60 protein-coding genes, 1 pseudogene and 1 riboswitch (2 of these 62 only partly in view) are annotated in these 57,671 nt (G+C 42.8%); of the genes and pseudogenes, 59 read left to right on the top strand and 2 right to left on the bottom strand.

Annotated features, from left to right (window positions below; genetic code table 11):
* From carB to MHI11_RS11895, 14 genes and pseudogenes are all read left to right on the top strand, one after another.
* Positions 1–422, top strand: partial view of a carbamoyl-phosphate synthase (glutamine-hydrolyzing) large subunit gene (carB, locus tag MHI11_RS11955; protein WP_340961150.1) — the 3' end only. 2,794 nt of this gene lie to the left of the window's left edge; 422 of the gene's 3,216 nt are visible here — the last part of the coding sequence; its start codon lies off the left edge, out of view; the stop codon is at positions 420–422.
* Positions 419–1,195 (top strand): dihydroorotate dehydrogenase electron transfer subunit, encoded by a 777-nt coding sequence (locus MHI11_RS11950; RefSeq protein WP_044141971.1) that lies wholly within the window; start codon positions 419–421, stop codon positions 1,193–1,195. Before carB ends, MHI11_RS11950 begins: the two co-directional genes overlap by 4 nt.
* Positions 1,189–2,121 carry a dihydroorotate dehydrogenase gene (locus MHI11_RS11945; RefSeq protein ID WP_044141969.1) on the top strand — a complete coding sequence of 311 codons (933 nt, stop codon included), beginning with the start codon at positions 1,189–1,191 and terminating at the stop codon, positions 2,119–2,121. The genes MHI11_RS11950 and MHI11_RS11945 overlap by 7 nt, the downstream gene beginning before the upstream one ends.
* Positions 2,093–2,797, top strand: a complete 705-nt coding sequence (gene pyrF, locus MHI11_RS11940; protein WP_044141968.1) for an orotidine-5'-phosphate decarboxylase — start codon at positions 2,093–2,095, stop codon at positions 2,795–2,797. Before MHI11_RS11945 ends, pyrF begins: the two co-directional genes overlap by 29 nt.
* Before the next feature lie 7 nt (positions 2,798–2,804).
* On the top strand, positions 2,805–3,443 hold the full coding sequence (gene pyrE / locus MHI11_RS11935; protein ID WP_044141967.1) for an orotate phosphoribosyltransferase: 639 nt from the start codon (positions 2,805–2,807) through the stop codon (positions 3,441–3,443).
* 206 nt (positions 3,444–3,649) lie between these two features.
* Positions 3,650–4,800, top strand: a protein-coding gene (locus MHI11_RS11930) for an IS3 family transposase (protein WP_340960284.1) whose coding sequence is annotated in 2 segments (ribosomal slippage) — positions 3,650–3,923 and positions 3,923–4,800 — 1,152 coding nt in all. Because the reading frame shifts where the segments join, the coding sequence is not laid out codon by codon here.
* A gap of 168 nt (positions 4,801–4,968) precedes the next feature.
* Positions 4,969–5,071: riboswitch (SAM riboswitch) on the top strand.
* 140 nt (positions 5,072–5,211) lie between these two features.
* Positions 5,212–5,277 (top strand): annotated as a pseudogene (locus MHI11_RS20955) (DUF2292 domain-containing protein); the annotation flags it as partial.
* A 41-nt stretch (positions 5,278–5,318) separates the two neighbouring features.
* Positions 5,319–6,020, top strand: coding sequence for a phosphoadenylyl-sulfate reductase (locus tag MHI11_RS11925; RefSeq protein ID WP_340961148.1), 702 nt, complete (start codon positions 5,319–5,321; stop codon positions 6,018–6,020).
* Between the two features lie 13 nt (positions 6,021–6,033).
* Positions 6,034–7,098: an inorganic phosphate transporter gene (locus MHI11_RS11920; protein ID WP_044141966.1), complete on the top strand. Its 1,065-nt coding sequence runs from the start codon at positions 6,034–6,036 to the stop codon at positions 7,096–7,098.
* Between the two features lie 57 nt (positions 7,099–7,155).
* Positions 7,156–8,292, top strand: a complete 1,137-nt coding sequence (gene sat, locus MHI11_RS11915) for a sulfate adenylyltransferase (protein WP_319610515.1) — start codon at positions 7,156–7,158, stop codon at positions 8,290–8,292.
* A 14-nt stretch (positions 8,293–8,306) separates the two neighbouring features.
* Positions 8,307–8,900 (top strand): adenylyl-sulfate kinase, encoded by a 594-nt coding sequence (gene cysC / locus MHI11_RS11910; RefSeq protein ID WP_044141963.1) that lies wholly within the window; start codon positions 8,307–8,309, stop codon positions 8,898–8,900.
* A 29-nt stretch (positions 8,901–8,929) separates the two neighbouring features.
* Positions 8,930–9,685, top strand: a complete 756-nt coding sequence (cobA, locus tag MHI11_RS11905; protein WP_268485072.1) for a uroporphyrinogen-III C-methyltransferase — start codon at positions 8,930–8,932, stop codon at positions 9,683–9,685.
* A gap of 74 nt (positions 9,686–9,759) precedes the next feature.
* Positions 9,760–10,545, top strand: coding sequence for a sirohydrochlorin chelatase (locus MHI11_RS11900; protein WP_340961147.1), 786 nt, complete (start codon positions 9,760–9,762; stop codon positions 10,543–10,545).
* Positions 10,526–11,029 (top strand): precorrin-2 dehydrogenase/sirohydrochlorin ferrochelatase family protein, encoded by a 504-nt coding sequence (locus MHI11_RS11895; protein ID WP_106067390.1) that lies wholly within the window; start codon positions 10,526–10,528, stop codon positions 11,027–11,029. The genes MHI11_RS11900 and MHI11_RS11895 overlap by 20 nt, the downstream gene beginning before the upstream one ends.
* Before the next feature lie 30 nt (positions 11,030–11,059).
* On the opposite strand, the gene MHI11_RS11890 is transcribed toward MHI11_RS11895, so the two are convergent.
* Positions 11,060–12,769, bottom strand: a complete 1,710-nt coding sequence (locus tag MHI11_RS11890; protein ID WP_065097251.1) for an Rqc2 family fibronectin-binding protein — start codon at positions 12,767–12,769, stop codon at positions 11,060–11,062.
* A 164-nt stretch (positions 12,770–12,933) separates the two neighbouring features.
* On the opposite strand from MHI11_RS11890, the gene MHI11_RS11885 reads away from it, so the two are divergent.
* The 17 genes from MHI11_RS11885 (at position 12,934) to spoVM (ending at position 30,500) form a co-directional block, all read left to right on the top strand.
* The gene (locus MHI11_RS11885; protein WP_340961146.1) at positions 12,934–15,609 is read left to right on the top strand and encodes a calcium-translocating P-type ATPase, SERCA-type; all 2,676 of its coding nucleotides are present in this window, start codon (positions 12,934–12,936) and stop codon (positions 15,607–15,609) included.
* Positions 15,610–15,691: 82 nt separating this feature from the next.
* Entirely contained in the window at positions 15,692–16,567 is an 876-nt protein-coding gene (locus MHI11_RS11880; RefSeq protein WP_044141956.1) for a YicC/YloC family endoribonuclease, read from the top strand.
* A gap of 76 nt (positions 16,568–16,643) precedes the next feature.
* Positions 16,644–16,913: an extracellular matrix/biofilm regulator RemA gene (remA, locus tag MHI11_RS11875; protein ID WP_008344898.1), complete on the top strand. Its 270-nt coding sequence runs from the start codon at positions 16,644–16,646 to the stop codon at positions 16,911–16,913.
* A 9-nt stretch (positions 16,914–16,922) separates the two neighbouring features.
* A complete protein-coding gene (gene gmk, locus MHI11_RS11870) occupies positions 16,923–17,537 on the top strand; it encodes a guanylate kinase (RefSeq protein ID WP_044141952.1) in 615 nt (204 codons plus the stop codon).
* Between the two features lie 3 nt (positions 17,538–17,540).
* Positions 17,541–17,744 carry a DNA-directed RNA polymerase subunit omega gene (gene rpoZ, locus MHI11_RS11865; protein ID WP_003211647.1) on the top strand — a complete coding sequence of 68 codons (204 nt, stop codon included), beginning with the start codon at positions 17,541–17,543 and terminating at the stop codon, positions 17,742–17,744.
* 117 nt (positions 17,745–17,861) lie between these two features.
* Positions 17,862–19,079: a bifunctional phosphopantothenoylcysteine decarboxylase/phosphopantothenate--cysteine ligase CoaBC gene (gene coaBC, locus MHI11_RS11860; RefSeq protein ID WP_340961143.1), complete on the top strand. Its 1,218-nt coding sequence runs from the start codon at positions 17,862–17,864 to the stop codon at positions 19,077–19,079.
* A complete protein-coding gene (gene priA / locus MHI11_RS11855; RefSeq protein WP_340961142.1) occupies positions 19,076–21,484 on the top strand; it encodes a primosomal protein N' in 2,409 nt (802 codons plus the stop codon). The genes coaBC and priA overlap by 4 nt, the downstream gene beginning before the upstream one ends.
* A gap of 15 nt (positions 21,485–21,499) precedes the next feature.
* Positions 21,500–21,982 carry a peptide deformylase gene (gene def, locus MHI11_RS11850; protein WP_340961141.1) on the top strand — a complete coding sequence of 161 codons (483 nt, stop codon included), beginning with the start codon at positions 21,500–21,502 and terminating at the stop codon, positions 21,980–21,982.
* Positions 21,983–21,987: 5 nt separating this feature from the next.
* Complete coding sequence (fmt, locus tag MHI11_RS11845; RefSeq protein ID WP_340961139.1) at positions 21,988–22,941, top strand: methionyl-tRNA formyltransferase; 954 nt, start codon at positions 21,988–21,990, stop codon at positions 22,939–22,941.
* The gene (gene rsmB / locus MHI11_RS11840) at positions 22,928–24,271 is read left to right on the top strand and encodes a 16S rRNA (cytosine(967)-C(5))-methyltransferase RsmB (protein ID WP_340961138.1); all 1,344 of its coding nucleotides are present in this window, start codon (positions 22,928–22,930) and stop codon (positions 24,269–24,271) included. The genes fmt and rsmB overlap by 14 nt, the downstream gene beginning before the upstream one ends.
* A gap of 3 nt (positions 24,272–24,274) precedes the next feature.
* Positions 24,275–25,357 carry a 23S rRNA (adenine(2503)-C(2))-methyltransferase RlmN gene (gene rlmN, locus MHI11_RS11835; protein ID WP_340961137.1) on the top strand — a complete coding sequence of 361 codons (1,083 nt, stop codon included), beginning with the start codon at positions 24,275–24,277 and terminating at the stop codon, positions 25,355–25,357.
* Between the two features lie 3 nt (positions 25,358–25,360).
* Positions 25,361–26,131, top strand: coding sequence for a Stp1/IreP family PP2C-type Ser/Thr phosphatase (locus tag MHI11_RS11830; RefSeq protein WP_044141946.1), 771 nt, complete (start codon positions 25,361–25,363; stop codon positions 26,129–26,131).
* Positions 26,125–28,080 carry a Stk1 family PASTA domain-containing Ser/Thr kinase gene (pknB, locus tag MHI11_RS11825; RefSeq protein WP_340961136.1) on the top strand — a complete coding sequence of 652 codons (1,956 nt, stop codon included), beginning with the start codon at positions 26,125–26,127 and terminating at the stop codon, positions 28,078–28,080. The genes MHI11_RS11830 and pknB overlap by 7 nt, the downstream gene beginning before the upstream one ends.
* Before the next feature lie 12 nt (positions 28,081–28,092).
* Positions 28,093–28,989 (top strand): ribosome small subunit-dependent GTPase A, encoded by an 897-nt coding sequence (rsgA, locus tag MHI11_RS11820; RefSeq protein WP_340961135.1) that lies wholly within the window; start codon positions 28,093–28,095, stop codon positions 28,987–28,989.
* A 3-nt stretch (positions 28,990–28,992) separates the two neighbouring features.
* Entirely contained in the window at positions 28,993–29,643 is a 651-nt protein-coding gene (gene rpe / locus MHI11_RS11815) for a ribulose-phosphate 3-epimerase (RefSeq protein WP_050945061.1), read from the top strand.
* A 60-nt stretch (positions 29,644–29,703) separates the two neighbouring features.
* Positions 29,704–30,348, top strand: a complete 645-nt coding sequence (locus tag MHI11_RS11810) for a thiamine diphosphokinase (protein WP_044141942.1) — start codon at positions 29,704–29,706, stop codon at positions 30,346–30,348.
* A 71-nt stretch (positions 30,349–30,419) separates the two neighbouring features.
* Positions 30,420–30,500: a stage V sporulation protein SpoVM gene (spoVM, locus tag MHI11_RS11805; RefSeq protein WP_008354550.1), complete on the top strand. Its 81-nt coding sequence runs from the start codon at positions 30,420–30,422 to the stop codon at positions 30,498–30,500.
* Between the two features lie 69 nt (positions 30,501–30,569).
* On the opposite strand, the gene rpmB is transcribed toward spoVM, so the two are convergent.
* On the bottom strand, positions 30,570–30,758 hold the full coding sequence (gene rpmB / locus MHI11_RS11800) for a 50S ribosomal protein L28 (RefSeq protein WP_003212514.1): 189 nt from the start codon (positions 30,756–30,758) through the stop codon (positions 30,570–30,572).
* Between the two features lie 271 nt (positions 30,759–31,029).
* Between rpmB and MHI11_RS11795 the strand changes: the two genes are divergently transcribed.
* The 28 genes from MHI11_RS11795 to dprA form a co-directional block, all read left to right on the top strand.
* Positions 31,030–31,392: an Asp23/Gls24 family envelope stress response protein gene (locus tag MHI11_RS11795; protein WP_003211680.1), complete on the top strand. Its 363-nt coding sequence runs from the start codon at positions 31,030–31,032 to the stop codon at positions 31,390–31,392.
* 15 nt (positions 31,393–31,407) lie between these two features.
* On the top strand, positions 31,408–33,081 hold the full coding sequence (locus tag MHI11_RS11790) for a DAK2 domain-containing protein (RefSeq protein ID WP_111911499.1): 1,674 nt from the start codon (positions 31,408–31,410) through the stop codon (positions 33,079–33,081).
* Positions 33,082–33,230: 149 nt separating this feature from the next.
* Positions 33,231–33,893, top strand: coding sequence for an L-serine ammonia-lyase, iron-sulfur-dependent subunit beta (gene sdaAB, locus MHI11_RS11785; protein ID WP_003212160.1), 663 nt, complete (start codon positions 33,231–33,233; stop codon positions 33,891–33,893).
* Between the two features lie 20 nt (positions 33,894–33,913).
* Positions 33,914–34,816, top strand: coding sequence for an L-serine ammonia-lyase, iron-sulfur-dependent, subunit alpha (sdaAA, locus tag MHI11_RS11780; protein ID WP_012009925.1), 903 nt, complete (start codon positions 33,914–33,916; stop codon positions 34,814–34,816).
* Positions 34,794–36,842 carry an ATP-dependent DNA helicase RecG gene (gene recG, locus MHI11_RS11775; protein WP_340961133.1) on the top strand — a complete coding sequence of 683 codons (2,049 nt, stop codon included), beginning with the start codon at positions 34,794–34,796 and terminating at the stop codon, positions 36,840–36,842. Before sdaAA ends, recG begins: the two co-directional genes overlap by 23 nt.
* A 112-nt stretch (positions 36,843–36,954) precedes the next feature.
* Positions 36,955–37,521: a transcription factor FapR gene (fapR, locus tag MHI11_RS11770; protein ID WP_003210820.1), complete on the top strand. Its 567-nt coding sequence runs from the start codon at positions 36,955–36,957 to the stop codon at positions 37,519–37,521.
* 15 nt (positions 37,522–37,536) lie between these two features.
* Positions 37,537–38,535, top strand: a complete 999-nt coding sequence (gene plsX, locus MHI11_RS11765; RefSeq protein ID WP_034662420.1) for a phosphate acyltransferase PlsX — start codon at positions 37,537–37,539, stop codon at positions 38,533–38,535.
* A 15-nt stretch (positions 38,536–38,550) separates the two neighbouring features.
* Positions 38,551–39,495 (top strand): ACP S-malonyltransferase, encoded by a 945-nt coding sequence (gene fabD, locus MHI11_RS11760; protein WP_137054638.1) that lies wholly within the window; start codon positions 38,551–38,553, stop codon positions 39,493–39,495.
* On the top strand, positions 39,495–40,238 hold the full coding sequence (fabG, locus tag MHI11_RS11755) for a 3-oxoacyl-[acyl-carrier-protein] reductase (RefSeq protein ID WP_058014008.1): 744 nt from the start codon (positions 39,495–39,497) through the stop codon (positions 40,236–40,238). Before fabD ends, fabG begins: the two co-directional genes overlap by 1 nt.
* 81 nt (positions 40,239–40,319) lie before the next feature.
* Entirely contained in the window at positions 40,320–40,553 is a 234-nt protein-coding gene (gene acpP, locus MHI11_RS11750; protein WP_003212028.1) for an acyl carrier protein, read from the top strand.
* A 184-nt stretch (positions 40,554–40,737) separates the two neighbouring features.
* Entirely contained in the window at positions 40,738–41,481 is a 744-nt protein-coding gene (gene rnc, locus MHI11_RS11745; RefSeq protein ID WP_044141936.1) for a ribonuclease III, read from the top strand.
* Between the two features lie 105 nt (positions 41,482–41,586).
* Positions 41,587–45,147, top strand: a complete 3,561-nt coding sequence (smc, locus tag MHI11_RS11740; RefSeq protein WP_340961132.1) for a chromosome segregation protein SMC — start codon at positions 41,587–41,589, stop codon at positions 45,145–45,147.
* A 22-nt stretch (positions 45,148–45,169) separates the two neighbouring features.
* A complete protein-coding gene (ftsY, locus tag MHI11_RS11735; RefSeq protein ID WP_340961130.1) occupies positions 45,170–46,156 on the top strand; it encodes a signal recognition particle-docking protein FtsY in 987 nt (328 codons plus the stop codon).
* Positions 46,157–46,500: 344 nt separating this feature from the next.
* Entirely contained in the window at positions 46,501–46,833 is a 333-nt protein-coding gene (locus tag MHI11_RS11730) for a putative DNA-binding protein (RefSeq protein WP_044141934.1), read from the top strand.
* A gap of 13 nt (positions 46,834–46,846) precedes the next feature.
* Positions 46,847–48,187 (top strand): signal recognition particle protein, encoded by a 1,341-nt coding sequence (gene ffh / locus MHI11_RS11725; RefSeq protein WP_003211019.1) that lies wholly within the window; start codon positions 46,847–46,849, stop codon positions 48,185–48,187.
* Positions 48,188–48,292: 105 nt separating this feature from the next.
* Complete coding sequence (rpsP, locus tag MHI11_RS11720; protein WP_003212139.1) at positions 48,293–48,565, top strand: 30S ribosomal protein S16; 273 nt, start codon at positions 48,293–48,295, stop codon at positions 48,563–48,565.
* Positions 48,565–48,810 carry a KH domain-containing protein gene (locus MHI11_RS11715; protein WP_012009937.1) on the top strand — a complete coding sequence of 82 codons (246 nt, stop codon included), beginning with the start codon at positions 48,565–48,567 and terminating at the stop codon, positions 48,808–48,810. Before rpsP ends, MHI11_RS11715 begins: the two co-directional genes overlap by 1 nt.
* Positions 48,811–48,913: 103 nt before the next feature.
* Entirely contained in the window at positions 48,914–49,300 is a 387-nt protein-coding gene (locus MHI11_RS11710; RefSeq protein WP_003211186.1) for a YlqD family protein, read from the top strand.
* A gap of 8 nt (positions 49,301–49,308) precedes the next feature.
* Entirely contained in the window at positions 49,309–49,833 is a 525-nt protein-coding gene (gene rimM, locus MHI11_RS11705; RefSeq protein WP_340961129.1) for a ribosome maturation factor RimM, read from the top strand.
* Complete coding sequence (trmD, locus tag MHI11_RS11700; RefSeq protein WP_058014004.1) at positions 49,830–50,564, top strand: tRNA (guanosine(37)-N1)-methyltransferase TrmD; 735 nt, start codon at positions 49,830–49,832, stop codon at positions 50,562–50,564. Before rimM ends, trmD begins: the two co-directional genes overlap by 4 nt.
* 137 nt (positions 50,565–50,701) lie before the next feature.
* Positions 50,702–51,049, top strand: a complete 348-nt coding sequence (rplS, locus tag MHI11_RS11695; RefSeq protein WP_003212364.1) for a 50S ribosomal protein L19 — start codon at positions 50,702–50,704, stop codon at positions 51,047–51,049.
* A gap of 88 nt (positions 51,050–51,137) precedes the next feature.
* Entirely contained in the window at positions 51,138–51,986 is an 849-nt protein-coding gene (ylqF, locus tag MHI11_RS11690) for a ribosome biogenesis GTPase YlqF (protein ID WP_050945052.1), read from the top strand.
* Positions 51,987–52,062: 76 nt separating this feature from the next.
* Positions 52,063–52,827, top strand: a complete 765-nt coding sequence (locus MHI11_RS11685; protein ID WP_044141931.1) for a ribonuclease HII — start codon at positions 52,063–52,065, stop codon at positions 52,825–52,827.
* 27 nt (positions 52,828–52,854) lie between these two features.
* Positions 52,855–54,591 (top strand): glycosyltransferase, encoded by a 1,737-nt coding sequence (locus tag MHI11_RS11680; RefSeq protein WP_340961128.1) that lies wholly within the window; start codon positions 52,855–52,857, stop codon positions 54,589–54,591.
* On the top strand, positions 54,588–54,863 hold the full coding sequence (locus MHI11_RS11675; protein ID WP_003211418.1) for a FlhB-like flagellar biosynthesis protein: 276 nt from the start codon (positions 54,588–54,590) through the stop codon (positions 54,861–54,863). Before MHI11_RS11680 ends, MHI11_RS11675 begins: the two co-directional genes overlap by 4 nt.
* Before the next feature lie 176 nt (positions 54,864–55,039).
* Positions 55,040–56,200, top strand: a complete 1,161-nt coding sequence (sucC, locus tag MHI11_RS11670) for an ADP-forming succinate--CoA ligase subunit beta (RefSeq protein ID WP_012009945.1) — start codon at positions 55,040–55,042, stop codon at positions 56,198–56,200.
* Positions 56,201–56,222: 22 nt separating this feature from the next.
* Positions 56,223–57,125: a succinate--CoA ligase subunit alpha gene (sucD, locus tag MHI11_RS11665; RefSeq protein WP_003212080.1), complete on the top strand. Its 903-nt coding sequence runs from the start codon at positions 56,223–56,225 to the stop codon at positions 57,123–57,125.
* Positions 57,126–57,188: 63 nt separating this feature from the next.
* Positions 57,189–57,671, top strand: partial view of a DNA-processing protein DprA gene (gene dprA / locus MHI11_RS11660; protein ID WP_340961127.1) — the 5' portion only. The gene runs 420 nt beyond the window's last position; the window shows 483 of its 903 coding nt (coding positions 1–483); the start codon lies at positions 57,189–57,191; its stop codon lies beyond the right edge, outside the window.

Here is a 57,671-nt window from a genome sequence, read left to right as displayed (position 1 = left end):
TTCCTAAAGACGGGACAGTTCTTCTGACAGTTGCTGATAAGGATAAAGAAGAAGGACTTGAGATTGCGAGAAGATTCCATTCAATCGGCTACCATATTTTAGCGACAGAAGGAACGGCGAAGTACTTAAAACAAGCCTCCATCCCATCAAGTGTTGTTGGCAAAATAGGAGAAGAAGGCAAAAACCTTCTCGATGTCATTCGAAACGGGGAAGCCCAATTTGTCATCAACACTCTGACGAAAGGAAAACAGCCGGCAAGAGACGGCTTTAGAATCAGACGTGAAGCTGTTGAAAATGGCGTAGCTTGCTTAACGTCGCTAGATACAGCAGAAGCGATTTTAAGAGTACTAGAAAGCATGACATTTAGAGCGGACGAAATGCCAGAAGTGAAAACGAATGCTGAGGTGACAGTAACGATATGAAAAAAGCATACTTGACGGTCGTCTCAAATCGAGAGATCGCTGATCATATTTACGAAATGACATTAAAAGGTGACCTTGTGGACTCCTTTCAAACGGCTGGACAATTTCTTCATATCAAGGTCAGCGAGTCCATGACACCGCTGCTGAGAAGACCGATCAGTATTGCCAATATTCATGCCGAGAAACAAGAAGCAACCATCATCTACCGTGCAGAGGGAGAGGGCACAAAGCTCCTTTCCCAAAGGCGCGATGGGGAATCCATCGATGTATTAGGGCCGCTTGGCAACGGGTATGATCCATCAGTTGTTCAGCCAGGTCAGACAGCGTTACTAGTCGGTGGTGGAATTGGAGTACCGCCTTTATATGAGCTGTCCAAGCGTTTAACGAAAAAAGGCGTCATCGTCAAGCATGTCCTTGGCTTTCAATCGAAAAAGGATGTATTTTACGAGGAGAAATTCCAAGCACTCGGAGATACATTTATCGCGACAGTTGATGGAACATATGGCGCAAAGGGCTTCGTGACAGGTGTGATTGAAGAGAATGATTTGAGCTTTGATGTCATGCTTTCCTGCGGGCCGACCCCTATGTTAAAAGCACTAAAAGACTCTTACCCTGATAAGCCTGTCTACATTTCAATGGAAGAACGAATGGGCTGCGGAATTGGTGCTTGCTTTGCATGTGTCTGTCATACAGACCAGCACGAAAAAGCTTACGTCAAAGTCTGTTTGGATGGACCTGTATTTAAAGCAGAGGAGGTGGCGTTGTCATGCTAAACGTTGAGTTACCAGGCTTATCTTTAAAGAATCCGATTATCCCTGCATCAGGCTGCTTTGGATTCGGGAGAGAATTTGCTTCATTATACGACTTATCCGTGCTTGGCGGTATCATGATCAAAGCCACAACCTTAGAACCGAGATTTGGCAACCCGACACCAAGGGTAGCAGAGACAGGTGCCGGGATGCTCAATGCCATCGGTCTTCAAAATCCTGGCCTAAAAGGCGTGCTGGAAAATGAATTGCCTTGGCTTGAGCAGTTTGATACGCCTATTATTGCAAACGTCGCTGGCTCACAGGTCGATGATTATGTTGAAGTAGCGAAGCAGATCAGCCAAGCAAAAAATGTCCATGCCCTTGAACTGAATATCTCGTGTCCGAATGTCAAAACAGGCGGAATTGCTTTTGGTACAGATCCTCAAATGGCAGCAGCATTGACAAAAGCGGTGAAGGACGTGTCCTCCGTTCCTGTCTATGTCAAACTGTCTCCTAACGTAGCCAATATTGTGGAGATTGCTCAAGCGATTGAATCTGCTGGAGCGGATGGACTCACGATGATTAATACGTTAATCGGTATGCGTTTAGATTTAAAAACGGGGAAACCGATTCTTGCCAATAAAACAGGCGGATTATCAGGCCCTGCTGTCAAACCTGTCGCTGTGCGCATGGTACATGAGGTCAGTCAAGCGGTTTCTATCCCGATTATCGGAATGGGCGGAGTGCAAAATGCTGAAGATGTACTTGAATTTTTACTAGCAGGTGCGAGTGCAGTAGCTGTTGGCACAGCCAATTTTGTGAACCCATTTATTTGCCCAGAAATCATTGAAGAACTGCCAAATGTATTAGAAGCCTACGGGTATTCATCTGTAGAGGAATGTATCGGAAGGAGCTGGAAACATGAAGCACTCGCCCATCATCGCGCTTGATTTTCCATCAGGGCAGGAGGCGCTTGCCTTTTTAGAACCCTTTGAAGGGACACCATTATTTGTGAAGGTCGGCATGGAGCTGTTTTACCAAGAAGGACCTGCCATCCTTGACGCACTTAAAGAAAAAAACTGTCGCATTTTCCTCGACCTCAAATTACATGACATTCCAACAACGGTGAAAAAAGCAATGAACCGGCTTGCCGCACTTGGCGTTGATCTAGTCAATGTACATGCTGCTGGCGGGAAACAGATGATGCAAGCTGCGTTAGAAGGGCTTGAAAGCGGAACGCCTGCTGGACAAAAACGTCCGGGCATTATTGCAGTGACTCAGCTGACGAGTACATCTGAAGACATGATGAGAAGTGAATTACTCATAGACCGTCCGCTGCAAGAGACTGTTATCCGGTACGGTCAATTGGCATATGAAAGTGGACTAGACGGTGTTGTTTGCTCTGTTCATGAATCCAAAGCCCTTCATGAGCACATCTCACCTGACTTCCTTACTGTTACGCCAGGGATTCGTTTACTAAATGATCAAACCGATGATCAAAAGCGTGTGGCAACCCCTGCTTATGCAAAAGAGCAAGGTGTTTCACAAATTGTTGTCGGAAGGTCAATCACAAAAGCTGAAGAACCATTGGAAGCCTATCATCAAATTTTGAAAGAGTGGGAGTGACTGCCAGATGAAAACAAAAATCGCTAAACACCTATTACAAATCAAAGCGGTCTCATTGAAACCAGACGAACCGTTTACATGGGCAAGCGGTATCAAATCACCGATCTATTGTGACAACCGTCTCACCTTGTCCTATCCAGAAGTCAGACATGACATTGCTGAAGGTCTTAAAGAGCTGATTCTCACTCATTTTGAGGGAGCAGAGGTGATTGCTGGTACTGCAACAGCAGGCATCCCGCATGCGGCATTAGCGGCAGACCGTCTGAACGTCCCAATGTGTTATGTCAGAAGTAAGCCAAAAGCACATGGAAAAGGAAATCAAATTGAAGGCGCCGTATCTAAAGGCCAAAAGGTGGTCGTCGTAGAAGACCTGATTTCAACAGGAGGCAGTGTGCTTGAAGTGGTCGCTGCTCTTCAAGAAGCGGGCTGTGACGTACTAGGCGTTGCCGCGATCTTCACATACGGTCTGCCAAAAGCTGCGGCAGCATTCCAAGAGAAAAACATTCCATATGTCACCCTAACAGACTATGACACACTGACAGACGTGGCACTTGAGCTGAAAGCGATCGAGCCTTCTGCTATGAATAAATTGAAACGCTGGAGACAAGATCCTTCCTCTGAATCTTGGATGGAAGAAACCGTCTAAAAAGCTGTGCGTACCCGCACAGCTTTCAGCGCGCGGACAAACCCTCGCATTCTTTGTCAGGACTGCAAAGGTTTTCTATCACGCTGAATACAATCTGAAGCTGCGCCTCCCGGGACTGACCCCATAAGATGAGACAAATAAAAAACACCTTCAAGTTTGAAAATGGATCGTTGTGATCCGAAATAAAACATGGAGGTGTTTTTTCTATGGGGACAAGAGTGAGTTATCCGGTTGAAGTCAAACAGAAGGCTGTAGAAATGAGATTGGCAGGCGTACCTATGAAAGAGATCATGCAGAAATTGAATATCAAGAATAAGACGCAGGTTCAGACATGGGTGAGGTGGCATAAGGCTGGGGATACACACCGGTTCGAACAGCCTGTTGGAAAACAATATACCTATGGAAAGGGTCCCGAGTACTCTTCCGAATTAGAGAGACTGCAGGCAGAAAATCGCTATTTGAGTCAACAGAATGAAGTTTTAAAAAAGTACAACGAATTGGAAAGGAAGTTGATAAGGAAACGTCAATCAAACTGGTAGAAGAATTGTGCAAAACGATGACAGTACAGGACATCTGTGTCCATTTAGGCATCTTACGTACTTCGTATTATAGATGGAAAAAGGATTTGACTCAGAATCATTCTAAAAGACAAATAGAGAAACAGGTCGGCACGTTGTGCCGAAAGCACAAATATCGATATGGTTATCGAAAAATCACAGCCATACTAAAAAGAAGAATGCGTATTAACCATAAAACTGTTCAACGTATCATGCAGAAAAACCAGTGGCAATGCCGGGTTAAAATGAAAAAGCGTAAGAAGAATGGGCAGCCCTATGCCGTGGCCGGTAATATATTGGATCGGAACTTTCAGTCTGATCGCCCTCTTGAAAAACTAGTAACGGACATCACGTATTTGCCTTATGGACAGAAACAATTGTACCTTTCCAGTATCTTGGATTTATATAATGGAGAAGTGATTGCTTTTACGATTGGTGATAAGCAGGACACAGACTTTATCTTAAACACACTTAATCAGCTCCCAGCACTGCCTGAGAATTGCGTGTTACATAGCGATCAAGGTTCTGTGTATACATCTTACGAGTATCAGAAAGCTGTTCATATAAAAGGCATTACCATGAGCATGTCCCGTAAAGGGACGCCCGCTGATAATGCCTCCATCGAATCGTTTCATTCCTCACTAAAGTCTGAAACGTTCTATCTTAACAGGATTGACCGCACTACGACCAGCATCGTAGAACGCACTGTCAAAGAATACATTTATTATTATAACAACATTCGTATTCAAACGAAACTAAACAACCAATCACCGATAAACTATCGGCAATTGGCTGTATAAAGGTGTTTTGATCCCTGTCTCAAAAACGGGGGTCAGTCCCTCCCCGCACAGCTTTTTTATTTGGCTAAAAATAGTAAAATAGACTCAAATTTAAATAAAAACTAATCCTATCAATAAAGTCGGGTTGACTTTTGTTTGAATTGTGTTAATATTTAAGACAAATTAAAACACTTATCCAGAGAGGTGGAGGGACTGGCCCGATGAAGCCCGGCAACCTGCGATTTGCAAGGTGCTACTTCCTACAAAATGATTCTATTTTGAAAGATAAGGAAATCGTGAGCTTCCTCATCTTTCTTTCGGACTGAAAGGAAGTTTTTTTATTTTAACGGTGAGGGGGAAGTGAAGCAAAAGCAGGATGAAGACTTGATTGAAGCCTATGCATAAACTGATTGGGGATATGAATTCAGTTTAGTTACACTGATTGTTCAGGACGGTCAAGTGATTCAAGTGGCAGAAGACAGAAAAAAATTCAGTTGACGTAGTGCGGAGAGTAGTGATACTCCGGAAGGGGAGAAACAATGTTAACTTATGAAAATTGGCAAGAGCCGTCCTTTACATTTCAAGAAGATGATTTGTATAAAGGGGCCTTATCTGTGCTGAAATGGGCATATGGTCATTATGGTGATCAGCTCGTTTATGCATGCAGTTTTGGTATTGAAGGCATCGTCCTCATTGATCTGATTGCGAAAGTAAAAAAGGATGCAAGAATTGTCTTTTTAGATACAGGTCTGCATTTTAAGGAAACGTACGACACAATTGATGCGGTAAAGGAAAGATACCCGGGTTTAGATATTGTGCTGAAAACCCCTGAGCTGACGGTTGAGGAGCAAAACGAGCAGCATGGTGATCAGCTATGGAAAACAGATCCTCAAAGCTGCTGCCATATGCGTAAGGTCATTCCTTTGCAAGAAGCGCTATCTGGCTTTCCGGCATGGCTTTCTGGTTTAAGGAGAGAGCAGTCACCTAAGCGAGCAGGGACGAACTTTTTAAATAAGGATGAAAAATTCAAATCAGTGAAAGTATGTCCGCTTATCCACTGGACGTGGAAGGACATATGGAGATATGCATCTAGAGAGGAACTTACTTATAATCCGCTGCATGATCAGGGATATCCAAGTATCGGGTGTGCCCCGTGTACACAGCCAGCATTTACTGCCGAGGATCTGCGGTCTGGCAGATGGTCAGGCACAGCTAAGACTGAGTGCGGATTACATGAGTAAGGGAGCATAGTGTATGGAAATTGCCGCAATTTTATTTAGTTTATTTTTCGCTCTAAACATTGGCGCGAGTGGTGCAGCAGCTTCGATGGGAATCGCGTACGGATCAGGTGCGATTCGAAAGCCGATCTATGCACTCAGTGTATGCGCAGTTGGGATTTTAGCAGGTTCAGTTATTGGCGGTGGTGAGGTTGTCAAAACGATTAGCTCTGGGATTATGCCTGAATCCGTCATTACACTTGAAATTGTTTGTATTATTATTGGTTCTGCTGCATTATCACTCTTTATAGCGAATCTGATGGCCATTCCTTTGTCAACGAGTGAGGTGACAGTAGGAGCTGTAGTTGGTGTCGCGGTCGCATATAAAGTATTGTATGTGAAATCCATTTTAGTCATTGTGGCATTTTGGGTCATCATTCCGCTTGTCGCCTTTCTTTTTACCTTTGTTGTAGTCAAAATCATCAGAATGTTCCCTAAACGTAAGTTGTCTAAAAAAGGAACAATTATTTTATCCATTGTTTTAATCCTTAGTGGATTTTTAGAAGCATTTTCAGCAGGCATGAACAATGTGGCAAATGCAGTCGGTCCACTTGTTGCCGCGGGCGTTTTGTCAGTTGGGCAAGGAACGCTTTACGGCGGAATCTTTGTCGCCATTGGAGCCCTCTTGCTTGGTAGAAGAGTACTGGAAACAAACGGAAAGAAAATTACCCGCTATCAAACGGGCGAAGGGATATTGCTTTCCGGTACCGGTGCTGGACTTGTCATCGTCAGCTCTATTTTTGGGCTGCCAGTCCCACTTACCCAAATCACCTCCTCGTCTATCATTGGGCTTGGCATGGCAAAAGGCGGACCTAATATTTTTCATAAACATGTGGTGAAAAAAATGCTGAAAGTGTGGGTTGTATCACCCTTTTTATCACTCAGTCTATCGTATTTGCTGGTGAGTCTTTTCTTAAAAGGAGACTATTACTCTATCTTTATCATGATGAGTGTACTGCTTGCCTCACTTGGTGCGCTAAGTCTGATGAAGGCAGTCAAAAATGAAAGCAGCTCGATTCATGAACAGGGCGGCGGGATTTAACGACAAATCCGACTATTTACATCTAATAAATAAGAACATTGAGAGGAAGATGAACAAATGAGTTTAACACCACATGGTGGCGTATTAATTAATCGAGTAAATGAAGAGTATGACCTCAGCATGGCTGCGAAGGAAATTGAACTAGATGCTATCTCTTTTGCAGACCTTGAACTCATAGCAATTGGCGGGTATAGTCCAATTGAAGGGTTTTTAACAAAAGCTGATTATGAAGCGGTTGTGAGCAGTATGCGGCTAGCAAGTGGTGTCGTTTGGTCTCTTCCAATTACACTGCCAGTGACAAAGGAAAAGGCAGCGGAAATCCATCGAGGCGATATTGTGCGTCTATCGTATAACGGAACTGTATATGGCGTGATTGAAGTAGAGGATCAATACACACCAGATAAGGAAAAAGAAGCGGTGAATGTGTATAAAACGGATGACCGCAATCATCCAGGTGTGAAAAAATTATTTGAACGCGGTGACACGTACATTGGTGGTAAAATTACACTGATAAAACGCAGCGAAAAACCATTCCCTCAATTTACGTATGAGCCGGAAGAAACAAGACGTCATTTTAAAGAGAACGGCTGGAAAACGATTGTTGGTTTCCAAACGAGAAACCCTGTTCACCGTGCCCATGAATATATTCAAAAGACAGCACTTGAAACCGTCGATGGTTTATTTTTAAATCCACTTGTCGGTGAAACAAAATCAGACGATATTCCGGCAGACGTGAGAATGAAAAGCTATCAAGTGTTATTGAACGGTTATTACCCAAAGGATCGCGTCTTTTTAGGTGTTTTTCCTGCGGCAATGCGTTATGCTGGACCAAAGGAAGCAATCTTTCACGCGCTTGTTCGTAAAAATTACGGCTGTACTCACTTTATTGTGGGAAGAGATCATGCAGGTGTTGGTGATTATTACGGCACATACGAGGCGCAGGAGTTATTTGAACAATTTACAAGCGAAGAAATTGGCATTACCCCGTTAAAATTTGAACATAGCTTCTACTGTAATACATGTGAAGCAATGGCAACACCAAAAACATGTCCTCACGATAAAAGCGAGCATGTCATTCTTTCAGGTACAAAGGTTCGAACGATGCTGAGAAACGGAGAATTACCGCCAAGCACGTTCAGCCGAAAAGAAGTCATTGAAACATTAATCGAAGGGTTAAAAACGACGGTATCTTAATGGGAGGGTATGACATGAGCAACGAACATATCGTGTGGCATGATTCATCTATTACAAAAAAAGAATATCAACAAAAAAACAATCATAAAAGCGGCATTATTTGGCTCACAGGTCTAAGTGGATCAGGTAAATCAACAATCGCAAATGCAGCGGCTAGAGAGCTGTTTGAACAAGGTTATCAAGTCACTGTTCTTGATGGTGATAATGTGCGACATGGACTGAATAAAGATTTAGGGTTTTCAGATGATGACAGAAAAGAGAACATCCGACGTATCGGAGAAGTGGCGAAATTATTTGTTGAGCAAGGAACGATTGTCATCACGGCTTTTATTTCACCATTTCAAGAAGACCGCCGCATTGTCAGACAGTTAGTTGAAGCAGGAGAATTTCACGAAGTGTTTGTGAAATGTGATCTGAACGTATGCGAAGAGCGTGACCCAAAGGGTTTATATAAAAAAGCTAGAAATGGCGAAATTCCATTTTTCACCGGAATTGATTCACCATATGAAGAGCCAGCAGCACCTGAGCTCGTTCTAGATACAGGTGAATTATCGCGTGAAGAGTCCAAACAGCGTCTTGTTGATTATGTAAAGGGAAGAGCGAAATAATCGCCTGATGGCAGGGGGAGAAAAGCACGATGGGGAAAGTATACATTGTGGGGGCTGGACCTGGGGATCCAGACTTAATTACATTAAAAGCCCATAAGGCAATACAGCAGGCAGATGTCATTTTATATGATCGCCTTGTCAATCAAGAAATACTCGCCCACGCCAAACCCGAGGCGGAATTAATCTATTGCGGCAAGCTCCCGAATCATCATACGATGAGACAGGAAGTCATCAATGAAGCCCTTGTGACCTATGCAAAGGAAGGGAATGTTGTCGTCCGTCTGAAAGGCGGCGACCCCTTCGTATTTGGCCGCGGCGGTGAAGAAATCGAATGCTTAGCTGAGCACGGAATTCCATATGAAGTTGTCCCGGGGATTACCTCTGGTATTGCAGCAGCTGCTTATGCAGGCATTCCTGTGACGCACCGTGAATTCAGCTCGAATGTTGCGTTTGTCACGGGTCACTATCAAAAAGATGAGCATTTTGAAGAAAAGTGGGAGGCACTGGCTACGGGGATTGATACCCTTGTGATTTACATGGGCGTCAAAAACGTAGAAAGAGTGCAGCAGCTTCTTTTAAAAAATGGACGTGATCCTGAAACGCCAGCAGCGTTTATACACTGGGGAACCACGACGAGGCAAAAGACGACTTGCTGCACTGTGGCGACACTGTCAGAAACCGTTGAAAAAGAAGGCATCGAGCATCCAAGCTTAATAGTTGTTGGAGATGTCGTTCATTTTCACCAAAAGCTGAACTGGTTTGAACCTGCCCTTATTGAGAAATGAGATCGATAAAGACAAGACACGTACATTGATCGTGTCTTTTCGTCTGAACAAAACAAGTGAGAGGGAGGAGCCGCATGAAACAAGCTGTACTTTATGTTGGGCATGGAAGCAGGGTAAAAGAAGCACAAGATAAAGCCATTTCTTTTATGAAAAGCTGTATGCCGTTAGTAGAAGCCGAAATACAAGAAATTTGTTTTTTAGAACTGACAGCCCCTTCTATAGAGGAAGGTTTTGAAGCCTGTGTGAAAAAAGGAGCTACACACATTGCGATTGTCCCGCTCCTCCTTTTAACTGCTATGCATGCTAAATCGGATATTCCAGTTGAGATTGAGAAAGTTCAAAAACGATACCCGCAAGTGAAGGTCACATACGGGAAACCAATTGGGGTCAATCAGGAAGTGACAAAAGCAGTTGCTGCAAGAATTGAAGAAGCAGGATATCAAAGCGGGAAAGCACGGATTCTTTTAATTGGCCGCGGAAGCTCTGATCCAGATGTGAAGCGAGATGTGTTTGGCATTGCGGACGATGTCCGGCTGCTGCTGCCTCTTGCTGAGGTCTTGCCATGTTTTATTACAGCATGTGAGCCAAATTACCGAGATGTTCTTGCGCAATTAACAGCAGATGATGATACGCCTGTCTATCTCGTTCCTTACTTGTTGTTTACGGGTATTTTAATGAAAGAGATTGAAAGCGAAGCGGCTCAGGCGAGAGAGAGGCTAAAAGATGTCCGGGTATGCCGGTATATTGGCTTTCATCCGCATGTAAAAGCAGCTTATATTGAACGCGTGCAAGAAACCATTTTAAACAAAGACGATGCGTTTCATTTCCAAGGAGAAAGCCATGCTTCCAGTCCATCTTGATTTAACCAATCAACAAGTGCTCATCGCCGGCGGTGGAAAAATAGCCGCAAGAAGGGCAGAGGCGCTATGCATAGAGCCTTGCCACATCACCATCGTGAGTCCTGACATTTCTAAAGAGATGGCACGTCTCATTGATACATACAACCTGAATTGGAAAGAAAAGAAAGTTGAAGCTGAAGATGTAGAGGATGCTTTTTTCATTGTCGCTGCTACAAACGATCCGGCGGTAAATGAATGGATTGCACAAACAGCACGGCCTTACCAGCTTGTCAATTGTGTGAGCCAATCAGAGCTTGGCAATGTGATCGTACCAAAGGTGGTCAAAGCAGGGAAAGTGACGATTTCAGTCTCTACAAGCGGTGCAAGCCCAGCCCGGACAAAACAGCTGGCTGCGGAAATTGAGACATTGCTTGAACAAGAGGATGTAGATGCACTTGATGCTCTCTATATCGAAAGAAAAAAACAACAAAGAAAAAGCCGATAAAATCTCTTGAAAGGATTTTATCGGCTTTTATTATTTTCGCAGCTTTAGCACCACATCTTCGTCAGGTGTGACAAATAATGTTTGCTGTTGATCATACGTCACAAATCCGGGCTTGGCTCCCTTTGGTTTTTTCACATGCCGGATTTTCGTGTAATCGACAGGAACGGAGCTCGACTCTTTTGCCTTCGAGAAGTAGGCAGCGATTTGAGCCGCTTCAAGTAGCGTCTGTTCATCAGGCGTTTGATGCCGGATGACGACATGTGATCCAGGAATATCCTTCGTGTGTAGCCAAATGTCGTCACGGGCAGCCGCCTTTGTGGTTAAATACTCGTTTTGTTTGTTGTTTTTTCCGACTAATATCGGAATCCCTTGAGACGATTCATACGCTTCAAGCTGAATGGCCGCCGTTTTTTTCTTTTTGGCGTTGCGCTTTTGTTTGGCGCGTAAATATTTCCCTTCAACAAGCTCTTCTCTCATTTCCTCTAAATCCTTCGGTGAGGCAGAGGAGAGCTGCTGAATCAACTCATCAAAATAAGCAATCTCTTCATGCGTCCGCTCAATTTGCTCATTGACTGCTTCTACTGCATTTTTTGCCTTTTGATATTTTATGAAATATGCTTGCGCATTTTCAGAAGGGGTTTTGTTTGTTTTGAGCGGTATTGTGATCTCTCCGCCATCTTCATCGTAATAATTGATGACAGTCGCTTCTTTATCCCCTTTTTTGATGGCATATAAATTGGCTGTTAGCAATTCGCCATAGAGCTGGTATTTATGGGCATTTTGAGATTCTTCAAGGGTTCGGTTAAGTTTTTTGAGTTTGTTTTCATTTTTCTTTTTTTCATTTACGACAAACCGTTCAAGGTCAGACGCTTGTTGTTTCACTCTGTCTCTTTCAGCTTTGCCGAAATAAAAGCGGTCAAGCAGCTGGCTGAGAGAGTCGAATGTCTTTATTTCACCATCGACATGCTGCAGTTCTAATAAATAGAAATATTCTTTCCCGTCTTTTCTTGTGAGCTGCGGGGTAAAGGAATGCATGCGAATCAGCTGGAACATGTCGAGTAGCGTATTTGGAATAGTTTCCTTATTGGCAAGACCGGCCCTGTGTACAGCTTCCTTTGCAAACAGCGGAGAAACCCCAGAGAATGTTTCGACAATTTGCTTTGCGATCATTCCTTCTTGAAAGCGTAAATGCTTTAAAATATCGTCCTTCGTTACTGCAAACGGATTTAATTTTTGCTGCGCAGGCGGCAGAAGGTATTCGTGACCAGGAAGCACTGTTCGATAGCTGTTCACAGATGGAGAAAGATGCTTCAAGCCATCGATGATCTGCTGCGTGTCATCTTCGACAAGAATCAAATTACTATGCCTTCCCATGATTTCAATGTAGAGCTTTCGAGTCTGTTCGTCGCCAATTTCATTGCGACTTCGTACATGAAGTACGATCACACGGTCAAATCCAATTTGTTCAAAACGCTCTATGAATCCGCCCTCAAGATGTTTTCTAAGGAGCATACAAAACATTGGAGGTTCGCTTGGATTGTCATATTGCTGCTCTGTGAGCTGCACTCTAGCGTAGCTCGGATGAGCGGATAAAAGGAGCTTATGATTTTTTCCGTTTGCCCGGATATGAAAAATCAACTCGTGCTTATATGGCTGATGAATTTTTGAAATTCTTCCACCAGTTAATGTCTCTTGCAATTCATTTGTCATACCATATGTAAAAATGCCGTCAAATGACATGTTGGATACACCCTCTTCTTTCACACAAATCTACTGAAAGAACCTTCCATTTCTCGTTCTTTAGGCAGTCTTATTATTATAGCATGATTTAGGACGAGTCTGAATAAACTGGCTTATAGAACACTGCATATGAGAGAGAACAAAAGAGGAGTGGACGAGGTCAAATGAATTGGCATGAACTGAACCAAACCGATTTATTAAAAACAATGAATACATCGATAGGTGACGGACTGTCAGAAAAAGATGTACAAAAACGGCTTGAAAAACACGGGCCAAATGAATTGCAAGAAGGGAAAAAGGCGTCGGCTCTGATCATTTTTTTAGTGCAATTTAAAGACTTTATGGTGTTAATCTTGCTTGCAGCAACGATCATTTCTGCTTTTCTAGGCGAATACATTGATGCAGTCGCCATTGTAGCGATTGTTCTGATTAATGGAGTGCTCGGCTTTTATCAAGAACGCCGGGCGGAAAAATCCCTTCAAGCGCTAAAGGAATTATCAACCCCGCATGTGTATGCAAGGAGAAATAATGAATGGATCAAGATCCCGTCCAAACATCTCGTGCCAGGGGATATTGTGAAATTTTCAAGCGGAGACCGGATTGGGGCAGATATTAGATTACTAGAAACAAAGAGCCTGGAAATCGAGGAGTCTGCTCTCACTGGCGAATCCATCCCAGCAGTCAAACACGCAAGTCCGCTTTCTAGTAATCATGTCTCGCTTGGAGATTTGACGAACATGGCCTTTATGGGGACGCTTGTCACTAGAGGAAGCGGCGTGGGCGTTGTCATTGGGACAGGAATGAATACAGCGATGGGACAAATTGCCGGCATGCTGGATGCAGCAGGGAATATGGAAACACCGCTGCAAAGACGTCTCGAACAGCTGGGGAAAATCCTCATTGTGGCTGCTTTATTTTTAACTGTGCTCGTTGTGGTTCTTGGCGTTGTGCAAGGACATGATTTGTATCATATGTTCCTGGCGGGAGTATCTCTTGCGGTTGCTGCCATTCCTGAAGGCCTGCCGGCGATTGTCACCGTTGCTCTTTCCTTAGGAGTACAGCGGATGATCAAACAAAAATCGATTGTCAGAAAGCTCCCGGCGGTGGAGACTCTTGGCTGTGCGTCGATCATTTGCTCAGACAAAACAGGAACCATGACGCAAAATAAAATGACTGTGACCCATGTATGGGAAGAGGGAAAAACGTGGAATATTTCTGGTACGGGCTATGAGCCATCTGGTGATTTTACCTTGAACGGAGAACTTGTCCATGTAGACAAACATCCAAGCCTGCAAAAGGTGTTATTATACGGAGCGCTTTGTAATACATCGACCATCGTTGAAAAAGATGGCGAAATGAGGCTTGATGGTGATCCGACAGAGGGGGCACTTCTCACCGCAGCACGTAAAGCGGGTTTTACAGAGCAATTCATTGAAGCGGGATTTCACGTAGTAGAAGAGTTTCCTTTTGATTCAGAAAGAAAGATGATGTCAGTCGTCGTCGAAACGAATCAAAAAGAGCGGTACGTCATTGCAAAAGGTGCGCCGGATGTCTTGATGAACCGTTCAAGCCATATCATGCACGGCGGACGCACAGCTTCATTTTCAACCACTCACAGGCAAGAAACAGAGGCTGCGATTCAAGGATTAGCAAGACAAGCGCTGAGAACGATTGCCATTGCGTATAAAAAAGTTGGTCTGACCGAAACAATCACCACTGTCCAGCAGGCTGAAACTGATTTAACATTTATCGGACTAGAGGGCATGATCGACCCGCCTCGTCCTGAAGTGAGACGAGCGATTAAAGAGTGTAGGGATGCGGGCATAAAAACAGTCATGATTACAGGGGATCACGTGGAAACAGCCAAAGCGATCGCAAAAGACTTGAGCCTTTTACCAAAGCAAGGAAAGGTGCTCGACGGAAAAGCGCTGGATCAGCTGAGTGACAAAGAGCTTGAGCAAACGGCTGAAAATGTATACGTCTTTGCACGGGTATCACCGGAGCATAAGCTGAGAATTGTGAAGGCTTATCAAAAAAATGGACATATTGTAGCGATGACAGGTGACGGGGTCAATGATGCGCCTGCAATTAAGCAAGCAGATATCGGTATCTCCATGGGCATCACTGGAACAGACGTAGCCAAGGAAGCGTCCTCTCTTATTTTACTTGATGACAACTTTGCGACCATTAAATCGGCCATTAAAGAAGGCCGAAATATTTATGAAAACATTCGTAAATTTGTTCGCTATTTGCTCGCATCAAATGTGGGAGAAATTTTGGTTATGCTGTTTGCGATGCTTCTAGCGCTTCCGCTACCTCTCGTTCCTATTCAAATTTTATGGGTCAATCTTGTCACAGATGGTCTTCCGGCGATGGCGCTTGGTATGGATAAGCCAGAAGACGATGTCATGAAAAGGAAGCCGAGGAATATGAAAGAGGGGATTTTTGCTAGAGGGCTCGGCTGGAAGGTTGTATCTAGAGGGTTCCTCATTGGACTTGCGACCCTTTTAGCATTTATGTTTGTGTATCACCGTGATCCAAACAACCTGCCATACGCACAGACTGTTGCATTTAGTACGCTTGTGTTGGCGCAGCTCATTCATGTATTTGACTGCCGCAGTGAACAATCTATCTTTGAACGCAATCCATTCGGGAATCTCTACTTAATCGGTGCGGTTTTGTCATCACTTTTACTGATGTTTGTGGTCATTTATTATCCGCCGCTTCAGCCGATTTTCAAAACGGTGGCGATTGCACCAATTGATTGGCTGCTGATCATCGGTATGTCTGCACTGCCAACTTTTTTACTGGCAGGATCACTTTTGACAAGAAAAAAATAATTCGTTATGGTATAATTTTGAGGTAATAGTGTCTGCTATTACCTTTTTCATTTATTAATATGAAAGAATTGGGTGTTTTGACATGATACGCAGTATGACGGGATTCGGCCAAGCGAGTAAAACGGATGGAGAACTGACAGTGTCAGTTGAGTTAAAATCGGTCAATCACCGTTTTAAAGAGGTTCATGCCCGTTTGCCGAGGCCGCTTTTATATTTCGAAGACACATTAAAAAAAATCATTCTTCGTCACGTGCAGCGTGGTAGAATTGAGTTGTTTGTTACGATTGAAGGCGGTAAACTAGCAAGCCGGTCCTTGCAGATCGACTGGCCGCTGCTTGATGAATACATGAAAGCCGCAAAAGATCTCGAGAAACGCTATCACATTTCAGGCATTCAGCATGCACATGACTTACTGGGGCTAGAGCATGCCGTTCAAGTAGAAGAATCGTCCAGCCGAAATGAGCAATTAGAGCAATTGCTGATGGAAGCTTGTGAAACGGCTGTCAAGGAGCTTTGCTTCATGAGAGAGCAGGAGGGAACATCACTTCAAAAAGACTGTGAGTTGAGGCTTTCTGAATTAGAGGCCTATACAGAAGAAATCAAAGTCTTTGCACCAGAGGTTGTGAGTCAGTATAAAGACAGGCTCAATCAGCGATTGCAAGAATGGATCGGAGAGGCGCTTGACGAAAGCAGATTGACAACAGAGGCTGCGATCTTTGCTGACCGCTGTGACATTACAGAAGAGATTACGAGATTGAAAAGTCACTTTCAGCAATTCCAGCAAATCTTGATGCAAGGCGGTGCTGCTGGCAGAAAACTTGATTTTCTTGTACAGGAGCTCAACCGTGAAGTGAACACCATTGGCTCAAAAGCGAACCATCATCACTTAACAAAGCTGGTGGTTGAAATGAAAAGTGCTATTGAAAAAATAAAAGAACAAGTGCAAAATATAGAATAGTCATTGTGTATGCTGTTTACAGTACGTCTCTTTCGGCGAGACTAGAGACGTTTATAATACAGGGGGACGTTAGAAGATGACCATAAAGTTGATCAATATCGGATTTGGAAACATCATTTCAGCGAATCGGATGATTTCGATCGTCAGTCCGGAATCAGCACCGATTAAACGAATGATACAAGACGCAAGAGATCGAGGCATGCTCATAGATGCTACATACGGAAGAAGAACCCGTGCTGTTGTCATTATGGACAGTGACCATGTCATCTTATCTGCCGTTCAGCCTGAGACTGTCGCGCAAAGACTTTCTGTAAAAGAAGAAATCATAGATGAAGGGCAGGGGTAATACGCCATTATGAAAGAAAGAGGACTTTTAATCGTTCTCTCTGGACCTTCGGGAGTTGGAAAAGGAACGGTCAGACAAGCCATTTTCTCCCAGAAAGATACGAAATTTGAATACTCAATTTCTGTGACAACACGTAAACCGCGTGAAGGTGAAAGAAATGGTGTCGATTATTTCTTTAAATCCAGGGAAGAATTTGAACATATGATTGAAAACAAAAAGCTGTTAGAATGGGCAGAGTATGTCGGGAATTACTACGGCACGCCTGTTGACTATGTAGAACAGACATTAAGCGAAGGAAAAGATGTTTTCCTTGAAATCGAAGTGCAAGGTGCACTTCAAGTAAGAGAAGCATTCCCAGAAGGTCTTTTTATTTTCCTTGCACCGCCTAGTCTTTCAGAACTTCAGAACCGCATCATTACACGTGGTACAGAGTCTGAGGAGCTCATTCGAAATCGAATGGCTGCTGCAAAAGAAGAGATTGAAATGATGGATGCTTACGACTATGTCGTGGAAAACGATGATGTCGAGCTTGCTTGTGAAAGAATCAAAGCGATCGTCCTTGCAGAACACCTGCGCAGAGACAGAGTCGCACCAAGATATAAAAAAATGCTGGGGGTAGAATAAACTATGTTAGATCCTTCAATTGACTCATTGATGAACAAACTTGATTCAAAATACACACTTGTGACAGTGTCTGCACGCCGTGCACGTGAAATGCAGATCCATCAAGATCAGCAAATTGAAAATACAAAGTCTTACAAATTTGTAGGCAAAGCACTTGAAGAAATTGATGCCGGTCTTTTGACATTTGAAAAAGAGGATCAAGAATAACACATCGCTTCTGCTATGCAGATACGATACGTTCAAAAAAGTCAAAACTGTGATTGGTTTTGACTTTTTTGAATTGTAGACGAATTTGTGAAAAAGGCCGTTAAGGGGGACAAACGAATGTTACAGTCAAAAAATATTTTGCTCGGCGTCAGCGGAGGAATCGCCGTATATAAAGCAGCTGCACTTACTAGTAAACTCGTACAGGCGGGCGCAAATGTAAGAGTGATTATGACAGAATCTGCCCGTGAGTTTGTGTCTCCGCTTACCTTCCAAGCACTGTCTCGACATGAGGTGTATGTGGATACATTTAAAGAAAACAATCCAAAAGTCATTGCGCATATTGACGTAGCTGACTGGGCCGATCTCATTCTTGTTGCCCCTGCAACAGCACATACGATTGGTAAAATGGCGGCAGGGCTTGCAGATGGTATGCTCACGACGACCTTACTTGCTTCAACTGCTCCTGTATGGATCGCACCAGCTATGAATGTGCATATGTATGATCACCCGGCTGTAAAGCGGAACATTCGCACATTATATGAGGACGGCTACCGGTTTATTGAACCGAGTGAAGGTTATCTAGCCTGTGGCTATATTGGAAAAGGGCGATTAGAGGAGCCAGAAAAAATAGTTGAGCACATCCGTGCATTTTTTGAAGAGCCAAAAAATTTACCGCTTTCAGGTAAAAAAGTCGTGGTGACAGCAGGTCCTACACGAGAAGTCATCGATCCTGTGCGTTTCTTTACAAATCGATCGTCAGGAAAAATGGGCTATGCAATTGCAGAGGCTGCGCAGCAGATGGGGGCTGATGTCACGCTTATTTCAGGACCTGTTTCTTTAACGGCACCTGATCATGTTCATGTGGTACACGTTGAATCGGCAGAGGACATGTATCAAGCCGCATTAGCTGTGTACGAGGAAGCGGACCTTGTCATTAAATCAGCAGCAGTCGCCGACTATACCCCTGTGACCTCATATCCTCATAAAATGAAAAAACAGGACGGCGGCTTAGAAATTGAATTCACCCGGACAAAAGATATTTTAAAAGAGCTGGGGATAAGAAAAGAGCATCAAGTGCTTGTCGGTTTTGCAGCTGAAACGCAGGATGTAGAATATTATGCGAAAAAGAAAATCGAATCCAAGCATTTAGATATGATTGTAGCCAACAATGTCACAAAAGAAGGTGCAGGTTTTGGCACAGACACAAATGTAGCAGCAATCATCAAAGCAGATGGTACAACAACAGAACTGCCGATGATGAGCAAAAAAGACCTCGCTTTTGAAATCTTAAAGGAGGCAAAACAGCTGTTGCCAAAAGAGCGTGATCACGCATGATTGCTGAAGTCATCGTAGATGTCACAACGAAAGCCATTGACCGGCCATTCGATTACCGTGTACCAGATCGATTCAAAGATCTCGTCAAAGCGGGAATGAGGGTGGTCGTTCCCTTTGGCCCGAGGAAGATTCAAGGGTTTGTGACAAAAGTCAAAGAAGAAACAGACGTAAAAACAGGAAGCATAAAGGACATTGTCGATTTATTTGATTTATCACCTGTTCTGACAGATGAGCTATTGGAGCTTTCCCACTGGCTGACGGAAAAAACATTGTCCTATCATATTACGGCACTTCAATCGATGCTGCCTGCAGCCATGAAGGCGAAGTATGAAAAAGAAATTCAAGTGCTGTCAGATGAAGAACTTCCGCAGTCATTGAAAGAGCTTTTCGGTCAGCGAGACAGCATTCTTTACGCTGACATCCCAGCCGAACAACTAAAACAGATTCAAAAGCATGTCCAAAAAGGTCATTTAGAGGTAAGGTATCACGTCTCGCAAAAATCTGGAAAGAAAAAAGTGCGCACGCTCCAACTAGCTGCATCAAAAGATAAGCTTGAAGAAAAACAGCAGCAGCTGAAGAAAAATGCGGTGAAACAAAAGGCTCTGCTCTCCTTTTTGGTTCAAGCGAGTGAGACGACCTTTTTAGCGAAAGACTTGCAGCAGCAAACAGGCGCGAGTTCTCAAACGCTTAAAACCTTTATTCAAGAGGGGCTGCTAACAGAAAGCTATGAAGAGGTCTACCGGGATCCTTATCGTGACCGGGCATTTACACCTTCTGCTTCACTTGACCTTATGCCAGAACAAGCAGAAGCGGCAAAACATATACATCAAGCAGTCAGCGATGACCGGCATGAAACCTTTCTGCTGCACGGGGTGACAGGGAGCGGTAAAACGGAGATTTACTTGCAGACGATTGATCATGCCCTTCAAAAAGGAAAAGAAGCGATCGTCCTCGTTCCAGAAATCTCGTTAACCCCTCAAATGGTTCAGCGGTTTAAAGAACGATTCGGTTCAAATGTGGCTGTACTTCATAGCGGATTATCGACAGGGGAAAAATATGATGAATGGCGGAAAATCCACCGCAAGGAAGTCAAACTTGTCGTGGGCGCGAGATCGGCTGTTTTCGCACCATTTGAAAATTTAGGCATGATTATCATAGATGAAGAGCATGAATCTTCTTATAAACAAGAGGAAATGCCTCGTTATCATGCCAAGGACGTCGCCATTGAACGAGCCAGAAGGCATCGATGCCCAGTTGTTTTAGGTAGTGCAACTCCTTCACTTGAAACCTACGCGCGTGCCAAAAAAGGCGTGTTTACATTGCTGACGCTCAAAAACCGAGTCAACCAGCAGCAGCTGCCGCACGTTTCTTTAATTGATATGAGAGAAGAATTGAGAAATGGCAACAGGTCCATGTTTTCAGAAGAATTAATGCTCAGATTAAAGGAAGTGCTTGAAAGAAAAGAACAAGCCGTCTTATTTCTGAATAAAAGGGGCTATTCATCCTTTGTGATGTGCCGTGATTGCGGATATGTGGAGCAATGTCCTCATTGCGAAATTTCTCTCACCTATCACCGCTATCAAAAACGGCTGAAATGCCATTATTGCGGTCACGAGGCACCGGTGCCAGCTGAATGTCCAGAATGCCATAGTGAGCATATTCGCTATTTTGGTACGGGTACGCAGCGTGTAGAAGAAGAGCTGACAAAAGTACTGCCAGAGGCAAGAGTCATCCGAATGGATGTGGATACAACGTCTCGTAAAGGTGCTCACGAAAAACTCCTCACATCTTTTGGCAATAAAGAAGCAGATATTTTGCTTGGGACGCAGATGATTGCAAAAGGGCTAGATTTCCCAGATGTCACACTTGTTGGTGTTCTAAGTGCGGATACGTCTCTTCATATCCCTGATTTCCGTTCAAGTGAAAAAACATTTCAGCTTCTCACGCAGGTCAGCGGCAGGGCAGGACGACATGAAAAAGAGGGCTCTGTGATCATTCAATCGTATACGCCTTCTCACTATAGTATTGAATTAACGAAGCAGCATGACTACGAAGCCTTTTATGAACAGGAGATGCTGCATCGCCGCCACCAGTCCTATCCGCCGTATTACTTTTTGGCGATGGTGACAGTATCACATGAGGAAGTGACGAAGGCAGCGCATGTCACGGATCAAATTGTTCAGTTCCTAAAAATGAACTGTGCACCGAATACAAGAATTCTTGGTCCGGCAGCATCACCAATCGCTAAGATCAAAGATAGATATCGATATCAATGCGTGATAAAATACAAAAGGGAAAATGAACTGGCAAGTTTACTACGGAAAATACAAGATCATTATCAAAAGGAAATGGAACAAAAACAATTGATGATTTCAATAGATATGAATCCATATATGATGATGTAAAACGGAGGGCTTTAAGTGGCAGTAAAACCAATAGTCATGCATCCGGCAGAAGTACTTCAACAAAAGGCAGAGCCTGTCGATACGTTCGATAAAAAGCTCAAAAAACTGCTTGATGATATGTATGATACAATGCTTGAGCTAGATGGAGTCGGACTAGCAGCACCACAAATTGGCATTTCACAAAGAATTGCTGTTGTCGATATCGGAGAAGAACCTGGCAGAATTGATTTAGTGAATCCTGAGGTTCTTGAAATAAAAGGAAGTCAAACAGATATTGAAGGCTGCCTGAGCTTTCCATCTTTATACGGCACAGTAGAAAGACCGAGCTATGTGAAGGTAAAAGCCTTTGATAAGAAAGGCAAACCATTTACAATAGAAGCAGAAGGATTTTTAGCAAGAGCCTTATTGCACGAAATTGATCATTTAGACGGGATATTATTTACGTCGAAAATCATTCAAACCTATACAGAAAAAGAACTTGCGGAAATGGAAGGGTGAAGAAAATGGCACGTATTGTATTTATGGGAACCCCTGATTTCTCAGTACCTGTGCTGCAAACACTCATAACAGAAGGATACGAAGTTGTCGGGGTCGTCACGCAGCCAGATCGCCCGAAAGGCAGAAAACGAGTACTCACGCCGCCTCCTGTGAAAGTGGAAGCCTTAAAGCACGGCATTACGGTCTTGCAGCCTGAAAAGGTGCGCCTTGATGAAGAAATTGATAAAGTGCTTGCATTAAAGCCGGATTTAATTGTCACGGCGGCATTTGGACAAATTTTGCCAAAACGATTACTAGATGAACCTCAGTTTGGCTGTATCAATGTGCATGCCTCACTGCTGCCAGAACTAAGAGGGGGCGCGCCGATCCATTATGCGATCCTTCAAGGCAAAAAGAAAACAGGCGTCACAATCATGTACATGGTGGAACGACTTGATGCAGGGGACATGATCAGTAAAGTAGAAGTAGAAATTGACGAATTAGACAATGTCGGAACATTACATGACAAATTAAGTGTTGCAGGCGCTGCACTATTGAAAGATACTTTGCCAAATGTTCTGAGCGGATCTATTTCGCCAATTCCGCAAAATGAAGAAGCGGCAACGTACGCACCTAATATTAAGCGGGAGCAAGAAAGAATAGATTGGGCAAAAACTGGTGAAGAGCTTTACAACCAAGTTCGCGGCTTAAATCCGTGGCCAGTTGCCTATACTGAATGGAACGGGGCTCATCTAAAAGTATGGGAAGCGAAAAAAGTTCCACTCGAAGCGCAAGAAGAACCTGGGAAAGTGATTGAGCTTCAAAAAGAAGGTCCAGTCATTGGAACTGGGAATAAACAAGGCCTTTTATTAACAGGTGTACAGCCAGCTGGTAAGAAAAAGATGAGCGGCGAAGACTTCCTAAGAGGCGCAAATATCGAAATGGGACAGAAATTAGGGTTAATGAATGAAGAAAAGTAATGTGAGAGAAGTAGCGCTGGACGCTTTAATCAAACTCGAACAAAACCGAGCTTACAGTAATTTACTTTTGCAGTCAGTCATGAAAGACAAAGACTTGGCAGATCAGGACAAACCGCTCTTAACAGAGCTTGTGTACGGTACACTGCAAAACAAGCTGGCATTAGATTATATGCTGGCACCATTTGTGAAAAAACCGCAAAAGGTGGCTCCGTGGGTCATGCAACTTTTGCGGATGTCCCTTTATCAAATGGTGTACCTTGAAAAGATTCCACATCGTGCAGCCATCCATGAAGCAGTTGAGCTAACGAAAAAGAGAGGACACAAGGGTATATCTTCACTTGTGAACGGCGTTCTTCGATCCGTGCAAAGAGAAGGCGTTCCGGCTTTTGATGACATCAAAGATCCAGTCAAGCGGCTTTCGATTGAGACAAGCCACCCATTATGGCTCGTGCAGGAATGGGTTCAGTCGTACGGATTTGAAGCGGCAGAAAGCATGTGCCGCATTCATTTAGTACCACCAAAGCAAACCCTTCGTGTCAATCGAATGAAAACCGACCGCGCAGCACTGCAGCAAGAACTGCTGGATGCCGGAATTGAAACGGAGCTTGGCGACTTATCAGAAGATGCACTTAAGCTGATGAAAGGGTCCATCGTTTCAACCCCTTCTTTTCAAGAAGGCTATGTGACTATTCAAGATGAAAGCTCAATGCTTGTCGCAAGAGCACTAGACCCTCAGCCGGGAGAAGCTGTGCTTGACGCCTGTGCGGCTCCAGGCGGAAAATCAACACATATCGCAGAGCGTATGAATGACGAAGGACAAATTGTTTCACTTGATTTGCACGAACATAAAGTGAAACTCATCAAACAAGCAGCAAAACGTCTGAACCTTACTCAAATTGAGGCAAAAGCGCTTGATGCAAGGAAAGCAAAGGGCGATTACAGCGAAGCTTCATTTGACCGGATTCTGATTGATGCGCCGTGTTCTGGTTTTGGCGTCATTAGACGAAAACCAGATATGAAATATACAAAGTCTAAAGAAGACTCAGCAAGGCTTGCTGCAATTCAGCAGGCAATCTTAAAAGAAACAGCTCCGCTTTTAAAGCCTGGCGGAACCCTTGTATATAGTACATGTACAATGGACCCAACAGAAAATCAACAAGTGATTCATGCGTTTTTACAAGAACACCAAGACTTCGAACCCGATCTATCTCTTAATGAACGGCTGCCTGAGCAGGTTGCTCCGTTTGTTCAAAACGGAAGTGTGCAAATTCTTCCTCATTATTTCGGAACAGATGGTTTCTTTATTTGCAGCATGAGAAAGAAGGGATAAAAAATGACAGAACAAAAAGTAAGAAAAGAACTGAAAACAGATATGCCGTCGATCTATTCATTTGAGCTTCACGAAATGAAAGAATGGTTAAAAGAACAAGACGAAAAGCCTTTCCGCGCAGCGCAAATTTTTGAGTGGCTTTATGAGAAACGTGTGACATCCTTTGATGAAATGTCTAACCTCTCCAAAGATTTAAGAGAAAAATTAAAAGATCAATTTACAATCACAACATTAAAAACCGTGATCAAACAAACGTCTCAAGACGGAACGATCAAGTTTTTATTTGAACTGCATGATGGTTATACAATTGAAACAGTGCTTATGCGTCATGAATATGGAAACTCTGTCTGCGTGACAACACAGGTTGGCTGTAGAATCGGCTGTACATTCTGTGCATCTACACTTGGCGGTTTAAAACGAAACCTTGAAGCCGGAGAAATCGTTGCACAAGTATTGAAAGTACAGCAGGCACTTGACGAAACAGACGAGAGAGTCAGCTCTGTTGTCATCATGGGAATTGGCGAACCGTTTGATAACTTTGAAGAAATGCTTGCTTTCCTTAAAATCATCAACCATGATCATGGCTTAAATATTGGTGCACGCCATATTACGGTTTCGACAAGCGGAATCATTCCAAAGATCTATCAATTCGCTGATGAGCAAATGCAAATCAACTTTGCTGTGTCATTGCACGCACCGAACACAGAGATCAGAAGCCGCCTAATGCCGATCAATAAGGCATATAAGCTGCCAAAATTAATGGAAGCCATCGAATACTACATTCAAAAGACGGGTAGACGTGTCAGCTTTGAATACGGCCTGTTTGGCGGAGTAAATGATCAAGTTCACCATGCAGAAGAACTTGCCGACCTATTAAAAGGAATTAAGTGCCACGTGAACCTCATTCCGGTGAACTATGTACCAGAGAGAGATTATGTGAGAACACCTAGAGAACAAATCTTCCTATTTGAAAAAACGTTGAAAGAACGAGGCGAAAACGTAACGATTAGACGAGAGCAAGGCCATGACATTGATGCTGCTTGCGGTCAGCTAAGAGCGAAGGAGCGTCAGGAAGAGACGAGGTGACGAATGTTGATAAGGGCAGCCTTTCTTACCGATACAGGAAAAGTCCGTCAGCATAATGAAGATGATGCAGGTATTTTTGAAGCAAAAGAAGATTCACTTCTCGCTGTTGTAGCAGACGGCATGGGAGGTCATCTTGCTGGTGATGTCGCCAGCAAGATGGCAGTCTCTTCTTTAAAAGAATACTGGGAAGAAACATCTTCAATTCCAGAAAAGCCAGCCGATCAAGAAAGCTGGTTAATCTCAAAAATCAGTGACATTAATGACCAAGTTTATGAACATGCGCAAAACAATGAGGAGTGCCAAGGAATGGGGACGACCATTGTATGCGCGCTCGTTCATTTGCAAACGGTCACAATTGCGCATATTGGAGACAGCCGCTGCTACCTGCTAAGAGAAGGAGCGCTGACCCAATTAACAGATGATCATTCACTCGTGAATGAGCTTGTGAAAACGGGTGAAATTTCAAAAGCGGATGCAGAATATCATCCAAGAAAAAATGTGCTCACGAAAGCATTAGGAACAGATAAACGTGTTCAAATTGATGCACGCACTTTTGAAGTGGACCCAGGAGATCAAATCCTGCTTTGCTCAGATGGTCTATCGAATAAAGTAGAAGAAGAGAATTTGACTCATATATTAACGCAAACGACCGCACCAGAGGAAAAAGTAACAGAGTTAATACAAACAGCGAATGACAACGGCGGTGAAGATAACATTACAGCAGTATTGTTAGAAATCTCCTCCCAGCCAGAGGAGGGTGACAGCAAGTGTTGATCGGAAAAAGGATCAGCGGCCGTTATCAGATTCTTCGCGTCATAGGCGGAGGCGGAATGGCAAACGTCTATTTGGCGGAGGATATGATTTTAGATCGCGAAGTAGCGATTAAAATTTTGCGGTTTGACTTTGCGAGCGATGATGATTTTATTAGACGTTTCCGGAGGGAAGCGCAGTCAGCTGCAAGCTTAGATCATTCGAATATTGTCAGCATCTACGATGTCGGGGAAGAAGATGACATTTATTATATTGTCATGGAATATGTCGAGGGAATGACGCTGAAGGAATACATACATGCTAATGGCCCGCTTCATCCGAAAGAAGCCGTTCGCATCATGGAGCAAGTCGTTGCGGCGATGGAAGAAGCCCATGCGAAACAGCTCGTTCACCGTGACATTAAGCCTCACAATATATTAATAGACAATATGGGGAACATCAAAGTCACTGATTTTGGGATTGCCATGGCACTCAGCTCAGCGACCATTACCCATACAAATTCTGTCCTAGGCTCCGTGCACTACTTGTCTCCAGAACAAGCACGCGGGGGACTTGCAACGAAAAAGTCAGACATCTATTCGCTTGGGATTGTGCTCTATGAACTCATCTCAGGACGCATGCCATTTGAAGGGGAATCGGCTGTCAGTGTTGCACTGAAGCATTTGCAATCAGAGCCACCATCTGTGAGAAGATGGAATCCTTCTGTTCCACAAAGCGTGGAAAACATCATTTTAAAGGCGATGGCCAAAGATCCATTTTATCGATATGAAGATGCATCTGAAATGCAAAAAGACTTAAAAACCGCTTTCGATCCAGCCAGACTAAAAGAAAAACGCTTTGTTATTGAAGAAGACCATGAAGCAACGAAAGCGATCCCAATCATTCAAGATCATCAAATTGATCAAGACAATGAAAAAACAGCCGTCCACCTGGCTCAAAAACCGAAGAAAAAAGAGAAGCAAAAGCCGAAAAAGAAACGAAAAAAATGGCCATGGATTGTGGCATCCATCTTATTTATATTGACTGCTGCGACAATTTTAGCCATCACTGTGTTTCCAGGGCTGCTTTTTCCAAAAGATGTGGAAGTCACAGACGTATCTGGCATGACAGTTGAAAAAGCAGAAGATACCTTGAAGAAAGCTGGGTTCACCGTCGCTTCGGAGTCAATAGAGATCGCTGATGAGAAAATTGAAAAAGGTCTCGTCGTCAAAACAGACCCGAAAATCGGCACAAAGGTCAAAGAAGGAACAGAGATTCAGCTTTACGAAAGTACTGGCAAGGAAAAGACCGAATTACCTGATGTTACAGGCGAAAAGGTCGATAAAGCAAAAGAAATATTAGAGAAAAAAGGGTTTAAACAGGTCGTTGTGGAGGAAGTGAATGATAATGACACCGAGTCTGGGATTGTCATGGAACAGAGTCCTTCAGCGAATACTGAGCTTGTAGCAGCAGATGAAGAGGTCACGTTGACTGTCAGCATAGGTCCTGCCGATATTACATTACGTGATTTAACGACGTATAGTAAGCAAGCGGCATCGAATTATTTAGAGGATAACGGTTTAAAGCTCGATGAAAAAGAAGCGCATTCTGACGATGTGCCAAAAGGCGAGGTCATGAAGCAGGAACCGGGAGCAGGGACGGCTGTTAAACCAGGTGACACGGTCAAGATTACATTCTCTCTTGGACCGAAGGAAAAACCAGCCAAAACGGTGACTGAAAAGATTGCGATCCCTTATGAACCAGAAGCGGAAGGGCAGGAGATGAATGTCCAAATTTCCATTGATGATGCGGAGCATAGCATCTCTGATTCATACGAAAGCTTTAAAATCACTGCGCCGACTGAACGGACCATTAAATTTAAGATTGAACCAGGTCAAAAAGGATATTATCAAGTGACGGTGGATGATAAAGTCGTCAGCTCGAAAACGATCGAATACCCTGATGATGAATAAAGGAGGGACTTTATGCCTGAGGGCAAAATTATAAAAGCATTAAGCGGATTCTACTATGTGCTGGATGAGTCGCAAGAGAGTGGAAAAGTAGTTCAGTGCAGAGCGAGAGGCATCTTTCGAAAAAACAAAATTACACCTCTTGTTGGCGATTACGTCGTGTATCAAGCAGACAACGATAAAGAAGGCTACTTATTAGAAGTAAAAGAACGGACAAACGAACTTGTTCGTCCACCAATTAGTAACGTTGATCAAGCGGTACTTGTTTTCTCAGCAGCAGAACCAACCTTTAGCACATCACTCTTAGACAGATTTTTAGTGCTTGTTGAAGCGAATCATATTGAGCCGATTATCTGCATCACAAAAATGGACTTATTGAAAACAGACGAAGAGCGTGAAACCATCGAGGCGTATGCAGACGACTATCGGCAAATGGGCTATGATGTTCATTTAACCTCTACGATTGAAGGAGATGGCATTGAGAAGCTGACCCCGCATTTCCACAATAAAATCACGGTATTTGCCGGTCAGTCTGGTGTAGGCAAATCCTCCCTTTTAAATGCGATGAGTCCTGAATTGGCGCTGAAAACAGATGATATCTCATCCCATCTCGGACGAGGAAAGCATACGACAAGACATGTCGAACTCATTCGAACAGCAGACGGGCTCATTGCAGATACTCCGGGCTTTAGCTCGCTCGAATTTACTGGCATCGAAGCAGAAGATCTAGGTCTATACTTTTTAGAGATTAGAGACCGAAGTGCAGATTGTAAATTTCGAGGCTGCCTGCACGTGAAAGAGCCAGGATGTGCGATAAAAGATGCGGTCGAGCATGATCAAATCAAAGAGTATCGCTATCAGCATTATTTAGAGTTTTTAACTGAAATCAAAGACAGAAAGCCGAGGTACTAAATCATGGTTTATATTGCCCCTTCCATTTTATCAGCAGATTTTGCCAATTTGGAGAAAGATATCCGTGATGTAGAACAAGGCGGTGCAGATTACATTCATATCGATGTCATGGACGGTCATTTTGTTCCGAATATGACATTTGGGCCAAATGTCGTCGAAGCGATTAGACCGCATACGCGTCTTCCGCTTGATGTTCACTTAATGATTGAGCAGCCAGATCGGTATATTCCTGCATTCGCAAAAGCAGGCGCTGATATTATCTCTGTTCATGTGGAAGCTTGTCCGCACTTACACCGAACAATACAACATATGAAAGAACAAGGTGTAAAAGCAGGGGTCGTCTTGAATCCGCACACACCTGTTTCTCACATTGAGCATGTATTAGAAGATGTGGACCTTGTGTTATTCATGACAGTCAACCCTGGTTTCGGGGGACAGGCATTTATTCCATCTGTCCTCACGAAGGTAAAAGAAGTAAAAGCACTGAGTGAACAAAAGGGCTTAACCGATTTACTGATAGAAATAGACGGCGGTGTCAATGTAGAGACTGCAAAGAGCTGCAAAGAAGCAGGCGCTAATTTACTAGTAGCGGGCTCTGCGGTATACGGTAAAGAAAACCGCGCAGCAGCGATCCAGGCAATTCGAGAAGCGTAAAGGAAGGAACCAAAGTCATTGTGATCTTTGGTTCTTTTTACATGGAGAGGAGCGTATATCATGCACATACATATCGTAGCTGGCGGTCCTTTTGAATACATCCCGCCACTTGAACGTGAAGCATCACAGGAGGATATTCTCTGGATTGGCGTAGACCGTGGAACCCTCTTCTTACTAGAGCAAGGCATCATCCCAGCCAAAGCTTTTGGTGATTTTGACAGTGTGACAGAAGAAGAGCTTCAGGAGCTGAAAGAGAAATTGCCTGCCCTGAATGTATTTCAAGCTGAAAAGGATGAAACCGATTTAGAGCTTGCACTGAACTGGGCACTGAGTCAGCACCCAGCACATATTTACATCTATGGTATTACAGGAGGAAGGGCGGATCATTTTCTAGGAAATATCCATCTTCTTTACAAAGGGATTCAGCACAAGCAGAATATCACCCTTGTAGACAAACAAAATATCATTCAAATGTTTGAACCTGGTACATACGAAATAAAAGAAGATCAGGATAAACAATATGTGTCGTTTCTACCCTTTGGAACACCGGTTGAAAAGCTGACATTAAAAGGTTTCAAATATCCTCTGAAAAATTGTCATATTGAGCCTGGTTCCACACTATGTATTAGTAACGAACTCATCCACTCAAATGGTACTTTTTCTTTTCATGAAGGCATATTAATAATGGTAAGAAGCAAAGATTGACCAACCTATCAATGTGGATGGCTGATTAAGCTCAATTGTGCTGCAAGCGGTACTTTTAGGAGGGGGACAAAATGAAATTTTATACAATCAAACTGCCTAGATTTCTTGGCGGCATTGTCCGTGCGATGCTTGGTTCATTTAAGAAAGATTAATGAGTAATCTCCTTTATTTCCACATAAAAACGCCTGCTACAATGAATTGTAGCAGGCGTTTACTCTTGCTTATACACGCTCAACTTTACCAGATTTCAAAGCTCGAGCTGATACATATACTCTTTTAGGCTTACCGTCCACTAGAATACGAACTTTTTGAAGGTTCGCGCCCCATGTACGTTTTGTAGAGTTCATTGCGTGAGAACGATTGTTCCCAGCTTTTGTTTTTCTGCCTGTGATAACGCATTTACGTGCCATTTGTTTCCCTCCTAACTGCGAAAACATCATCATATTCTTCATATACGTACTTAGAGATGCCTCAAGATACTTTAATAATTTACCACAGCTTCAAGGGGTTTGCAAGGATTGTTTACTCCTCTTTCAAGAAAAATACCTTGACATCTTGATAAAAAATCAAGGCTATAGTATAAGTAGGATTGGGTCGGATTGAATGATTTCTTTTAAAAAGAAGGGTCTTATAGTAAAATAGTGATAACTCAGGGCAATTTCTCAAAAAGGGGGAACCAATGTGTCCATTGAACTTAGAACGAAATACGGACAAATTGATATATCAAATGAAGTCATTGCAATGGTGGCAGGAGGCGCTGCGATCGATTGCTATGGTATTGTTGGGATGGCGTCCAAAAATCAAATCAAGGACGGCTTGACGGATATTCTCCGTAAAGAGAACTTCAGCCGGGGTGTTCTTGTGCGTCAAAAAGAAGACCGCATTCATATTGATATGTACATCATCGTCAGCTACGGTACAAAAATATCAGAAGTCGCACATAATGTTCAAACGAAAGTCAAATATACGATTTCTCACACAGTTGGACTTTCTGTTGATTCGGTCAACATTTATGTACAAGGAGTAAGAGTTACGAACCCGTAGTAAGGAGGAAATATATTGTCTATTAGAAATCTTGATGGCCGCTCATTTGCAAAAATGATTCTTGCAGGTGCTCACCATCTTTCTCAAAACGCACAAATTGTGGATGCGTTAAATGTTTTTCCAGTGCCAGACGGAGACACGGGGACAAATATGAATTTGTCAATGACTTCAGGGGCAAAAGCAGTTGAAGAAACAAATACCGATCATATTGGGAAGGTCGGCGTGGCCTTGTCAAAAGGGCTATTGATGGGCGCAAGAGGAAACTCAGGCGTCATCCTATCACAGCTCTTTAGAGGTTTCAGTAAAAATATAGAACAAAAAGAGACGATTGACGCCAAAGAATTTGCCCTTGCCTTGCAGGCCGGTGTTGATACAGCCTATAAAGCCGTGATGAAACCGATTGAAGGGACCATCTTAACGGTCGCAAAGGATGCAGCAAAGAAAGCGGTTGCTGTTTCAGCAACCGAAAATGACATTGACCGCGTTCTTGAGTTAACGATTGAGGAAGCGAGAGCATCACTTGATCGAACGCCAGATCTACTTCCTGTTTTAAAAGAAGTAGGCGTTGTCGATAGTGGAGGTAAGGGACTTCTCTGCGTATATGAAGGTTTCCTTGCTTCATTAAGAGGAGAGGATCTCCATCTGAAAGCGGCCTCTTTGCCAACGCTCAAAGAACTAGTGAGTGCAGAGCATCATAAAAGTGCACAAAGCCATATGAACACCGAAGATATTGAATTTGGTTATTGTACTGAATTTATGGTGAAATTTGAAGAAGACAAACAGTCCTTTGATGAGAATGCCTTCAGAGAAGACTTAAGCGAATTCGGAGATTCACTACTTGTGGTATCTGATGAAACGCTGGCGAAAGTTCATATTCATGCAGAGCAGCCTGGAGATGTCTTATCCTATGCACAGCGCTACGGCAGTCTGATCAATATGAAAATTGAAAACATGAGAGAGCAGCATAGCTCGATTGTGAACGAAGAAAAAGAACATGCGCCCGCTGCACCAAAGGCACCTGCTGCTGAAAAACAGCGCTTTGGAGTCGTCAGTGTCGCAATGGGAGAAGGAATTGCTGACTTGTTTAAAAGTATCGGAGCTTCCGTCGTCATTGAAGGCGGACAGACAATGAACCCAAGTACAGAAGACATTGTCACAGCAATTGAAAGCGTACATGCCGAAACTGTCTTTATCTTACCTAATAATTCTAATATTGTCATGGCAGCGAAACAGGCGGCAACTGTCTCAAGTCGTGAGGTTGTTGTCATTCCAACGAAGACCGTTCCTCAAGGGATGTCGGCACTTCTTTCTCTCAATGAAGCAGCTTCAAACGAAGACAACGAAGCGGCGATGCTAGAAGCCATTGACCACGTGAAAAGCGGCCAAATCACCTTTGCAGTGAGAGATACCCAAATTGATGGAATCGACATTGCCAAAGGAGATTATATGGGTCTCTTTAACGGAAAAATCACCTTAACTGCGAAAAATCAATTAGATGCAGCAAAAGAACTTTTGACCAACATGGTGACAGAAGATGATGAGATTGTTACGATCATTAAAGGGGAAGATGCATCATCTGAAGAGATGGATGAGTTAGAAGCCTTTATTGAAGAAACATTTGAAGATATAGAAGTTGAAGTCCACGATGGAAAGCAGCCGCTTTATTCATATATTTTGGCTGTTGAATAACGAAAGAAGGGCAAATAAAGCCCTTCTTCTTCTTTTGCAATTTTTTACTAACGATTCAACGGTGAAATGAGTTGCGGGAAACGATTGAATCCATTAGTCTAAAGAAAGAACCAAACCAATATGTGAGTGGTTATGAGAGGGGAAGACCTATGAAATTTAGAAGTGTGTTTGATATTATTGGACCCGTCATGATTGGTCCATCAAGTTCGCACACAGCGGGTGCGGCTCGAATAGGAAGAGTGGCTCGCAGCTTATTTGGAAGAGAACCGAAGCGAATAGTCGTTTCATTTTATGGCTCTTTTAAAGATACGTATAAAGGACATGGTACAGATGTCGCCATGATCGGCGGTGTTCTTGACTTTGATACATTTGATGAACGCATCAAAACAGCGATCGATATTGCAAAAAGCAAAGGGATCGACATTGAATTTAAAGAAGAAGATGCGGTACCAGCGCATCCGAATACAGCAAAAGTAGAGATATCAGATGCGAACGGAAGCCTTGAATTAATCGGGATTTCCATCGGCGGTGGTAAAATTGAAATTACTGAACTGAATGGCTTTGAGCTCAGACTTTCAGGAAATCATCCTGCCATTCTTGTGGTTCATAACGATCGCTACGGCACGATTGCGGCAGTTGCCAACGTGTTAGCGAAATTTGCCATCAACATCGGTCATATGGAAGTGGCGCGTAAAGATGTCGGGCAAGAGGCTCTGATGACCATCGAAGTGGATCAAAATATTGACCCAGCTGCCTTATCAGAGCTTGAAACGCTGCCAAACATTATTCAAGTCACACAAATTGCAGAGTAACAACAAGGAGGTTATGAATGATGTTTAAAAACGTCAAAGAACTCGTGCAGCTAACAGAAGAACGCAATACCTCCATTTCAGAAATCATGATTACGCAAGAAATGGAAGTGACAGGGAAGTCGCGTGAAGATATTTTTTCCCAGATGTACCGCAACCTAGAAGTGATGGAGCAGGCTGTAGAAAACGGGCTGAAAGGTGTGAAATCATTATCCGGTTTAACAGGCGGAGATGCGGTCAAACTTCAAGCGTATATCGCATCAGGCAAAACACTGTCTGGTCATACGATATTAGATGCTGTTAGTAAGGCAGTGGCAACAAATGAAGTCAATGCCGCAATGGGGACGATCTGTGCAACGCCTACAGCAGGCTCAGCAGGTGTTGTGCCAGGTACATTATTTGCAGTAAAACAAACATTAAAGCCAACAAAGGAACAAATGGTCAGATTCCTATTCACTTCTGGCGCATTTGGTTTTGTTGTGGCCAATAATGCGAGCATCTCTGGTGCAGCAGGCGGCTGTCAGGCTGAGGTAGGTTCAGCCTCGGGGATGGCGGCAGCAGCCATTGTCGAAATGGCAGGCGGTACACCTCAGCAATCTGCTGAAGCAATGGCGATTACACTGAAAAATATGCTTGGACTTGTTTGTGACCCAGTAGCTGGACTTGTCGAGGTACCGTGCGTAAAACGAAACGCAATGGGTGCATCAAATGCGATGATCGCAGCAGATATGGCACTTGCCGGCATCACAAGCCGTATCCCATGTGATGAAGTCATTGATGCGATGTATAAAATCGGTCAAACTATGCCAACGGCACTTCGCGAAACAGCACAAGGCGGACTTGCTGCAACACCGACAGCAAGAGAGCTTGAAAAGAAGATTTTCGGAGGTGTGACCTCATCTCGTGATACAGAAACTGCAAGATAACGTCTCTGTCCTCAAGGGGATTGGAGAAGAAACCGAAAAAACACTCAATGAACTTGGAATTCACACAGTAGCCGATTTACTTGGCTACTTTCCTTATCGATATGACGACTATGAGCTTCGTAATTTAGAAGAAGTAAAGCATGACGAACGTGTCACAGTTGAAGGAAAAGTGCACAGTGAGCCCGTCCTCACCTATTATGGAAAAAAACGAAGCAGGCTGACATTCAGGCTGCTTGTCGGGCGTTTTCTCATCACAGCGATTTGCTTCAATCGCCCTTATTTAAAACGAAGCCTTGTGTTAGGTGATACGGTATCCATCACTGGGAAATGGGATAAAAACCGTCAATCCATCATGGTGCAGGAATTTAAAAAAGGGACGCACGAGCAAGATGGCAGTTTAGAGCCTGTTTATTCAGTAAAAGAAAATGTAACCGTGAAGATGATGAGGCGTTTTGTAAAACAAGCCTTGACACTTTATGTAGATAAAGCTGAAGATCCACTGCCAAAGCAGCTTGTCTCTACCTATAAACTCATGTCCTATCAGGAAGCATTAAAAACCATTCACCTGCCAGAAACAAGAGACTCACTCAAGCAAGCAAGACGGCGCTTTGTGTACGAGGAATTTCTTATTTTCCAGCTGAAGATGCAGGCCATCAGAAAGAAAGAGCGAGAAAAAACATCGGGCATCCAGCATCCGTTTTCTAAAGACGCTGTTTTTGAGTTTGTTCACAGCCTGCCATTTCCGCTGACGAAGGCACAATCAAGAGTGCTTGATGAAATTATGTCTGATATGGCGTCCCCGTACCGGATGAACCGTCTGCTTCAAGGGGATGTAGGTTCAGGGAAAACAGCTGTTGCAGCTATTGCACTATATGCCGCTCATTTATCAGGCTATCAAGGTGCATTGATGGTCCCAACAGAGATTTTGGCAGAGCAGCATGCAGATTCCCTTTATCAGCTGTTTGAAAAATGGGGACTAAATATCGCTCTACTCACAAGCTCTGTCAAAGGAAAGCGCCGCAGAGAATTGCTTGAACGTCTAAAAGAGGGCGAGATTGATATATTAGTCGGAACGCATGCACTTATCCAAGACGAAGTCGAATTTCAGCAGCTCGGTCTTGTTATCACAGATGAGCAGCACCGGTTTGGCGTCGAACAAAGGAAAAAACTAAGAAGTAAAGGGCAGGACCCAGATGTCTTATTCATGACTGCCACACCTATTCCGCGCACACTTGCGATCACTGTTTTTGGAGAAATGGACGTTTCCGTCATTGATGAATTACCAGCCGGCAGAAAACAGATCGAAACGTATTGGGTCAAGCATGACATGCTTGAGAGGATTCTTGCATTTGTGGATAAAGAGCTAAAAAAAGGAAGACAGGCATATATTATTTGTCCACTTATAGAAGAATCGGACAAGCTGGATGTACAAAATGCGATTGATGTCCACAGCATGCTGACAGAGGCATACCGCGGTAAGTGGTCGATCGGCTTAATGCACGGGAAACTAGCAAGCGATGAAAAAGATCAGGTGATGAGAGACTTTACAGCAAATGAAGTACAAATTCTCGTTTCAACAACAGTCGTTGAAGTGGGCGTCAACGTGCCGAATGCGACCATTATGGTCATTTACGATGCAGACCGCTTCGGACTGTCTCAGCTTCATCAGCTCAGAGGCCGGGTTGGACGCGGAGAGCATCAATCATTTTGTGTTTTAATGGCGGATCCAAAATCGGAAACCGGGAAAGAGCGGATGAGGATTATGTCCGAAACAACCGACGGCTTTGAGCTGTCTGAAAAGGACTTAGAGCTAAGAGGACCCGGTGATTTCTTCGGTAAAAAACAAAGCGGAATGCCTGAATTTAAAGTAGCAGATATGGTTCATGACTACAGAGCACTGGAAACTGCTAGAAAAGATGCGGCAGAACTTGTGCAATCAGATGCATTTTGGACAGATCCCGAATACAAAGAACTTCGGCAAACACTTGTAGACAGCGGGGTGCTGGGCGGAGATAAATTAAGCTGATCAAGCGCTGGAGGAATTTTCTTGTCTTTTTGAAACAAGGATTGATTTATCATCTATGAGATTATATACTACTATTAGTACCTAGTCATAAATGTACGGATGGTGTCTGCATATGAAACTAAATAAAAAAGAACGTCAAAAGCTTCTCCAGCAAACGATCAGTTCGACTCCGTTCATTACTGATGAAGAATTGGCAAGTAAATTCGGTGTAAGCATTCAAACGGTTCGTCTTGATCGTTTGGAACTGTCAATTCCTGAATTACGCGAAAGAATTAAGCATGTGGCCGAAAAGACATTAGAGGATGAAGTGAAGTCACTTCCGCTGGATGAAGTGATTGGAGAAATGATTGATGTAGAGCTTGATGACCAAGCCATTTCCATTTTAGAAGTGAGAAAAGAGCATGTATTTAGCCGAAACCAAATTGCCAGGGGACATCATCTCTTCGCCCAGGCAAATTCGCTTGCAGTAGCGGTCATTGACGATGAACTGGCTTTAACAGCAAAAGCGAATATTAAATTTACAAGGCAGGTTAAACAAGGCGAACGAGTTGTCTCAAAAGCCAAAGTAGCCTCGCATGATAAAGAAAAAGGCAGAACTGTAGTTGAAGTAAACAGCTATGTCGGTGAGGAAGTTGTCTTCTCAGGTGACTTCGTCATGTATCGCTCAAAACAAAAGTAAAAGGTGGCACGTAATATGAGAATTGCAGTCGATGCAATGGGGGGAGACCATGCCCCTAAAGCCATTATTGACGGTGTGCAAAAAAGCTTAACGGCATTTTCAGATATCGAGATTACACTTGTCGGCGATGAAAATAAAATCAAACCATACATAACAAATAACGAGCGCATCACGATTTTAGATGCAAAAGAAGTCATTGAACCGACAGATGAACCAGTGCGTGCAGTCAGGCGTAAAAAGGATTCATCTATGGTGAAAATGGCGCAAGAAGTATCCGAAGGACGAGCAGATGCTTGTATTTCAGCAGGAAACACTGGCGCACTCATGACAGCAGGACTGTTTATCGTAGGAAGAATTGATGGCATCGATAGACCGGCACTTGCTCCAACACTGCCAACACTTGATGGCAGCGGGTTTTTATTACTAGATGTCGGCGCAAACGTTGATGCCAAACCAGAACACCTAATGCAATATGCCATGATGGGTTCAATCTACGCAGAGCGTGTTTTTCCAAAGAGCAATCCGCGTGTAGGATTGTTAAATGTAGGAACAGAAGATAAAAAAGGCAACGATCTCACGAAAAAAACCTTTGAATTGTTAAAAGCATCAGACTTGAATTTCGTAGGAAATGTGGAGTCTCGTGATTTACTAGAAGGTGTAGCTGATGTCGTTGTCACAGATGGTTTCACAGGAAATATCGCCCTGAAAACGATTGAAGGCACAGCTCTTTCTGTATTTAAAATGCTGAAAGAAACATTAACATCCAGCTTCACAGCAAAAATAGCGGCTGGCATGATGAAGCCGAAATTGATGCAGATGAAATCTAAAATGGATTACTCCGAATATGGTGGTGCCGCTTTATTTGGTTTAAAGGCACCTGTCATTAAAGCGCACGGTTCCTCTGATGAAAACGCCATTTTTCATGCCATTCGTCAGGCACGTGATATTGTAGAAAAAGATGTTTCAGCCATCATTCATCAAGAAGTCCAAAAAGAAACCACGAACGAGTCTTAATGGAGGTATAGCAGCATGACTAAAATTGCATTTTTATTCCCTGGCCAAGGCTCTCAAAAAATTGGCATGGGAAAAGATTTATTTGACCAAGAAGCAGTATCTAAAGCTGTATTTGAAGAAGCAGACAAGACCCTCGGTTTTGACTTATCTTCAATGATTTTTGAAGGAGATGCAGAAGAACTGACGCTCACTTATAACGCGCAGCCAGCTCTTTTAACGACAAGTATCGCCATCTTAAAGAAATTTGAAGAGAGCGGAATCAAAGCAGATTACGCAGCAGGACATAGCCTTGGTGAATATACGGCCCTCGTTGCAGCAGGCGCACTTTCGTTTCAAGATGCTGTGTATGCCGTAAGAAAGCGCGGCGAATTAATGAATGAGGCTGTTCCAGCAGGAGAAGGCGCTATGGCAGCGATCCTTGGCTTAGATCAAGCTGCGCTTTTAGAAGTGACAAAAGAAGTGACAGAGAGCGGTCATCTTGTAGAACTCGCTAACTTAAACTGTCCTGGTCAAATCGTGATCTCTGGTACAGCAAAAGGGGTCGAACTCGCTTCAGAGAAAGCGAAAGAAAAAGGCGCAAAACGTGCGATTGCCCTTGAAGTGAGTGGACCTTTCCATTCTGCCTTAATGAAACCAGCCGCTGAAAAATTCACAGATGTTCTGTCAAAGCTAAACATTACAGATGCCAAAACACCAGTGATCTCAAATGTCACAGCAGACATCGTTACATCTCGTGATGCTATTGAAACAAAACTCATTGAACAATTGTATTCTCCTGTTCGATTTGAAGAAAGCGTAGAACGTTTGATTGATTTAGGCGTGACAACGTTTATTGAAATTGGCCCGGGCAAAGTGCTTTCAGGTCTTGTAAAAAAGGTCAATCGCCGCCTGACAACTATTTCAGTTTCAGATCAGGAAACAATTGAAGCAGCCATTGAAACATTGAAGGAGGATTCTTGATGCTTACAAATAAAACAGCCGTTGTAACAGGTGCATCACGCGGGATTGGCCGTTCTATTGCGATCGATTTAGCAAAGAATGGTGCAAATGTTGTCGTCAACTATTCTGGAAACGAAGCAAAAGCAAATGAAGTCGTAGACGAAATCAAAGCACTTGGACAGCAGGCATTTGCCGTTAAAGCTGATGTTTCAAATGCTGAAGAAGTACAAGCACTCATGAAACAAGCGATTGACACATTTGGTTCAATTGACATCCTTGTCAATAATGCAGGGATCACAAAGGATAACCTGCTCATGAGAATGAAAGAAAATGAATGGGATGACGTCATTAACATAAACTTAAAAGGTGTCTTTAACTGTACAAAAGCCGTGACACGTCAAATGATGAAACAGCGCAGCGGAAGAATCATCAACTTGGCTTCGGTAGTTGGCGTATGTGGAAATCCTGGACAAGCAAACTATGTTGCAGCAAAAGCTGGTGTCATCGGATTAACGAAAACAACAGCAAAAGAGCTGGCAACCCGTCATATTACAGTCAATGCAGTAGCACCAGGCTTTATTTCAACAGATATGACAGACAAGCTTGATGAGAATGTACAGACTGAAATGCTCAAACAAATCCCGCTTGCACGCTTTGGTGCACCTGAAGATATTAGCAACGTTGTTGTCTTTTTAGCTTCAGAAGGAGCAGGTTATATTACAGGCCAAACCATCCAAGTAGATGGCGGAATGGTCATGTCCTAAGAAATATCAAAATTTCATTAGGTTTTCTCTAGTTTTTTAAAAACGAATCAACTATAATACTTTGAGGGGAGGTGAAAGGCAATGGCAGACGTATTAGAGCGTGTATCAAAAATTATTGTAGACCGCCTTGGCGTTGATGAGGCTGACGTGAAAATGGAAGCTTCATTTAAAGAAGATTTAGGCGCTGATTCCCTTGATGTAGTTGAGCTAGTTATGGAACTTGAAGATGAGTTCGATATGGAAATTTCTGACGAAGATGCTGAAAAAATTGCAACAGTCGGTGACGCTGTGAACTACATAAATAGCCAGCAATAAGCGTAACAAAGTCCCGTCTGTTTTCATGACGGGACTTTCAAAATTTATGTTAGTTTCAACATATTCAGCTGATCAATTGTCAGCCTTTTTCAGATGCTAAGGAGCAATGTTTCCTTGCATGTAGAAAGAGAGACTCCATATAATCAGTATCCTTAAAGGCGATTAAGCCTACCTGGAGGTTGCTATGCCAAAACACTATAAAGACAAACAGAAACAGAGCAAAAAACTAGAGCAATTTAGAGAATTCCAGCAGCGCATTTCTGTACACTTTCAAAATGAAAAACTTCTATATCAAGCGTTTACGCATTCCTCTTATGTGAATGAGCACCGGAAAAAGCCATACGAGGATAATGAAAGACTTGAATTTCTAGGAGATGCTGTTTTAGAATTGACCATCTCTCAATTTTTATTTGCGAAATATCCTGCGATGAGCGAGGGAGATTTAACAAAACTAAGAGCAGCGATCGTATGTGAACCGTCACTTGTGTCTCTGGCACATGAGCTGTCCTTCGGAGAACTTGTTCTTTTAGGAAAAGGCGAAGAAATGACAGGCGGGAGAAAACGCCCAGCACTTTTAGCGGACGTATTCGAGGCGTTTATCGGAGCACTTTATTTAGATCAAGGGCTTGAGCCAGTGGAGCGATTCCTAGAAGCCTATGTTTATCCAAAAATTAATGATGGAGCGTTCTCGCATGTCATGGACTTTAAAAGCCAGCTGCAAGAATTCGTTCAGCGCGATGGAAAAGGTGTACTCGAATACCACATCCTGCATGAAAAAGGACCAGCACACAACCGGGAATTTGAAGCAAATGTCTCCCTTCGCGGAGAAGTGCTTGGAATTGGAAATGGCCGCAGTAAAAAAGAAGCAGAACAGCATGCTGCACAGGAAGCACTTGCTAAATTGCAGAAACATCATATGAACCAATAAAATCCCCCTCGTCATTCAGGGGGATTTCACTCTGTTTTCCATCATCTTTTTTCACTTCATATGGTAAGATAATAGTACTTTAAATACATAAGGAGGATCACTCTCATGTTCCTCAAACGTTTAGACGTGATAGGATTCAAATCTTTTGCACAGCGAGTGACCGTGGACTTTGTCAAAGGGGTCACCGCTGTTGTTGGACCAAACGGAAGCGGCAAAAGTAATATTACCGATGCTATCCGTTGGGTACTTGGAGAACAATCAGCGAAAAGCCTCCGCGGAGGAAAAATGGAAGACATCATTTTTGCAGGAAGCGACTCAAGAAAAAGAGTCAATCTAGCAGAAGTGACTTTAACATTAGATAACGAAGATCACTTTTTACCGATCGATTTTCACGAAGTCAGTGTGACAAGAAGAGTCTATCGTTCAGGAGAAAGTGAATTTCTCATAAACAATCAATCTGTCCGCTTAAAAGATATTATTGATCTTTTCATGGATTCAGGTCTTGGAAAGGAAGCTTTTTCGATCATCAGCCAAGGGAAGGTAGAAGAAATTCTATCTAGTAAGGCAGAAGAGAGAAGAAGCATCTTTGAAGAAGCGGCTGGTGTTTTGAAATATAAAACAAGAAAGAAAAAAGCCGAGAATAAACTGTTTGAAACGCAGGACAACTTAAACCGAGTAGAAGATATTCTGCATGAACTAGAAGATCAAGTAGAACCATTAAGAATGCAGGCATCTATTGCAAAGGACTATTTGCAAAAAAAAGAAGAGCTTGAAAATGTCGAAATCGCCTTAACTGTCCATGACATCGAAGCACTTCATGAAAAATGGACAACACTTGGTGAAGCTGTCGAGCGCTTCAAACAAGATGAAATGAAGCAATCCACAGATATTCAAGCAAAAGAAGCCAAAATTGAAGAATCAAGAGACCGCATTCAAGCACTTGACGAATCAATTAATGACCTGCAAGAAGTTCTTCTTTTCACAAGTGAGGAGTTAGAAAAGCTTGAAGGTAAAAAAGAAGTACTAAAAGAACGGAAGAAAAATGCAGCCGCAAACCAAGGACAGCTAGAAGAAACGCTCATTCGCTTAACTGAAAAGCAGGCGCAGCTAACCGAAAAGATTCAGCAGCAAAAAATCACGCGGGACAGCCTTCAAAAAGAAGTGCAGCAGCTAAAAGATGAAGTGAAAACAAAGCAACATCAACTATCGCTCCATAGTGAAGATGTGGAAGGTCAAATTGAACAGCTAAAAAGCGATTATTTTGATCTGCTCAATGAACAGGCTTCTATACGCAATGAACGCAAATTGTTAGAAGAACAGCAGCGCCAAGCGGCTATGCAGCTGGATCGGCTCACGCAAAACAACCAAAAACACATTGAAGAACGTGTGTCTGTCAAAGAGAAAAAAACAGAGGCTGAGCAGCAGCTTTCAGCCCTAGAAGAAGACATTCTGGCTCAAGTCAAGCGTTTTAGAGAAGCGGAACAAAAGCTTGAGCAAATGAAACGTCAATACGAGAAAAAAGAAACGGCTCTTTACCAAGCCTATCAATATGTGCAGCAGGCAAAATCAAAAAAAGAGATGCTAGAATCCATGCAGGAAGACTTCTCAGGCTTTTTCCAAGGAGTAAAAGAGGTCTTAAAGGCAAAAGAGCGGTTAGGTGGTATTCACGGTGCCATTGCAGAGCTAATTCAAACAGATCAGCAGCATGAGACAGCGATTGAAATCGCGTTAGGTGCAGCAACGCAGCACGTCGTCACAAAAAACGAAGCCGCAGCGCGACAAGCAATTGCATACTTAAAGCAGCATTCCTTTGGACGTGCGACCTTCCTGCCAATGAATGTGATCAAAGAACGCACCATTCAGCATAGAGACGTCCAAACAGCCGAGCAACACGCTGCATTTATCGGTGTAGCGAGTCACCTTGTTTCCTTTGACGAAAAGTATCAAAAGGTGATTCAGAACTTGCTTGGAACGGTTCTGATCGTTAAAGACTTAAAAGGCGCCAATGAACTGGCAAAAATGCTTGGTCATCGTTATCGCATCGTGACCCTTGATGGAGATGTTGTGAACCCCGGCGGTTCAATGACCGGTGGCGGTGTAAAGAAAAAGAACAACTCCCTTCTTTCAAGAAACCGAGAAATCGAAACATTAACAAAGCAGCTTGTTGAAATGGAAGAAAAAACAACGATCCTTGAAAAGGAAACAAAAGAAACAAAACAATTGATTGCAACAAACGAAAGCCAATTAAACGAACTGCGTCAGCGGGGAGAAACGCTTCGAGAACAGCAGCAAGAGCTCAAAGGGAAGCTATACGAACTGCAAGTAGCAGAAAAAAATATTAATGCTCACCTTGAACTCTATGATCAAGAAAAAGACGAATTGCAGCTTCGTTCTACTGAACTTACGGATAAGGACAAAAAGCAGGCAGCTCTTGAAGTTTCTATAGGGGAGAAATTGACCACCCTAGATCAAGAGATCAATACATTAACAAAGCGTAAGCAGACCCAAAGCTCAACGAAAGAAACCATTTCTGTCGAATTAACTGAACTGAAAATCTCACTTGCCAAAAAAGAGCAGTCCTTAGCAAATGAACAAGAAAAGCTTTCGAGCTTAATGGCCGAATTAGAAGAGGCTGAACAAACGCTGACGGAAACAAAAGAAGATCTGTCACTCTTAACAAGTGAAATGACGTCTAGCTCAAGCGGAGCAGAACAATTGGAAGAAGCGGCGAAAGAGAAACTGGAAAACAAAAACAAAACAACCGCACTCATTTCAGAGCGACGTAAACAGCGTCTAGCTCTTTCTGAAAGGTTAGAATTTGCTGAACGTGAACTGAAAGAACAAAAACGCCTTTACAAGCAGCTCACCACAAGCTTAAAAGATGAAGAAATTAAGCTTGGCCGTATGGAAGTTGAGCTCGACAACCTCATCGCTTATTTGAACGAAGAGTATGCTCTTTCGTTTGAAGGGGCAAAAGAGATGTATCATCTAACGTTATCGCCAGATGAAGCAAGAAAACGAGTGAAGCTGATCAAATTAGCCATTGAAGAGCTAGGAACAGTGAACTTAGGCAGCATTGATGAGTATGAACGAGTAAATGAACGCTATCTCTTCTTAACAGAGCAGCGAAACGATCTGACAGAAGCGAAAAATACATTATTCCAAGTGATCGAAGAAATGGATCAAGAGATGACAAAGCGCTTCTCTGAAACATTCTCGCAAATTCGCGGGCATTTTGAATCAGTTTTCCAAGCATTATTTGGCGGCGGGAAAGCAGATCTTAAGCTGACAGATCCAAACGATTTACTAAACTCTGGCGTTGATATTGTCGCGCAGCCGCCAGGGAAAAAGCTGCAAAACTTAAGCCTTCTTTCAGGCGGAGAGAGAGCATTAACAGCGATCGCTTTACTATTCTCTATTTTAAAAGTCAGACCTGTTCCATTCTGCGTGTTAGATGAGGTAGAAGCGGCGCTTGATGAAGCCAATGTTTTCCGCTTTGCACAATATTTAAAAAAATACAGCGAGGAAACACAATTCATAGTCATTACGCACCGCAAAGGAACAATGGAAGAAGCAGATGTGCTCTACGGTGTTACGATGCAGGAGTCAGGCGTTTCAAAACTTGTATCTGTCAAACTAGAAGAAACGAAAGAGCTTGTCCAGTAATTAAAGGAGGTTTTTGAACCAAATGAGTTTTTTTAAGAAATTAAAAGAAAAATTTACGCAGCAAACCGATTCAGTATCAGAAAAGTTTAAGGATGGACTTGAAAAAACGAGAAACTCCTTTCAAGGAAGAGTAAATGAACTCATTTCACGCTACCGTAAAGTTGATGAAGACTTTTTTGAAGAATTAGAAGAAGTTCTGATCGGCGCGGATGTCGGTTTCACAACGGTGATGGAACTGATTGATGAGCTGAAAAAAGAAGTGAAACTAAGAAACATTCAAGACCCAAGTGAAGTACAATCGGTCATCTCTGAAAAACTGGTTGAAATCTACAATAGCGGAGAGGAACAAATCTCTGCGCTGAATATTGAAGACGGGCGATTAAATATCATTTTATTTGTCGGTGTCAATGGCGTTGGGAAAACAACGACGATCGGCAAACTTGCAAATAAGCTGAAAAATGAAGGGAAATCCGTCATTTTGGCAGCAGGTGATACATTCCGTGCCGGTGCGATTGAGCAGCTTGAAGTATGGGGAGAGCGTTCAGGTGTCCCTGTTGTTAAACAGACGGCTGGCTCTGATCCAGCAGCGGTGATCTATGATGCCGTTCAATCAGCAAAAGCGAAAAATGCGGATGTCCTTATCTGTGATACAGCAGGAAGACTGCAAAACAAAGTCAACTTGATGAAAGAGCTAGAGAAGGTCAAGAGAGTCATTGAACGTGAGGTTCCAGATGCACCGCATGAAGTGCTACTCGCTCTTGATGCAACAACGGGTCAAAATGCGATGGCACAAGCGAAGGAATTTTCTAAAGCGACGAATGTGACAGGAATTGCTTTAACAAAGCTTGACGGGACTGCAAAAGGCGGGATTGTCCTTGCAATTCGAAATGAGCTAAACATCCCCGTGAAGCTCGTCGGTTTAGGTGAAGAGGTAGACGATCTGCAAGAATTCGATGCAGAATCGTATGTGTATGGATTATTCTCAGACGTGATTGATCAAGAGGACTAACAAAAATGCCGGCAAAAACTGCTGGCATTTCAGCGTGTAGATAAACCCTCGCATTCGGTGTCAGTCCTGCGTGCTGGTGCTCACGAATGTCAAATTCGCTCCGCGCCAGTACTCGTCCTTCCTAGACTTCAAAGGTTTTCTATCAAGCTGAAAAGAAGACAAAGGGCTAAAATCAAAATCATTTTAGCCCTTTGTCAACAATCTGAAATGCCAGCAAAAACTGCTGGCATTTTTGTTTATACGCCGCTTCATGCAGTGACAAGATAAAAACTTGACACACAGTAGAGAACCGTGTAAACTTAGTTGATGTAAAGGGAATGAACTTAACAAAGGGGAGAGAGCCCATGACGCTTGAAAAAACAACGAGAATGAACTACTTGTTTGACTTCTATCAATCGTTGTTAACCGCAAAGCAAAAGAGCTACATGTCGCTTTACTACCTAGACGATTTTTCCCTCGGTGAAATTGCGGATGAATATGAAGTATCAAGACAGGCTGTTTATGATAATATTAAACGGACTGAAGCGATGCTTGAACAATATGAAGAAAAGCTGCTCTTGTTTAAGAAATTTAAAGATCGTAAAGAACTTCTCAAAAAAATGAGAGAGCTCGTAGCAGATTCCGCTCAGATGGAAGAAGCAGAAGCTTTAATTGAATCGCTTGAGAAATTAGATTAGGAGGCGGCACAGTATGGCATTTGAAGGATTAGCCGACCGACTGCAGCAGACGATTTCAAAAATCCGCGGCAAAGGAAAAGTGTCAGAACAAGATGTAAAAGAAATGATGCGCGAGGTACGCCTTGCCCTTCTTGAAGCTGACGTCAATTTTAAAGTAGTCAAAGACTTTGTGAAAAAAGTAAGTGAGCGGGCAGTTGGACAAGAGGTCATGAAAAGCCTTACCCCTGGACAACAGGTCATTAAAGTTGTAAAAGAAGAACTCACTGAATTAATGGGCGGGGAAGAGAGTAAAATCGCTGTAGCGAAAAAATCTCCGACCGTCATTATGATGGTTGGTCTTCAAGGTGCAGGTAAAACCACCACAACTGGGAAGCTTGCTAATTTACTTCGCAAAAAACATAATCGCCAGCCGATGATGGTGGCTGCAGATATTTACAGACCAGCAGCGATCCAGCAGCTTCAAACGCTAGGGAAACAGCTTGATATGCCTGTGTTTTCATTAGGTGATCAAGTGAGTCCTGTCGAGATTGCCAAACAGGCAATTGAAAAAGCGAAAGAAGAACACCATGATTATGTCATTTTAGATACAGCAGGACGCCTTCATATTGATGAAGAATTGATGGATGAACTTCAAAAAGTAAAAGAAGTAGCGAGTCCAGAAGAAATTTTCCTTGTTGTTGACTCTATGACAGGTCAAGATGCTGTCAATGTAGCGAAAAGCTTTAATGAACAGCTTGGTTTAACAGGTGTCGTTCTAACGAAACTAGACGGGGATACACGAGGCGGTGCAGCACTTTCCATTCGAGCTGTCACCAATACGCCGATTAAATTCGCCGCGCTAGGTGAAAAGCTTGACGCGATTGAACCATTCCACCCAGAACGGATGGCTTCAAGAATTCTTGGCATGGGAGATGTGCTTACACTGATTGAAAAAGCACAGGCAAACGTGGACCAAGATAAAGCGAAAGAGCTTGAACAAAAAATGCGGACCATGAGCTTTACACTCGATGATTTCCTCGAGCAGCTTGGCCAAGTTCGTAACATGGGTCCACTTGATGAATTGATCCAAATGATGCCGGGAGCCGGTAAAATGAAAGGGCTCAAAAACGTCCAAGTAGACGAAAAGCAGCTCAATCACATCGAAGCGATCATAAAATCAATGACGACCGAGGAAAAAGAACAGCCAGAGGTCATCAATGCAAGCCGAAGAAAACGGATTGCAAAAGGAAGCGGAACATCTGTACAGGAAGTCAATCGCCTTTTAAAGCAATTTGACGAAATGAAAAAGATGATGAAGCAAATGACCAACATGTCCAAAGGAAAGAAAAAAGGCTTTAAATTACCATTTATGTAATTGGTTATACATGATAAAACCGTTGTTAAGAAAAAACACTTTACAAACCCTTTTATCATTGTTAATATACTATCTTGTTGAAATATTTTCGGAGGTGCTAGTAAAATGGCAGTAAAAATTCGTTTAAAACGTATGGGATCAAAAAGATCTCCTTTCTATCGTATTGTAGTAGCAGATTCTCGTTCACCACGTGACGGTCGTTTCATCGAAACAGTTGGAACATACAATCCAGTGTTATCACCAGCTGAGGTGAAAATCAACGAAGAATTAGCTCTTAAATGGCTTCAAAATGGTGCGAAACCATCTGATACAGTTCGTAACCTTTTCTCAAGCCAAGGAATTCTTGAAAAATTTCATAATGCGAAAAACAGCAAATAATGAATGAGCTGTCCTTGGAAGAATTGATTGTATCCATCGTCGAGCCACTTGTTGATTTCCCTGAAGATATTCACGTATCTTCATTAGAAAAAGATGAGCAAGTGATTTACACACTGTCTGTCAATGCTGAAGATACCGGAAAGGTGATCGGAAAGCAGGGACGTACAGCAAAAGCGATACGAACAGTCATGTTTGCAGCAAGTGCAGAGTCTTCTAAGAAAGTTCAACTTGAGATTGCTGACTAAAAAGGGAGAGGGCTTAGGACCTCCCCTTTTTTTACACGTTTAAATCTATTTTTCGTTATAATGTAGAGGACAAATGCCTTCGGATAGGGGGACAAAAAGGAAGATGCAGATCATTCAACATGTCACCGTCATGCAAGTATTAACTGAAAGCAGTAAGGACAAACTGTTAACGACTTTTTTGGAGAAAAAAGAAAGACTAGAACGTGAATGCAATCAACTATATTTTCAACTGAAAAAACATGAAAAAGAACCACATCAGCAAGAAGCCATCCCTCAATTTCAAAAAGCCATCGATAAACGGCAGGAGAAAATCCAGCAAATTGACTTTCAAGTAGAGCAGCTGCATATTTTACCGCTTGGAAGTGAAATGAAAGAGACAGAAGTGGATGCGCTGGTTGAAGTGAACATAGGTGATAAATGGGATGACAAGATGCAAGACAATGTCATCGTCGTGAAAGACGGCACCATTGTGGAAATACGTCAGGGGTGATTGAGAACATGGTACAAGAATGGTTGAATGTTGGAAAGATTGTCAATACACACGGAGTGCGCGGAGAAGTACGCGTCGTGTCAAAGACAGATTTCCCAGAAGAACGTTACAAAAAAGGAAGCGTCCTCTATATTTTTAAGCAAGGTCAAGGGGAGCCGCTAAAAGTCACTGTCGCATCACACCGGCAGCACAAACAGTTTGATTTGCTCACATTTGAAGAAATTAGCTCATTAAATGAAGCAGAGCTATTGAAAGAATCAATCTTAAAAGTAGAAAAAGAACATCTCGGCTCTTTAGATGAAGGAGAGTTTTATTTCCACCAAATCATTGGCTGTGAAGTATACGATGAAGAGGATCAGCTTGTCGGCCAAATCAAAGAGATTTTAACACCAGGGGCAAATGATGTCTGGGTGGTCGGAAGAAAAGGCAAAAAAGATGCCCTGATTCCTTATATCCCATCTGTCGTCAAAAAGATCGATATCGCATCCAAAACCATACACATTGAAGTGATGGAAGGACTCATTTACGAATGAAAATCGACTTCTTAACACTTTTTCCTGAAATGTTCGAAGGTGTGCTCCACTCATCGATCTTAAAAAAGGCACAGGAGAAAGAAGCTGTCTCATTCAATGTTGTCAATTTTAGAGAGTATTCGGATCATAAGCATAAAACAGTAGATGACTATCCGTATGGCGGCGGTGCTGGTATGGTACTGAAAGCACAGCCCGTATTCGATGCGGTAGAAGATTTGACGAAGAAAGCAAGCAAGAAGCCCCGAATCATTCTTGTCTGTCCTCAAGGAGAAAGATATACACAAAAGAAGGCAGAGGAACTTGCAAAAGAAGAACACCTTATGTTCATTTGCGGCCATTATGAAGGCTACGATGAGCGCATCAGGGAGCATCTTGTCACAGATGAAATCTCAATCGGAGATTTCGTTCTCACAGGCGGAGAGCTGCCAGCGATGATGATTGCAGACAGTGTGGTCAGGCTTTTGCCTCATGTGCTTGGAAAAGAAGCGTCTCACATTGAAGATTCATTTAGTACAGGTTTGCTAGAGCATCCTCACTACACAAGGCCAGCCGATTATAAAGGACTAAAAGTGCCGGATGTGCTCCTCTCTGGAAATCATGCCAAAATTGAAGAGTGGCGGCGCAAAGAATCTTTGAAGCGAACTTATACAAGAAGGCCAGATTTGATCGATTCTTGCAAAACGTTAACAGAAGAAGAAAAAAGATGGCTTTGGCAGCTTCATAATGACTAGATTGTATTGCACACTGCATAGAGGTATGGTATGATACTACTTGTGACTTGGACGGCTTGCCGATTCAAGTTTGAAAACGATGTTCCGCTGCAATGAAGAAAGAGGACATGAGCATCTGTTGGAAGGAGTTGAAAACGATGCAACATTTGATTGAAGAAATCACAAAAGAACAATTACGCACTGATCTTCCTGCGTTCCGTCCTGGTGACACTTTACGTGTACACGTTAAAGTTGTCGAGGGTACTCGTGAGCGTATCCAGATCTTTGAAGGTGTTGTAATTAAGCGTCGTGGTGGTGGAATTAGCGAAACTTTCACAGTTCGTAAGATTTCTTACGGTGTAGGCGTTGAGCGTACATTCCCTGTACACACACCAAAAATCGCTAACATCGAAGTTGTACGTCACGGTAAGGTACGTCGTGCGAAACTTTACTACCTACGTGAACTTCGCGGTAAAGCGGCTCGTATCAAAGAAATCAGACGATAATGATATCAAAGGAAAGGGCTTGTTACCTGTAACAGGCTCTTTTTTTGTACGATGTATAGAGATAATCGATAGAAGAGAAGGTGCACATATGACGATTCAATGGTTTCCAGGCCATATGGCAAAAGCAAGACGTGAAGTCACAGAAAAATTAAAGCTCATCGACATCGTATTTGAATTAACTGATGCTAGAATTCCGATGTCCTCTAGAAACCCAATGATCGAAGAAATCCTTCAGAACAAACCCAAAATCATGCTATTAAACAAAGCAGATAAAGCGGATCCTCGTGTGACAAAGGAGTGGCAGGCGCACTTTGAGCAGCAAGGCGTTCGGTCACTTGCTATTAACTCTGTCGATGGACAAGGGTTAAATCAGATCATCACAACTTCAAAAGAAATCTTAAAAGAAAAATTCGACCGCATGAAAGCAAAAGGTGTTAAACCACGTGCAATCCGGGCGCTGATTATCGGGATTCCCAACGTCGGGAAATCGACCTTAATCAATCGTTTAGCGAAAAAGAACATTGCCAAAACAGGAGACCGTCCTGGTATTACCACCTCACAGCAATGGGTGAAGGTAGGGAAAGAATTGGAACTGCTCGATACACCTGGAATCCTCTGGCCGAAGTTTGAAGATGAGAAAGTAGGACTCAGGCTAGCGGTAACTGGAGCGATCAAAGATTCTATCATCAACTTACAGGATGTCGCTGTATATGGACTTCGCTTTCTAGAAGAAAACTATCCAGAGCGATTAAAAAAACGCTATGACCTAACGGAGATCCCTGAAGATACGGCTGAGCTGTTTGATGCAATAGGTACAAAGCGCGGCTGTCTCATGAGCGGTGGATTGATTAATTACGACAAAACCACCGAAATCATTATTCGGGATATTCGAACAGAAAAATTTGGTCCCCTCACTTTTGAGAAGCCTGAAAGCTAAAAGACACGCAGCTCATGCGGGTCTTTATTTTTTGCGGAAAACTGCCGATATAAAGAAGGAGGCTGACGAAAAGCTGATGTACACAGTGAAACAAATAAAAGAACTGATAGAAAAGCATTCACAAGACGAGTCATACATTCATGAACTTGTAAAAGATGATAAGAGAAAAAGTGTCCAAAAACTGATAGAGAAGTGGCACAAAGAGAAAGAAAAGCAGCAGCAACTTCATGCAGCATGGAATGAGATGCTGCAATTTGAAAACAATGCTAAGGCGCAGGGATACACATGTATTGCTGGAATAGATGAAGCAGGAAGAGGACCGCTGGCAGGCCCCGTTGTAGCAGCAGCTGTCATATTAAAGGAAGATACAGTCCTGCTCGGTTTAAACGACTCAAAGCAATTATCTGAGAAAAAAAGATTGGCATATTATGACCTGATCCAAAAAGAAGCACTTGATATCGGTATCGGCATTGTTGATGCGGCTACGATTGATGAAATCAATATTTACGAGGCATCAAGACTGGCGATGGTGAGAGCGGTGGAGCAGTTAACTCATACACCTGATTATCTACTCATAGATGCCATGACGCTCCCACTTCCTATTCACCAGGAGAATATCATCAAAGGAGATGCAAAAAGTGCATCCATCGCAGCAGGTGCATGTATTGCAAAGGTGACAAGAGATCAGATGATGGAAGAATACGGGCGTAAGTACCCTGAGTATCAATTTGAAAAACATAAAGGGTACGGAACAAAAGAGCATTTGGCTGCCATTCAAACACATGGAGCTGCCCCAATCCATCGATTATCGTTTGCACCAGTGAAATCCGTTATATCATAAATTTTTGACCTAAGGAGGCTGCCTGTGATGACAAGAGTTGAGGACATACATACAGCACTGAATAGCCGGTTAAGTGCGGCAGAATCTATTCCATTAAACACCGAAGGAAAGGAAAATGTGCATCGGCTGATTCTCGGTAAAGTACTGAAAATGCTTGGAGATGATACAGCCCTTGTTCAAATAGGCTCAACAAAAATAAAAGCACAGCTAGCGGCTCAGCTTAAAGCAGACGCATTTTATTGGTTCCAATTTGAACAAGAGGGTGGAGACAGCCTCAATAAACTAAGGCCAGTCCAGCAATTTGATCAAGATCCTAAGACATTAAAGGATGCAGCTGCCAAACTATTAGAAGGTCTCTCTCTGAAAAACGGACTTGAAAACATTCTAACAGCCACAGCTTTTTTAAAAGAAAAATCCGTTATCAACGAAACAGAGTTAAAAACGGCAGTGAAGTGGATCGAACAGCATCAAGGAGCTGATGTGAAAAAAGGTCTCCAGGCACTTCTATTTGCTTTAAAGAAAGACTTGCCGATCCAGGAAGGAGTGCTTCAATCAATTTTAGCTGTGAAATCATCCTCTGCTCTTCATCAGGATATGACAGCGCTGCTAGAACGCTTAACACAGCTCCCGAAGCACTCAGACGCCACACAGGCGCTTACACAAGCCGTTCGATCAGTCATAGATACTGAGACGTCTGTCCATGCAGAAAAGCTCTTATCGGTCCTTCTAGCAGCGAGAGAAGGGGCGGCGAAGCAAGGAGGAAATCTACCTGTAACGCCTCAGTCCAATCTGTCTCAACCAAAAGTTAATAGTCAGAATCCATTGGCTCAAGAGCGTCAAACGACCCAAGTTCTTCAATCTAACGTGCAGCAGTCAACAAGTCCAAAAGAGCTGCAAATCCCGCTTCAGCAAATTGAGCGGATACTTACAAGTTTGATAAAACAAGGTGCAGATGGGCAGCAAGAGCCTAGCTTAAAACAGCTCACGTCATTGCTGCAAGGGCTTCAGCAGGCAGGATCTCAGCCGGATGTAAGAGCATCTGTGCTCCAAAAAGAATTTCCATTCCTGTCAAAAACAGAGGCGAAAGCATTGGCTCAGGTGGTACAGCAGACGGAACCCGCATTAAGCAATAAAACCGATGTGCTCGATTTACTCATGACGATGAAAAAGGCAATCGGTGTACGTGATGAAATCGGTATGCTGAAACTACTCGAAAAAGGCAGTCAGGATGTAAAAAGTCAGGAACTTCACCAATTAAAGCTCGTCTTAAATGATGTGAGACAGTCTGATTTACCAGATCCTGTAAAAAAAGAAGTCGATCAATTGTTTCATAGATTGAACGGGCAGTTATTTGTGCAGCAGGAGAATCAAACCATCAGCCAAATGATGGTCTCTTATCCGCTCTTTTCAAAACATAGTGTTCAAGATTTAACCTTTATTCTAAAAGGACATAAGAAAAAAGATGGCTCTATTGATATTTCTCAGTGTCGTCTTATGTTTTACTTAAACATGGAAAACCTCGAAGAAACATTAATCGACTGTACGATTCAGCAAAAGGTCATGTCAATTACAGTTGAAACCGGTCATGAACTTCAAGGAACCATTAATCCAATGATTCCAGCAGTTCGGGAGAATTTAAATGCCTTAGGATACAGCCTTACGGGAATTACAGCAAAGAAGAGACAAGAGCCAGTAGATCCGTCTCACTTTCTAGATGAACACTTTCATAAAATCAGCGAGAAAGGGCTGGACTTACGAGTATGAAGGATTCAAAACCGCTTAGAAGGGCGGTCGCTCTACATTATGATGAAGAAAAACAAAAGGCGCCAAAAGTCGTCGCAACAGGTAGCGGCTATGTGGCAGACCATATTATTGAAGAAGCAAAAAAGTCGGGAGTTCCTATCCAAGAAGACCGTAATTTAGTCGAACTCATGCGCCACTTAACACTGGATGAGGAGATCCCTGAAGCGTTATACGATACTGTAGCAGAAATATTTTCGTTTATCTATAGGTTAGATCAAAAAATGAAAAAATAAGGTAAAATAAGTGATTTGGATGAAAAATTTATATTTTTAATAAAATAAAAGTTTGAATGTTTAGAAGGATTTTACGATTTTACATAGAACCCTAGACATTCTCTTTTTTATTCTTTAAAATGAAAGCGCAGTCTATTTTATATTTTTTGTTTCTACATATGTTGGGAGGATGGGAAATGAATATCCATGAGTACCAAGGAAAAGAAATCCTAAGAAAATATGGGGTTTCAGTTCCAAATGGTAAAGTAGCATTTACACCTGATGAAGCAGTGAAAGCATCAGAAGAGCTAGAAAGCTCTGTATATGTCGTAAAAGCACAGATTCATGCAGGCGGCCGTGGCAAAGCAGGCGGGGTAAAAATTGCAAAAACAAAAGATGAAGTGAAAGGTTTTGCAGAGGAATTGCTCGGCAAAACACTTGTCACACATCAAACTGGGCCTGAGGGGCGCGAAATAAAACGCTTACTTATTGAAGAAGGCTGCGATATTCAAAAAGAGTACTACGTTGGGCTTGTTTTGGACAGAGCGACATCAAGAATTGTATTGATGGCTTCTGAAGAAGGCGGTACTGAAATTGAAGAAGTAGCAGAAAAAACGCCAGAAAAAATCGTCAAAGTGGTCATCGACCCAGCGATTGGATTGCAAGGCTATCAGGCGAGAGAAGTAGCGTTTAAAATTAATATTCCAACAAAATTAGTTGGCCAAGCTGTTAAGTTTATGACAAGTCTATACAATGCGTTTATTGAAAAAGATTGTTCAATTGCTGAGATTAATCCACTTGTTGTAACAGGCGATGGAAAAGTCATGGCACTTGATGCAAAATTAAACTTTGATAGCAATGCCTTATATAGACAAAAAGATATATTAGAATACCGTGACCTTGATGAAGAGGATCCAAAAGAAATTGAAGCATCTAAATATGATCTAAGCTACATTTCTCTAGATGGAAATATTGGCTGTATGGTCAATGGCGCTGGTCTTGCGATGTCTACAATGGATATCATCAAGCATTACGGCGGGGACCCTGCAAACTTCCTGGATGTTGGCGGCGGTGCAACAGCTGAAAAAGTAACGGAAGCATTTAAAATCATCTTATCTGATCAAAATGTAAAAGGGATTTTCGTGAACATTTTTGGCGGCATCATGAAATGTGATGTCATTGCAGAAGGTGTCGTTGAAGCGACGAAACAAGTCGGCTTAACATTACCACTCGTTGTACGTCTTGAAGGAACAAACGTTGAATTAGGGAAGAAAATCCTGAGTGATTCAGGCTTAAATATCACTTCTGCTGAGTCTATGGCTGACGGGGCAGAAAAGATTGTATCTTTAGTCAAGTAGAGCAGAAAGGCAGGGAACCTAAATGAGTGTATTTATTAATAAAAATACGAGAGTAATTGTTCAGGGGATTACCGGTTCAACCGCATTGTTCCATACAAAACAAATGATTGAGTACGGAACAAATATTGTTGGCGGTGTCACACCTGGAAAAGGTGGAACTGAAGTAGAAGGAGTTCCTGTATTTAATACAGTATCTGAAGCTGTTCAAACAACTGGAGCAAATGCTTCTGTTATCTATGTACCAGCACCATTTGCAGCAGATGCCATTTTAGAGGCTGTTGATGCAGAAGTCGATCTAGTCATTTGTATTACAGAACATATTCCAGTACTTGACATGGTCAAAGTAAAACGGTATATGGAAGGGAAAAAGACAAGACTTGTTGGCCCTAACTGCCCAGGTGTCATTACACCTGAAGAATGTAAGATTGGGATTATGCCAGGCTACATTCATAAAAAAGGTCATGTGGGGGTTGTTTCTCGTTCTGGAACACTTACATATGAAGCGGTACATCAGCTTTCAGAGGCGGGTGTTGGTCAATCGACAGCTGTAGGAATCGGCGGAGACCCTGTAAATGGGACGAACTTTATTGATGTATTAAAAGCATTCAATGAAGACCCTGATACGCATGCTGTCATTATGATCGGAGAAATCGGCGGTACGGCTGAAGAAGAAGCAGCTGAATGGGTAAAAGCAAATATGACCAAACCAGTTGTTGGCTTTATTGGCGGTAAAACGGCGCCTCCAGGAAAACGCATGGGACATGCTGGTGCCATTATTTCCGGTGGTAAAGGGACAGCTGATGAAAAAGTAAAAACAATGCGTGAATGTGGAATTGAAGTGGCAGAGACTCCATCTGTCATGGGAGAAACCTTAATTAAAGTGTTAAAAGAGAAGAATCTCTTCGAAGCTTGTAAAACGCATTAATGACACAAGAAGACTTGTTCTTTGACAAGTCTTCTTCTTTCTATCTTAAACAGGAGGAATGGTATGTACAACGTGTCCGAAAGAATGATTTTTCACCGCTTAAAAGGCCTCATCTCACCCTCTTTGTTAACAAAATGGTGGAAAGTCGATCCTAAGCTATATATAAATGAAGAAACACATCATTTCAAACAGGATCGATTATTACAAACAATCGACTTTACCCGCTTAAAACAAGCCGAAGAAAAGGAATTCCCCATTTTTCAACACATCGTTCAAGCCTATTTAAAGCAAAACATTCACATGATTCCCATCACATCACCCTTATATCCCAGCACACTAAAACATATTTATGATCCTCCCCCTGTGTTATTCCTAAAAGGAAACGTGTCATATTTAAATGAAGAAAAAAGTTTAGGTGTAGTAGGCACGCGTGTTCCATCGTCTTATGGAGAAGCATGTGTGAAGAAAATTGTTGGTGAACTTGTTAAGGAAGATTGGATGATTGTCAGTGGCTTAGCAAAAGGCATTGATGGACTTGCACATAAA

Source organism: Bacillus sp. FSL K6-3312, assembly GCF_038007485.1.
GTDB classification, from domain to species: domain Bacteria; phylum Bacillota; class Bacilli; order Bacillales; family Bacillaceae; genus Bacillus; species Bacillus pumilus.
This window is presented reverse-complemented; position numbering and strand designations above follow the sequence as displayed.

Bases quoted from the DNA above. Each gene is read 5' to 3' on its own strand.
- acpP (WP_003212028.1), top strand. From the start codon at position 40,320: ATGGCAGACGTATTAGAGCGTGTATCAAAAATTATTGTAGACCGCCTT.
- sdaAA (WP_012009925.1), top strand. From the start codon at position 33,914: ATGTTTAAAAACGTCAAAGAACTCGTGCAGCTAACAGAAGAACGCAAT.
- coaBC (WP_340961143.1), top strand. From the start codon at position 17,862: ATGTTACAGTCAAAAAATATTTTGCTCGGCGTCAGCGGAGGAATCGCC.
- pyrE (WP_044141967.1), top strand. From the start codon at position 2,805: ATGAAAACAAAAATCGCTAAACACCTATTACAAATCAAAGCGGTCTCA.
- pyrF (WP_044141968.1), top strand. From the start codon at position 2,093: ATGAAGCACTCGCCCATCATCGCGCTTGATTTTCCATCAGGGCAGGAG.
- MHI11_RS11830 (WP_044141946.1), top strand. From the start codon at position 25,361: ATGTTGATAAGGGCAGCCTTTCTTACCGATACAGGAAAAGTCCGTCAG.
- gmk (WP_044141952.1), top strand. From the start codon at position 16,923: ATGAAAGAAAGAGGACTTTTAATCGTTCTCTCTGGACCTTCGGGAGTT.
- MHI11_RS11675 (WP_003211418.1), top strand. From the start codon at position 54,588: ATGAAGGATTCAAAACCGCTTAGAAGGGCGGTCGCTCTACATTATGAT.
- fmt (WP_340961139.1), top strand. From the start codon at position 21,988: ATGGCACGTATTGTATTTATGGGAACCCCTGATTTCTCAGTACCTGTG.
- MHI11_RS11890 (WP_065097251.1), bottom strand. From the start codon at position 12,769: ATGTCATTTGACGGCATTTTTACATATGGTATGACAAATGAATTGCAA.
- fapR (WP_003210820.1), top strand. From the start codon at position 36,955: ATGAAACTAAATAAAAAAGAACGTCAAAAGCTTCTCCAGCAAACGATC.
- cobA (WP_268485072.1), top strand. From the start codon at position 8,930: ATGGGGAAAGTATACATTGTGGGGGCTGGACCTGGGGATCCAGACTTA.
- rlmN (WP_340961137.1), top strand. From the start codon at position 24,275: ATGACAGAACAAAAAGTAAGAAAAGAACTGAAAACAGATATGCCGTCG.
- rsmB (WP_340961138.1), top strand. From the start codon at position 22,928: ATGAAGAAAAGTAATGTGAGAGAAGTAGCGCTGGACGCTTTAATCAAA.
- smc (WP_340961132.1), top strand. From the start codon at position 41,587: ATGTTCCTCAAACGTTTAGACGTGATAGGATTCAAATCTTTTGCACAG.
- sat (WP_319610515.1), top strand. From the start codon at position 7,156: ATGAGTTTAACACCACATGGTGGCGTATTAATTAATCGAGTAAATGAA.
- plsX (WP_034662420.1), top strand. From the start codon at position 37,537: ATGAGAATTGCAGTCGATGCAATGGGGGGAGACCATGCCCCTAAAGCC.
- rpe (WP_050945061.1), top strand. From the start codon at position 28,993: ATGGTTTATATTGCCCCTTCCATTTTATCAGCAGATTTTGCCAATTTG.
- sucC (WP_012009945.1), top strand. From the start codon at position 55,040: ATGAATATCCATGAGTACCAAGGAAAAGAAATCCTAAGAAAATATGGG.
- MHI11_RS11685 (WP_044141931.1), top strand. From the start codon at position 52,063: ATGTACACAGTGAAACAAATAAAAGAACTGATAGAAAAGCATTCACAA.
- MHI11_RS11920 (WP_044141966.1), top strand. From the start codon at position 6,034: ATGGAAATTGCCGCAATTTTATTTAGTTTATTTTTCGCTCTAAACATT.
- MHI11_RS11945 (WP_044141969.1), top strand. From the start codon at position 1,189: ATGCTAAACGTTGAGTTACCAGGCTTATCTTTAAAGAATCCGATTATC.
- MHI11_RS11880 (WP_044141956.1), top strand. From the start codon at position 15,692: ATGATACGCAGTATGACGGGATTCGGCCAAGCGAGTAAAACGGATGGA.
- MHI11_RS11680 (WP_340961128.1), top strand. From the start codon at position 52,855: ATGACAAGAGTTGAGGACATACATACAGCACTGAATAGCCGGTTAAGT.
- sucD (WP_003212080.1), top strand. From the start codon at position 56,223: ATGAGTGTATTTATTAATAAAAATACGAGAGTAATTGTTCAGGGGATT.
- rpmB (WP_003212514.1), bottom strand. From the start codon at position 30,758: ATGGCACGTAAATGCGTTATCACAGGCAGAAAAACAAAAGCTGGGAAC.
- ffh (WP_003211019.1), top strand. From the start codon at position 46,847: ATGGCATTTGAAGGATTAGCCGACCGACTGCAGCAGACGATTTCAAAA.
- priA (WP_340961142.1), top strand. From the start codon at position 19,076: ATGATTGCTGAAGTCATCGTAGATGTCACAACGAAAGCCATTGACCGG.
- MHI11_RS11710 (WP_003211186.1), top strand. From the start codon at position 48,914: ATGCAGATCATTCAACATGTCACCGTCATGCAAGTATTAACTGAAAGC.
- remA (WP_008344898.1), top strand. From the start codon at position 16,644: ATGACCATAAAGTTGATCAATATCGGATTTGGAAACATCATTTCAGCG.
- cysC (WP_044141963.1), top strand. From the start codon at position 8,307: ATGAGCAACGAACATATCGTGTGGCATGATTCATCTATTACAAAAAAA.
- ylqF (WP_050945052.1), top strand. From the start codon at position 51,138: ATGACGATTCAATGGTTTCCAGGCCATATGGCAAAAGCAAGACGTGAA.
- MHI11_RS11715 (WP_012009937.1), top strand. From the start codon at position 48,565: ATGAATGAGCTGTCCTTGGAAGAATTGATTGTATCCATCGTCGAGCCA.
- ftsY (WP_340961130.1), top strand. From the start codon at position 45,170: ATGAGTTTTTTTAAGAAATTAAAAGAAAAATTTACGCAGCAAACCGAT.
- rpsP (WP_003212139.1), top strand. From the start codon at position 48,293: ATGGCAGTAAAAATTCGTTTAAAACGTATGGGATCAAAAAGATCTCCT.
- MHI11_RS11810 (WP_044141942.1), top strand. From the start codon at position 29,704: ATGCACATACATATCGTAGCTGGCGGTCCTTTTGAATACATCCCGCCA.
- MHI11_RS11900 (WP_340961147.1), top strand. From the start codon at position 9,760: ATGAAACAAGCTGTACTTTATGTTGGGCATGGAAGCAGGGTAAAAGAA.
- rimM (WP_340961129.1), top strand. From the start codon at position 49,309: ATGGTACAAGAATGGTTGAATGTTGGAAAGATTGTCAATACACACGGA.
- MHI11_RS11895 (WP_106067390.1), top strand. From the start codon at position 10,526: ATGCTTCCAGTCCATCTTGATTTAACCAATCAACAAGTGCTCATCGCC.
- trmD (WP_058014004.1), top strand. From the start codon at position 49,830: ATGAAAATCGACTTCTTAACACTTTTTCCTGAAATGTTCGAAGGTGTG.
- MHI11_RS11730 (WP_044141934.1), top strand. From the start codon at position 46,501: ATGACGCTTGAAAAAACAACGAGAATGAACTACTTGTTTGACTTCTAT.
- rsgA (WP_340961135.1), top strand. From the start codon at position 28,093: ATGCCTGAGGGCAAAATTATAAAAGCATTAAGCGGATTCTACTATGTG.
- spoVM (WP_008354550.1), top strand. From the start codon at position 30,420: ATGAAATTTTATACAATCAAACTGCCTAGATTTCTTGGCGGCATTGTC.
- fabD (WP_137054638.1), top strand. From the start codon at position 38,551: ATGACTAAAATTGCATTTTTATTCCCTGGCCAAGGCTCTCAAAAAATT.
- fabG (WP_058014008.1), top strand. From the start codon at position 39,495: ATGCTTACAAATAAAACAGCCGTTGTAACAGGTGCATCACGCGGGATT.
- rplS (WP_003212364.1), top strand. From the start codon at position 50,702: ATGCAACATTTGATTGAAGAAATCACAAAAGAACAATTACGCACTGAT.
- MHI11_RS11885 (WP_340961146.1), top strand. From the start codon at position 12,934: ATGAATTGGCATGAACTGAACCAAACCGATTTATTAAAAACAATGAAT.
- sdaAB (WP_003212160.1), top strand. From the start codon at position 33,231: ATGAAATTTAGAAGTGTGTTTGATATTATTGGACCCGTCATGATTGGT.
- rnc (WP_044141936.1), top strand. From the start codon at position 40,738: ATGCCAAAACACTATAAAGACAAACAGAAACAGAGCAAAAAACTAGAG.
- rpoZ (WP_003211647.1), top strand. From the start codon at position 17,541: ATGTTAGATCCTTCAATTGACTCATTGATGAACAAACTTGATTCAAAA.
- MHI11_RS11950 (WP_044141971.1), top strand. From the start codon at position 419: ATGAAAAAAGCATACTTGACGGTCGTCTCAAATCGAGAGATCGCTGAT.
- MHI11_RS11925 (WP_340961148.1), top strand. From the start codon at position 5,319: ATGTTAACTTATGAAAATTGGCAAGAGCCGTCCTTTACATTTCAAGAA.